Source organism: Colwellia sp. D2M02, from assembly GCF_018860755.1.
GTDB lineage: Bacteria > Pseudomonadota > Gammaproteobacteria > Enterobacterales > Alteromonadaceae > Colwellia > Colwellia asteriadis.
This window is the reverse complement of the sequence record NZ_JAHKPW010000021.1, coordinates 1-42,541: the sequence shown is the minus strand read 5'-3', so window position 1 is coordinate 42,541 and position 42,541 is coordinate 1. Positions and strand designations below refer to the sequence as shown.

Sequence of the window (42,541 nt, the reverse complement as noted above, 5' to 3'; positions counted from 1 at the left end):
AATAATCTCGAAAGATCAAAAGCCCCTGGCATTATAAAAAAAATGACACCGCTGTCATTTTTGCTAGAACTTTACTATTGGTTAGTATATAATCGCACGAAATTTCAGCTGCCTAGTGAATCCGAGCGAAAATTGGGCAGTAGTGAAATTAGCTTATCTAATTCACAGCTTAATAAATAACTTAATATAACGTAAAAGGAATAACATGCGTAAGTTTTTAACCGTAGCAATGACGCTAGCTTTAGGGCTTTTTGTTGCAACATCTGCTTTTGCCGTTGCCATTGATTTGGGCGATGCGAGCAAATATAACGCCTTTATTAAAAATGACTTTAAAGTAACTTCTTCAGATACTGAAGGGCGTATTGCCGTTGGCGGTGATTTTATTGTTAATGGTGGTTACGATGTAGGTGCTGAGATCACTTATTTAGGCATGGGAGAAGGTCCAAGCTTAGTCGTTGGTGGTGATATTGTTAAAGGTAATAATCAGTGGGGCGGCTCAGGTTTTTTAAATGTTTATGAAAACCACCCATCAGAATTAGGTGATATTGTTCACGCAGGCGATGTTATTGATAACGGTAGCAGTGGTGGAATTCTTGGTAACTTAAATAAAGTTAATGCAAACGATTTACCGGTAGATTTTGACAGTGCTTTTGCCCATTTAAATAAATTATCAACAGATTTAATGGCGGCAACTACTCATGGCGATGCGGTAAGAGATGGCAATAGAGCTGGAGCACCTTTAGTATTTACGCCAACATCAACACCAAGTGATAACGTTTATGTTTTTAACGTAACTCAAGAACAACTGAATGCAAACACAGATTGGTTTGTTGAAGGGGTGAGTGACGATGCAACGATACTATTTAATATTACCAACCCAAATAATATAGCGGGTAAATCTAATAACCAAGGCGGTCAATGTAGCCAAGGGCAAGTTGGCTGTGTTCACTTTAGCCAAAGCAACCTTAGTATTAATGGCGTATTGGCAAGCTCACACCTTGCTGGTAAAGGTGGCTATAAAGATAGCACTATGACTAATAATATTTTATATAACTTTGGTGATGCTAGCCAAGTTAATTTAGCGTCAGACTTATACGGTAGTGTGTTAGCGCCAAATGCTGATATTAAAGCAAACCCATCGGTAATTTGGGGGCAAGTTATTGGTAAGTCTTGGGAAGGTAATATGCAAATTAATTACAACCCATTTACGCCGGTAGGTTCAACACCACCAACGCCAGTACCTACTCCTGCAACATTATGGGTATTTGCGTTAGCATTAGCACTACTTTATGTGAATAGAAAATCTTTTATTCGCGTAAAGCGTAAGCCATTTGCCGAGTAACTATTAACGGGTAAGGTTAAATAACCTGAATTCGGCTAACGAAAGCGAGATACTTAATAAAGTATCTCGCTTTTTTTGTGGCTGTTATTCTTCATAGTCGTTATAGAAATTAAGCCTTAGCGTTGTAGTTTATAAACGCTGCAATATAGTACCGGCACAACAGCTAAGGTTAATATGGTACCAATACCTAAGCCAAAGGCGATAACATTAGCCATGCCATAAAATAGTGGGTCTTTACCAATAATAAGCGGTAATAAGCCCATAATTGTTGTAATGGTGGTCATAGCTATAGGTCTTAGGCGCGTTAAACAAGCATCAATAACTGCTTGGTACTCACGCTTTCCTGCCTGTATTTCTATTTGAATTCGATCAATTAATACAATAGCGTTATTAATTATAATGCCCGCTAGGCTATAAAGCCCAAGCGTTACCATAAAACCAAATGGTGCATTCATTATCAGTAATCCAGCAACAGCACCAATAAAGGCTAATGGAATGGTTAAGGTGATAATAGCGGCTTGTTTAAATGAATTAAATTGTGCCACCAATATCATTAGGATAAGTCCAAGTACAACAGGCATGCTGGCTTTTAAGGCTTTTTGTGCTTCTGCGGATTCTTTGATTACGCCATCATATTCAATATTATGATTAATAGGTAAGTCCGCTTTTAATGCTTGAATATCACTATCAATTAAGCGTTTTAAATCTTCTGCTGCCATGGTGGTGTTTCGTGCTTGAATGGTGATAGTACGAAATAAGTCCTCGTGTTTAATAATGGCAAATTGATTATTAGGAGCTAACTCAGCCACTTGAAATAAAGGAATACTATGGCCTGTTTTTTTAGCGTAAATAGTTAGTGTGCGTAGCCTATCTAAGTTTTCTCGCTCGGCTTGTTCTGCTCTTAATATTACTGGAATTATTTCGTCGCCTTCACGATACTGGGTTATTTGTGTGCCTGAGAAATAGGTTTCTAGCGCTTGTGCAATTTCTGACGAGGTTAAACCTGAGCGTTTGGCACGTTGTTGATCTATTTGTACATCAACCTTAACAATTAGATTTTCCCAATCATTTCTTATATCTAAAGTATTAGGGGTATTATGAAGTACATTCATAACCTCTTGGGCTTTTTTATAAATAACGTCTTTATCAGGCCCTTTTACTTGAATGGCAATGGTATTGGAGTCTGAAGGTCCTAAAAACATCTTATTAACTCGTGCAGACACATTAGGAAATTGATGTTCTATTGCTTGGTCAAGGTTTAGTATTTCGGCTGAAATGTTTGTACTTTCTTGAACATTGAGGACAATAAAGCCTTTGTTTTCTGCAGGATCTTCTGGACTAAGTGACATTACAAAACGGGGACCACTAAAACCAACATAGCCAGAAAAGTTTTCAATATAACCGAAATCATCTTTATTTTTCAGCCAAGTAAATATTTCCTGCATTTGACGATTGGTTTCTTTAGAGGAAGTCCCATTGGGTAAGTCAATATTAATAACAATTTGAGTGCGATCTGAGTCAGGAAAGAACTGTTTAGCAACCATACTCATCGATAATACAGCAGCAATAAACAGTGCAACCATTGCACTCATAAACAGTGTTTTACGCTTTAATATTTGATGTAAAAAAGCCTCATAATAACGGTAAAGCTTACTAACATTAATACTGCTTGATTGTTGAGGCTGCCCAGAAGGTGCTGGGATTTTAATAAAGAAATAGCATAATATCGGCGTAACACATAAGGCCAATATCCAGCTGGTTAATAAGGTAATTAAAATCACTAAGGAAATTGAACGGGTATATTCGCCAGCAACATGCTCGGCAAGCATTAACGGTAAAAAGAAGAGCACAGTAGTGACAGACGAGCTAAGTAACGGAATTGCTAACTCTTTGCTACCTTGTAACATGGCATTATAACGATCAACACCTTCTTCTAATCTTCGCTTAAAATCTTCAGCGATAACTATGCCATTATCAACCAATAACCCTAATGAAATGATTAAGGTAGCTAAGCTCATTCGCTCTAACTTCATCCCTGAGAAGAACATAACGGTTAAGGTAATTAACATCACAAAAGGGACGATAGCACCTACCACTAAACCCGTTCTAATACCGAGAAATAGCACAACAACCACTAAGACAATTGCTAAGGTTTGTAATACGTTAACCGATACACCCGAAATGGTTTTTTCTACTTGCTCAGCTTGGTAAGTTGCGGTGTTAATTTGGTAGCCAATCGGTAGTGTTGTTTGAATGGTTTTAACCTTCTCCATAACTTGTGGCGCATAGCTGAGCAAGTTATATTCGGGCAACATTGAAATGGCAAAAAATATAGCTGGCTCACCATTATAATAAGCAAGTTTATCGGGGGGATCGATAAAGTCACGTTTGAGTGTCACGACATCTTTTAAGGCGATAAAGCTTTCACTGTTAGGAATATTAATATAGGTATTTGCAATATCTACAGCACTATTAAAATTACCTGACGGTTCAACAATAAAGCTAATGGGGCCGGTATCTATTTGCCCACCAGAGCTAATAATATTTTGATTTTGTAGCTCTTTGACCAAAGCATCGGGAGATATCCCCAATTGCGCTAATTTAGCGTTTGATACTTCGAGAAATATACGCTCAGCTTGTTGGCCGAGTATTTCAATTTTTTTAGTTCCCTCAACACCATATAATGTATCTCTTATATGCTGAGCTATATCGTACATTTGGCTCATACCAAAACCATCGGCGGTTAAGGCTAAAGTAATTACGGAAACATCACCAAATTCATCATTTACAAAAGGCTCATGAGTACCATTAGGCATTCTTTTATGAGCCGCGGTGACTTTATTGCGCACGTTTTGCCAAATATCATCAAGATTAAAGTAGCGATCATAAATTTTAACGTGAACAATAGACAAACCAATAGTTGAGGTGGAGCTGATTTCTTCGACTTCAGCGACTTTTCGTATTTCTTCCTCAAGTTTTTTTGTAATTAACTGTTCTACCCTTGTTGGTGACATGCCGGGAAAGGAAGTACTGATAATAGCTTCACGAATGGTGATATTAGGATCTTCTTGCGCAGGTAAGGTGAAGTAGGCAAAAATGCCATTAAGTAACATTACCGCCAGTAATAAAAATACGCTTTTGCGAAAGGTAAAAGCGGTTTGGGTGATATTCATTTTTGATCCTTGCAAGCTTGCTGGCTAAAGTCGTGTTGAGTTATTTAGTTGAATAATTGATGTTGAGTACTCAGTAAACTGACTTGTTGACCATCTCTAAGAAAAGCTACACCTGCGGTAGCAATAATGTCACCAGGCTGTAAACCCGCAGAGATATAAACTTGGTTGTTTAAAATGTTTTCGGTTTTTATTTCGCGTTGTTCTACTATTTTTTCACGAGAGTTAAACACATAAACATAGGTTTTTTGTGCTAAACCTGCCTTGATGGCAGTGAGGGGAATTCTAATGGAGGGCCCTTGGTGACCAGTTCGCCCTTTTCCAGCAAACATAAATTCGACTTCTGCACTCATACCTGCACGTAGTAAGGGATTTTCACCTTGCAGAACCACCGTCACTGGAAAGGCGTTAGCCGACTCAGCACGAGTTCCTATTTCACTAATACGACCAGAGATTTTAACTTGAGGTAATACTGGGAATTTTATTGGTATAATGGCATCTCGGGTTAACTCTTGAATTAATGTTTCAGGCACCATAATTTGAATTTCTAAGCCATGTTTACCTTCAATTTCGAAAACAGATTGTCCTGAGGTGATTTGCTGTGATGGTTCAAATAAACGTCGAGTAATGATGGCGTCATAAGGCGCAATTAAGATACTGTCTTGTAAGTTTTTGGTGGTAATATCAAGTTGTGCTTTCGCAACATCTACAGCACTTTTGTTGTTTTCAAATGTCGCTTTAGCGTTATCAAAGCCTGATTGTGAAACTACACCTTGCTTAAGTAGTTGTTGATAGCGTGCATAAGTGCTTTTCGAATCAGCCAAGCTGACTTTTGCTTGCTCATACTTAGCTTGGGCCGATTGTTGCTCTAAAGTAAAGCTACGCTTATTCAGAAAGGCTAAGGTTTGCCCTTTAGTGACTTCATCCCCTAAATTAACACTAATACCTTCAATTTTACCACTGACTTCAAAACTAAGTTTAGTCGCTTCAACGGGAGCAACAATTCCTGATAAAACTCGAACTTGCTCTAGCGTTGATAAAGTTACTTCGGTCCAGGCAATAGGGCGAACAGCCGTATTATTGGTTGTTGTTTTTTCATTACAACCACCAAGTAATAAGGTTATTACAAGTAAAGATAAGGTGCGCATAATTATTCCTTTATACACCAATTTATTAACAGTGTAGTACATAGTTATAAAGTAAAATATGGTGAAATTATTGTAGGTTGGTACTGCTCAGTACCGCATTATTCTGGTACTATGGAGTACCAAAGTCAATAGAATATTATTTACGTATTTTGCATATGATAAATACATCGAATAAAAGGAGCCTTAGTGAATTACGATAATCAGCCGTTAAGCGCTCGAGGTACGCTGTTACTTGACGCTGCCCAGCATCTATTTTTTACTCGAGGGTTTGATGAAACCTCATTAGAGATGATCATTAATGAGGTAGGTGGGTCACGTCGCTCAATTTATAATGAATTTGGCAACAAACACGGTTTATTAGTGGCGGTAATTAACCGACAGTTAATCAAACAAACTGAAATGCTAACGAGTATTAATCGGGAGTTATCAGCAGAAGCAGCCCTTAACGATGTTTGCTTTAGATTTGCTCAGGGAATGTTGTCGAAAACACTAATATCGTTGTTTAGACTTGTTGTACAACAAGTGGTGAAATCCCCTGAGTTTGGCGAAATGATTTTCGACAGAGGCCCGATGAAAGCTGTACTACCATTGGCGCAGTACTTAGAAGAGTTAACTGAACAAGGTATATTAAAAGTGGTTGATGCTCATACATCAGCGCAAGTGTTATTGAAAATGTCAGAGGGGCCACTATACACCCGCAGTTTACTATTACCAGATACTTTAGCAACCGATGAAGAAATCAAAAAACAAGTTGCTAATGCTGTAGGGATTTTTATTAAAGCGCATACCACCGAGACGACGAAATAATACTGCTGCTAAACCGGACGAAGAAATAAACAGCAGTTAACCCGTTTAACTTAAAAAGTAGTTGCTAACTAAGTGTTTTTTCGTATAATGCCAAACACTTCAACAACAGTGTGAAGTGTAAGTACTTATCTTTATCAATTTGTTGATATTTATAATGCTGTAGGATGCAAAACCTTTGCTATAAAGCATAAATTTTGATGTTATAGAAAGCAGTGCCAGCGTGATGAAATTGGTATACATGGGGGATTTAAAATTGAACGTGTCTACACGTAACAATTTGAATTTAGTGTGAGATACCACTAGATTTCACTTGCAAAAATTTGCAAAGAAAATATTTAAAGTAGCTTGTATAAAATTCTGTTTTTAAGTGAAAATTGAATTTTATGTAAGCTGAAAAGTTTACTTCCCCCTTTTGCCGGAGTGGTGGAATTGGTAGACACGACGGATTCAAAATCCGTTGCTTTCGAGCGTGACGGTTCAAGTCCGTCCTCCGGTACCATTTTATGCCTTGTTAATACAAGGTTCTATCCATGAAATTTACTATTAGTCAATAGCGAACTCATACATAATTCCAATGTAGAAGTAGTGTAGACCATAAACTATATTTATAATTTAGTACTTTTCAAAGTTACTATGCCGCTACAGATATGTAAAATTTGGAGGTGTGGTAAAACGTAGTCGGAGAAGTGGGTATAGTAGCCTTACCTTTTGATGGTGTAACAAATTGATTTAAATTGGTATTTAAAAATTCTGATGTGTTTATTAGCTCGATATAATATATCAAAGGAAGTTTTAACTGTTGAATTTGAACGTGACTGTACATTGCAATTACTTCTTATTAACTATTTGTGACACTTTGTCTTTGTATACTCGCCCAACCGGTACAACAAAATCATTAATATGTACTTCACTGGCCTTGATTAATGTCAATGCATGATGGGCAACTATGTATGAGCGATGTACTCGAGAAAAATGTGCTTCAGGTAATAATTGCTCAAAATCAGAGATTTTCATTTGGCTTAGTAACTGAGTACCTTGTAGATACACAGAGGTGTAATTTCCGCTTGCTCTTACATAAAGCAATTCATTTAATGCCACTTGATGATGTTTTTTATCATCCTTAATAAAGATACTTTCTTGTAGGGCATTGCTACTGCTCTCGCTTTGCATATGACTTTCTAACAACGCTTGTTTATCGGCTATCTTTTGAACTGTCTTCGCAAACCGTTCAGCATTAAACGGTTTAAGTAAGTAGTCACTTATTTCATATTCATAGCTTTCCAATGCATATTCTTGGTGTGCTGAAATAACAACAATTTGCGGTGGTTGTTTTAGTGCGGTTAAAAATTCGAACCCCGTGATTTTCGGCATATTGATATCAAGAAAAATCACATCAACCTGATTCGAACGCATCAATTGTTCAGCTTGCATGGCATTAAAACACGAACCCACAAAGTTTAATGTCGAATGATCTTGTGCAAATCGAGTGATTAATTTATGCGCGGTTGGCTCATCATCGATGATCAAATAATTCATTAAGTTAATCCGTCTATGTAATCCGTTTATGTTAAGTCTATCGAAACCGTTGTTTTATAACTGCTATCGGTAACATTTGTTTTAATTTGGTGTTTATCGGGAAAAAGCAAAACAAGCCTTCGCTTTAAATTGTCTAATCCCAGTCCACCGCTTGCTCGTTGCTTTTTATTTTTCTCTAATACCGTTTTGTCAAAATTATTATCGATCGTAAATTCAATCATCTCCGACTTAGTGGTTAAACAAAAATGAATATACTGACCATCGGTTAAGGTATCCACACCATGTTTGAAGGCGTTTTCCAGCAAATTAATGAATAATAGTGGCGGAATACGTTGTTGATCATTGGTGATATGTCGTTCAAACCGAATATCCAATCGATGTTGATGGCGCAGTTGATTTAGTTCAATGAAACTTTCCAAATATGCAATTTCGTCCACCACCAATACTGTATGTTTACGGCCATCATAAATTGTAAAACGCATCATTTGAGACAGCCGATATATTACCTCTTCAGTTAAATCAGACTTCTCAACGGCTAGCCCATATAAGTTATTCAAAGTATTAAAGAAAAAGTGTGGATTAATTTGGCTTTTTAGTAAACTCAGTTCAGCTTTGAGTGTTTCTTGATGTAAATGATCAATGTACTGTTTTTGTTTTGCCCTATCTTGTATCAAATAAATAAGCGGTAGCATCAAGCTAATGGTTAAAAATACAATCAGTACCTCAGGGTTTGTGGCAAGATAGATAAGATATAGGCTGACGCCATAACCTAATACTAGCGCAATACTCTTTAACCAAACGTTCAAAATAGCCTTCTTTTTAGCGAAATTCGTCGTTCGACAATGTTTAATCGTCGTTCGTCATTTCATTATTTATTTAACTTTTAGCGATTGTACTATACAGAAAAACATAAAACACTTCGGACGGACGTATGTTAACGATTAGAAATTTATCAAAAACTTATGACAATGGAGTTCAAGCGCTTAAATCAGTATCACTAGACATAGAACCTGGTTTATTTGGCTTACTTGGACCAAATGGAGCTGGAAAGTCATCTCTAATGCGCACAATCGCAACGTTGCAACAGCCTTCTCACGGACAAATTAGTTTTGATAATAAAGACATTATTAAAAACCCCAATGTATTACGTGAATGTTTAGGTTATTTGCCGCAAGAATTTGGTGTATACCCGAAAGCCAGCTGCTACGAATTGTTAAATCATTTAGCATTATTAAAAGGTATTATTGATAAAGAGCAGCGTAAAGCGCAAATAGAAAGTCTGCTGCATTTAACCAATTTATTCGACAAGCGTCACAATGACGTTGCAACCTATTCAGGCGGTATGAAACAGCGTTTTGGTATTGCGCAAGCCTTACTAGGTGACCCAAAACTTATTATTGTTGATGAACCAACCGCAGGGTTGGACCCGCAAGAACGCAACCGTTTTCATAATTTATTGTGTGAAATCAGCGAAAACATAGTTGTTATTTTATCAACACATATCGTTGAAGATGTCAGTCAACTTTGTCCAAACATGGCGATCCTTATTAATGGTCAAATTCAATTACATGGAAAACCTGCTTCGTTAATCCGTACGTTAGAAGGTAGAGTCTGGTCAAAAATGGTCAATAGAACAGAAGCTGCAGACTACCGCAATAGATTCAACGTCTTATCTGAACGATTAATTACTGGTAAAACTCAACTAATCATTGAAAGTGAATTCCAACCAGAAATTGGATTAAAGCCCATTACTCCAGATTTAGAAGATGTTTACTTTTCTACGTTAAACAAGGTTCAAGGTATTGGTCATACAAAGCAAGGGGATCAAGGTGTTGCTTAAGTTATTACCCTTTGAATTAAAACAACAGATCAAGCAAGGTGGCTTTTGGGCAGCTTCAATCGCCATGATATGGATGGCCGTTTTGATCACTACGCAGCGCGGTTCTGGTTTAGTTTTTGCAAACTCTGCTCACGCTATAAGCCAAACATTATTGTTTATTGCGCCTAATATAATTTTTGTTACTTGTATCTTAGCTTCGGCTACCGTTTTGCGAGATAGTCAATACAAGATGGAGTCGCTAATTTTTACAACGCCAATTGACAAATTTAAGTATTTAGCAAGTAGATACTTCAGCATTGCCCTTGCCACGTGTGCGATATTATTCATGGCACTTATTGGTATGATGATTACCCCGCTATTTTTAGATGCCGAATTGGTAGGTCCATTTCAATTAAATTACTACATCAGTAATTATCTACTGTTTATCGTACCTTCCGTATTGTTATGTACCTCTATAGTATTTGCTGCGGCAATGTTAAGTAAAAGTATGATCACGGTATTTGTTTCTGGCATCGTGTTATACGTGATATATATCGTAGGGTCGATATTTGGTAATTCACCATTAATGGCGACTTCATCAGTATTGTCAGAAAGTTATGGTTTTGCTTCTCTTATCGAACCATATGGCCTTATCGCTTTTGCAGAACAATCTGCTTATTGGAATGCTGAGCAACGCAATACTTTTATGCCCTCGTTAACAGGGGCATTGTTATTCAACCGTATTTTATGGCTAGCAATAAGCCTTAGTTTATTTGTCTTTACTTATAGAGTATTCAGCTTTAGGGCTGAGCACAAAATGAAACCGACCAAGAAAGATCAAGTTCAATCAGCTATCACGGCGTTTGAAAACAAAGATTTCGCGCCTTATAAAAGTATGAAGCCTGAGATCAACTTTAGTGAGCTTAACTGGTCTGTGGCATGGTCAAAATTCAATATTGAATACATTACTGCCACACGTGGCAAAGTGTTTATAGTTTTATTGATCACCACTATCGCCTTTACGCTAGGTAATTTGATTAGCAGTGTATTTGATGGACCAATTTCAGGAGGTCAAGCATTCTTACCACAAACAGCGTTGATTCTAGGCTGGTTACAAGAACCATTAGCAAAAATTGGTATGTTAGTGGCTATTTTCTTTACTGTAGAACTATATTGGAATGAACGCTTAATCAAAATCGCACCATTAATTGATTGCACACCTACGCAAAATTTTACTTTTTATTTGGCAAAATTAGCGGCAGTACTTGCCATCAGTTTTACCTTAATACTGGTGAGCATTATCTCGGCGATTTTATTCCAGTTGTCGCAAGGTTATTTAGATATTCAACCTCAACAGTATTTACTATTGTTTTATTACAGTGGTGTACCTATGTTATTGGCCGCTTTGTTAACGCTATTTTTGCAGCGTTTTGCCAAGGTAAAAGCAATAGGCTTGTTGTTAGGTGTTGGTGTATTTGTGTTAAATGGTGTAGCCAAAGGCATGTTGCTTGACCATCCATTAACGGTATTTGCTTATCAGCCTTATTTCATGTTTTCCGATATGGCTGACACCATTTACCATGCGCAAGCTGCAAATTGGTACAACACTTACTGGTTATCATTAACAGGTGTTTTAGGTGTTATCACTATTAAATATTGGCAGCGTGGCACTATGGTAACCGCAGAAGCTTTAACGCAAAAAGCCCGTGTACTATTAGCGAGCTTAACAGTGGTTTGTGTCACTAGTGCTAGTTATATTTTCTATCAAACAAATGTATTTAATACCTTTATGACAGAAGAACAACAAATTGCGTTAATGGCTAATTACGAAAAAAAATACCAGTCGTACAAAGGTAAATCGACACCAACAGTTATTGACGTAAAGCTAGCCATGGATATTTTCCCAGAGCAACGTAGTTACCAGGTAAATGGCCGTTATATCATTGAAAACCAAACAAATCAGCCGATTAATGAAGTCTTGGTATCAGTATTGCGCCAAAGCCATGTGAGCTATCAAGTTGAGTTAGCTGATGCTGAGTTAACCACACATGATCAGGCCCATCAAACCATGTTATTTAATTTGGCTACACCTTTAGCACCTAGAGCAAGCACTTCTGTTGAGTTCTCATTAACAGCGACACATAACGCGTTTGCAGAGTTAGATGGAGAGCACTATGTCACTAAAGGAGGCAGCTATATAGAAGTTGAAGATGTTATTCCACACATTGGCTTCATTGAGCGTTACGTGTTAACAGACACGGAACATCGTAAAGAGCATGATTTACCAAGTTTAACACCTACTATGCCAGAAAAGCACATGCACGTTGAAGCACAAGATAAATTGATGTTTGATGCAGTAATTTCAACAACCAAACCGCAAACGGTAGTGACAGTTGGTACGCTTAAAAAGCAATGGGTTGATGAAGGGCGTCAGTTTTTTCATTACCAGTCTGAACAGCCAATTCAAGCACAATTAGCGGTAGTTTCAGCGGAGTTTGACGCGGAAACGATAAGCCATAATGGTATTGAGTTAACGGTTTATCATGCGCCTGAACATTACCAAGGCAACGAAATGATTTTGACCGCCTTAACGCAATCTATGGATTATTTTGCAGAGCATTATATTCCTTTTAAAGGTAAACATTATGCGGTAGTTGAAATTCCATATTTCTCAGCAACTCAATCATTTGGTAGTTCACAACCAGGCATGTATGTGGGTGTAGAAAATAGAATGTTTAACCTTGATAGTAGACAAGTAGATTTAGCGGAGTTTAATCCTCAACTACGTGGAATTTCTCATGAATTTTCTCACCAATACTGGGGCGACTATTTGCAACCACACTATATTGCTGGAGGACCAATGGTAACAGAAACGTTAGCTAAATATACGGAGTTAGTGATGTTAAATCATGTATATGGAGAAATGGCTACGTTTGACTTAGTGAATCAATCGTTAGATTTCTATTTAAAAGTTCGCCCATACATGACTGACATTGAACAGCCTTTATATCGTATGGGACACGACGCTCACTTGTTTTACGGCAAAGGTCAACACAGCATGCACGCCTTATTAGATATCTTAAGCGAAAAGAAAATTAACATCGCTTTAAAGCAACTATTAAAGGAAAAAGGCTATCCATATAAAGCAACAACATTAGATGTATTAAACGCTTTCTACCAGCAGGCAACACATGAGCAAGTTGAAAAAATTGATGATTTATTTAAGCATGTCGTATTTCATAGCTTTGAAATACATGATGCTAAAACTCAACAAGTGTCTGAACAAACCAATAGTAAGTACATGACAACAATTGATGTGAGTACGTTGAAGTTCAAATTAGATTTGCAAACGAACCGAGAGCAATCAACGCCTATCAACGACCATGTCGATATTGCGCTATATGAAGGCTACCCTATGTATGACGATAGTAACGCTATGTTAATTGAAAAGGTGAAGTTTAATAAATATCGTAGTGAAGTGACGTTATACACAGACAAACAGCCTACACATGTGTATATAGATCCAAAATTACGCAGAATAGATAGGAACTTATCTGACAACATTTTCACCATCAATTAACCCTTTTGTAAACACGAGCGGGAACGAACAGATTCCCGCTTCCCTAACATAATACTCAACAACTCAATCACTTATTGTAACACAGGAGCACATGATGAAACTTATTCATGGAGTTAAACTCGTCTTTTTCACCGTAAGCTTAACCAACATTTGTATGTCAGAATCAGCAATTGCAACACCACAAAGTAAACTAGTAGCTAGTCAGCAAACGTTAGAGCAGCTTTACTATCAACGCGACTACCAATCTATAAAGGAAATACTTAATGCACTCAACAGGCCTCTTAAAATTGATGAACAGTTATTAATGCTTGCGATAAAAGTACAACGTGATGAAGATGACGCAGACGATGCCCTAGAGTCCTTGACTAATGAACACCAGAACAATGCAAAAGTACAATATTGGGCGGGAAATTTATGGCAAATTGTCGCAAAAAACAGTTCGATGTTTTCCAAAATGTCGATATATAGCCATTATGTTAAGGCGATGACAAAAGCGGCCAAACTCGCCCCCCAGAATGCTAGATACCAAATGGAAGCAGCTAAAGCTTATGGACAGCCCAGCATCATGGGCGGTGATAGTGATAAACAAGCGCCAATAGTAGCAAAGTTATTGCAAGGAAGCTCTCAGTTCGCTCATATTGCACAGATGGACTTATTACAAAACACACAAAAGGAAAGTGAAGCGATCCATTATGCAACGGGGATTGCACAGCAATATAGCAACAACGTAGAAATCGTTGAACGAGCAGCGCAATTATTATGGACATTTGGTGATAAAGATAAGGCTGGAGAATTTTTTTATCAGGCCTGCATGTTACCCGCACCGATAAAGGAACCCTATCTGAAATGGAGTGCTGCGTGCTGGTATAGTGTTTTGTTTAGCGACAATGGTGAATTGTCATTAGAGCAAGGAATTACCGCAGGTAAAAAATTACTTGCACAAAGTAGTGTAAAGGATAATGAATATCTAGAAAGCTTAGAACTTTATGCTCAGTTACTAGTAAAAGCAAGACAAACTGCGAATGCAATAAATGCTTATAATGATTTGTTAGCATCGGCCACTAATAAAAGCATGAAGCGAAAAGCAAAGGAAGCATTGAAAAAGTTAAGTAAGTAATTGGGCTATCTCGGACTAGATTAACAATGTGGAATCTATTCCTACCTTATTAATAACGTTCAGTATTTATTTAGTAAACTTGCTTGATGGCACATCTTACTTTAATTTCCCATCAGTTGTTCAACTATAAAGTGTAACGGTCAAATAAACTTGAATACTTCTTTAGTCGCTTTGCTGTACCATTTACCGTAAAGTGCAAAACAAGCATACCAACGTTTACTATTGCCTTGCTGGTAGACGTATAATCCGTCTTGGGTGTCATGGTGCGTTGTTTGAATAGGCATAAATACTAGTATTCAATAAAATAAGATGACTTGCAAAGTGTCTATGTTTTATTTTATTTAATTGAAATATAAAGATAAATTTAGGTGTCTATTTTTCACCCCCCCCCTGTCTAAGACGTGTCGGTTCGAGTCCGACCGCTGGTACCACTATTAATAATATTAAGCTATAACAAAAACAACCGACATTATGTCGGTTTTTTTATGCCTAAAATCCACTCCTTATTCTTTACTTTACGCTTTACTTTATTCGGGAAGTTAATAAGATAACTTTAGCTTAGCATCGATGCTGGGCACTGAAATCTCAGTGGTTTTATTTGAGCTTTTCTTTTTACTTTATCAAGGTGCATATTTTAACTCGTTAGCTATAGTGAGTTAACATAGTATGTCGTTAGGACTGATAAGCAGTTCGATTTATTTTCAAGTTTAATAATATGAAGGGCTAAGCATGAAGAGAATGTTCATGGCGTTTATTATTGTAAGTGCCTTAGTTGCCCTAAGTGTAACCACTGCGAGTGATACAAAAAAAACACTTAAGTTGTGCTCATCTGCTTGGCAACAGATGGTCGAAGAACACTTAACAACAGGTGATAATCATGGGCATGGCCCTGATGTTGGATCTGATGAATGGAAGTCAGTTGTAGAGTTTAAATTGAACATCCGAGGCATGGCTAATATTCCACAACGAGATAGCATGGCTTGGTGTGAATATATAGATGAACGCTTGAAAAATGATAGTGCTGACAGTGAGTCCAAGCGACTTGAACCTTCTTTTTCTTGTGAGTCTAGTAAGCTCTCTGGCGTAGAAAAAATGATTTGCCAAGACGATAAATTAAAAGAGCTTGATGTGAAATTAGCAGCTATTTACATTGCCGCCAAAAAGAAAAGTCACAATGAGCACCCACCACTGTTACAAGCAGAACAACGAGGTTGGATAAAAGGCCGTGATGAGTGCTGGAAAAGTAATAATCAGCGAGAATGTATTGAAACCGAATACGTACGCCGTACCGCAGAGTTACAAGCTAAATATAGGTTAGTATCCTCTAGTGACCCTGTTAAGTATATGTGTGGTGCGAACCCTGCGAATGAAGTGGTAGTTACATTCTTTGATACTAGCCCACCAACTTTAATTGCAGAGCGCGGCGATAGCACATCGCTTATGCACATTCAGCGCTCAGCTAGTGGCAGTAAATACCAGGGACGTAATGAGTCTTTTTGGGGGCATCAAGGAGAAGCACTAATTTCTTGGGGTTATAATGAAGGCGAACTACAGTGTATAGAGGCGCCTTAATATAGGTGAAAAGCTCTGTTTTTATTGGTGTTAAAGCTTTTAGCACCCTAACGGCTTTTAAACTATTACTAGGAAATATTTTCATTAATATTGTTGTTAAGTATACTGCTAACAGGCCGATATAGATCCTCAAGTGTGCTCTCTATAAGTGACTGTGCTTTTTATATTACGATAAAGCAATGGCTTTAGCGTATTGCCTTTAAATTCTATTCTCGAAGTATGGGAACCTCTTATGCAAAATCAACTCTCAGAAATTTTTGACTATAGCAGCGAAAGTTTGCTGGCAGTCGCTGAACATGATCCGTGGTTAGTCGCTTTATCTGTTTCTATTGCTATATTTGCCTCTTTTATGGGCTTTCAAGTTGCATCACAAGCTGCAGTTAGTTCATCAAACCGTCGTAAACATGCTTCATTATTGGTTGGCAGTTTTGCGCTTGGGGGCGGTGTTTGGTCAATGCACTTTATTGGCATGTTGGCGCTAGAGTTATGCACTAAAGTTTCCTATCAAGTTGATATTACAATTATCTCTATGTTGCCAGCGATTATTGCCTCTTGGGTCGCGTTAAGCTTAATTACTCGAGAAAAAATAAAAATCACTCAATTAATTCTTGGTGGTGTACTCGTTGGGGCCGGTATCGGAACTATGCACTATGTGGGCATGGCTGCAATGCAAATGGCACCGCTACTGCGTTATGATTTATGGATGTTTAGTACTTCAATTGTTGTTGCTGTAGTACTCGCTATTTTGTCTTTGTGGATACGATTTGCGCTCAATACTATTGGCAATATTCGTCTGAGTTATCGAGTTAAAACTTTTATATCGAGCTGTGTGATGGGCTCTGCAATTTCAGGAATGCATTATACTGGAATGGCGGCAGCACGTTTTGTTCTGCCTCCAGGGGTTGAGCTATCAAAGCAAACTAATGATATTTCGTTCTACCTTGCTTTGGGTATTACAGTAATTACGGTTGTTATTATTGGTTTAGTTGTTGCTGTTAATTTAGTTTTTAGACATAAAGATATTTCAGCTGCCGCTACTCAAAATGAAAAGCGTTTGAGTGCGATTATGGATACCACAGTTGATGGCATTATCACTATTGATGAAGTAGGTAATATCATTGGCATTAATACCGCTGTAACGAGAATGCTAGGTTGGGAAGAGGGAGATTTAATTAATAATAATATTAATCGTGTTGTCCCTGAGCCTTTTCAGTCTCACGATACTAAATTTACGAAAGCAGACTTACAAGCTTATATTGCTGAAATTACCGTAAGAGGTCGTGAAATTGAGGCGATAACCAACCACGGAGAAAAAATTCCCGTACGTCTTGAAATTGGTTGTGTTGAATTAAATGAACAGCAAATGTTTGTCGCCTTTATTTCGGACTTACGTGAGCGCCTTAGAATGGAGGCGGCACTGCGTAACAATGAAGCAAGGATCCGCTCTTTACTAACGAATATTCCAGGTATTGCTTATCGCTGCATAGACACTACAGGTTGGCCTAATATTTATATAAATGATGAAGTTGAAAATATTATTGGTTACCCTGCGAGCGACTTTTTACTGCCTGATCCTAAGCGTAGTTTAGCTGATTTTGTTCACCCTGATGATTTTAGTCTTATTGAAGCAACGGATTTGCGTAACCCAGATGGTTTTAAGATGGAGTTTCGATTTATTGATCGTTATGGCAAGGTAAAGTGGGTTTTAGGGCACGGGCGAGCGCTTAAAAAAGAAGGTTGTGAAGATTATTATCTTGATGGCTTTATCATGGATATTAGTGACCGAAAACAAATGGAGTCTGAGGTGCTTGCTGCAAAAGATAAGGCCGAAAGAGCAGCGGAGACCCGGTCAGCTTTCTTAGCTAATATGAGCCACGAAATCCGTACCCCGATGAATGCGGTTATTGGTTTTAGTGATATTTTACTTGATGAAGAGCTAAAGCCTAATCAACGTAAACATTTGAACATTATTAATCAATCGGCAAAATCGCTATTGCATATTCTTAACGATGTTTTAGACAGTGCAAAGCTAGAAAAAGGGAAGTTTCAGCTTGAATATAGAGACTTTTCGCTTGTGGAAGAAGTCGATGCTGTGGTTTCTACTTTATGGCTACAAGCTCAAAATAAAGGTTTGACGCTCGATCTTAATATTCATACTGCTGCACAAGGTTATTTTAATGGTGCGCCCGATAGAATTAGGCAAGTGTTAACAAACCTGTTAGGTAATGCTATTAAGTTTACAGAGCAAGGAAAAATTACCATTGAAATCACTTCAGTTGAATCAACCACAGTAGCTAAGCCGGCAATTCAGTTTACGATAAAAGACACTGGCATTGGTATTACTGCGTCGCAATTAGCAACGATATTTGATGCATTCTCACAAGCTGATGAGTCGATGAGTCGTCGTTTTGGCGGGACAGGGCTTGGAACAACTATCAGTAAGCAATTAGTTGAACTGATGCAAGGTGAAATTTTTGCAAAAAGTACCGAGGGCGTAGGCTCGGAATTTAGCTTTATTATTCCTTTAACTCCTATCGAGTACTCAAGAAAAGTAACAACTGAGAAAAATCAACAAACATTGCCTAAGTTACATATATTAGTCGTGGATGATATTGATCAGAATATTGATTTATTAACACTTTTGCTAAAACGCAATGGACATAAAATATCTGAAGCGAGGGACGGGGAGCAAGCACTGTTACAAATACAAAATAACCCTGTTGATGTGGTGTTAATGGATATTCAGATGCCGGTGATGGATGGGTTGACCGCCGCTAAACAACGTAGAAAATATGAACGTGATCATGAGTTAAAAAGAGTACCTATTATTGCCTTAACCGCCAGTGTATTACCGCAAGATAGGCTTTCAGCTGAGCAGGCGGGTATGGATGGGTTTGCCAATAAACCTATTGATATGGATCACCTTAACGCAGAAATAGCGAGTGTATTAAAGCTTGAACATACAGTAGTTGATGAAGTAAAAAATGTTGATAAATCAACATTAAAAATAGATATCGATAAAGGGGCTAAACTGTGGGGCTCTAAAACGAACCTTTATGTTGAAATTGATCGTTTCATTAAGCACTCTGAAGTTGAACTCCCCCTATTTAAACAGCTATTTGAGCAGAGTAAAGCAAAAGAGCTAGGGCAATTAGCGCATAAATTTAAAGGTAGTGCAGGTAACCTAGCGTTAAACCGCTTAATGAAAATGTTAGATGAACTAGAAGGTTCATGTAAAGAAGAGGATGCTCTGAAATTAACTAAGTGTCAGTTAATTATAGAAAATATTGAAGCCGAGTTTTGCTGTATCAAAAACTGTGTCAGTAAAATGAGTGACGGTGAAGAAGAGGCTAGTGAGGCTGAAACTAGTAGCCAAAGTAGCGTCACAGATGCCATTGACATTTTAGGGCAACTTGAACAGTCTGTAAGTAATAATGAATTTGATGATGAGTTGTTAGACAAGTTGCAATCATTAGCGCCATTACGGCCTAACGAAATTAACGCTATAGTTAATGCTTGTAACGATTTTGAGTTTTCACAGGCCACTGAGTTAATAATCGTATTAATTGCTCAGTTACAAGCTGAACAAGTAAATAAGTAAGTTGAGTAATCTATTATGCTAGAAAATAAACAAAGCGTTTTAATTGTTGACGACGAGCCAACTAATTTGCGTATCCTTAATCAAGTTTTAAATGATACCTATAAATTAACATTTGCTAAAAGTGGCCAAGAAGCTATACGTTTGATTGAAAAAGAGCGACCAGATTTAATATTGCTTGATGTCATGATGCCTGAAATGACAGGCTATGAGGTGTGTGAATACCTCAAAAAACACCCTAAATTTAAAGTGATTCCTATTATTTTTGTTACCGCACTAAATGATTCCGATGATGAAGCAAAAGGGCTGACCCTCGGAGCGGTAGATTATATTTCTAAACCTATCTCACCTGCCGTAGTTAAAGCACGAGTTAAAACGCACTTATCCTTAGTGGATGCTGAAGAGCTTAGGCGTACCCGTTTACAGGTTATACAACGACTTGGGAGGGCATCAGAATATAAAGATAACGAAACAGGCATGCACGTTATGCGTATGAGTCATTACTCTCGGGTAGTTGCACTAGCACATGGCTTTTCTCAAGCAGAGGCAGAGAACTTATTTAATGCTGCGCCAATGCATGATATTGGTAAAATAGGTATCCCCGATAGCATTATGCTTAAACCTGGCAAGCTTACTGATGAAGAATTTTCGATAATGAAACAACACCCTGAAATAGGTGCTGAAATTTTAGGTGAGTCGGATTCAGACTTAATTGCGTTAGCTAAGTTAGTCTCTTTAACACATCATGAGAAGTGGGACGGCTCAGGTTACCCTAACCAGCTCAAAGGCGAAGAAATCCCTATTGAAGGGAGAATTGTTGCTCTAGCAGACGTATTTGACGCCTTAACTAGTGTTCGTCCTTATAAGGATGCTTGGTCGGTTGAAAAGGCAATGGAGTTTATTCATAGCCAAAAAGAGAAACACTTTGATCCTGAGTTAGTTGACTGCTTTGAACAACAGTTACCTAAAATAATGGAAATAAAAGAACGCTGGAAAGACTGATAGTTCACTGCTTGGTAATAGTCATTATTACCAATAGTGAGAGTTGAGGTTATTTTAGTAAAGCCACCTTGCTACCTTACGGGCAAATAGCTCGTTGCTGCTCACTAGTATCAAAACTGTATGTAAGTAGCCACTTACAAACTAAAGCTTCTTTATGGTGACGTTTAATAATACTTATTGCTGAACGTCTAACCCAAGGCTGTTTATCTTGTAGCATCAGCTGTAAATGACGACGTAACCCCGACATTATTTGCGCCGTGTAGGGGCTTTTATTTTGATAAAGATAAAAGCCAATATCAACCCAAGCCTGATGTACTTCAATAATATTACTACCGTATTTATCTGCCTGATGTAAATAATTAATCAGCTCTTGATCAATTTCATTCAAACGCCACTTCAAGATAGCTAGCGTAGCCCAAGTTACTGGCCAAGTAGGGCGTAACTCAAGCGCTTTTAAGTAATACTTTTTTGCTTCAACCAAATTACTTTTTTGCTCAGAGGGCGAAAATATAGAGCTAATTCCGCCCCACTCAAGAATTAACCCTTGAGTAACAAGATAGTGTGGGTTATTTGGATGTTTACTATTGGCGTTATTAATAGCGCTAATGGCTGTTAGGTATTGTGACTTTTCGGAGAGTGTTTTATTTTTCAACCAAAGCTCTTTGAGTTGAAAAGCTTTATAATAGTGCAAATTAGCATTAAGCATAGTCACAGCTTGAGCCGCTAGGTAAAGCAATACAAAAAAGAGTAGGGTAAGTAGTGTTTTTTGTAATGACGTCATTAAAGGCTCATTAGTAACGCAGATTAATTAAACTTACTTTCACTAATAAGCTTAGGGGTGTCGTAAACAAGTCGTTGGGCAGCTTCAGCGCCAATAAGTTGCTCTGCGATAAGCTTAGCGGCTGTTAGCTTAGGTGGACGACGCTTAATATTATGAGTATCGGTTGCAATAATAGTTACCTTGTTTTCTCTAAGTAATTGCTCTGCTATTCTTTGAGGTGCTTCTCCAAAGTCTCCACATAAAGAGGCTGCGGTAATTTGATATAAACAGCTTGAGGTAGGAATACGTGAAAGCTTTGTTATATCGGCAATAATATCTCTATTACGCTCTGGGTGAGCAATCATCGGGATAATATTATTGTTATTAAGCCACTTAATTAACTGCTCTGTACCTGCAGGAATATGGCTGTGGGGAAGCTCAAGCAATAGCACATTTTTACCTTGCCATTGACCAATAAAAGGTAATTTATTTTGTTTAGCCAACAGCATTATTTCAGGACAAATACGTACTTCAGCAGCAAAGGCTATTTTTATTGCCAACGCTTCAGCATGCACTTGTTGTTGTAATTGGTTAAATATCTGTTCAATGTTGTCAATGTTATTATCGAAGCGGCCAAATTGAATGTGAGGTGTGCATACCATATGAGTAATGCCATCGTTAATGGCGGCGTGAAGTAGCGCAATACTTTCATCAATATGCTGAGCGCCATCGTCAATCCCTGCCAAAATGTGGCAATGTAAATCTATCATGAGTGAGATGTTTCAGACTTATTGGTGGTAATGGTATTATCACTAGCCACTTGCGCATTATAGCCATATTGGTCGTAATAACCGGTATACTCGCCATACTTGGCTGCTTGTTTTAAATCAACTTGATTTAAAACAATACCATCAATACGTACACCTGCACTCAGTAATCTACCCAGACCTGACTGAATCATTTTTTCACGTGTATGATCAGCTTTAACCACATAAACAAGAGATTGACTATGCTGAGCAACTAAAATTGCATCGCTTACCGCTTGTGTTGGCGGCGTGTCAATAACAATACGATCATACTTACCTTTAAGTGAGCTGATTAAGTTAGCAAAGTCACTTGAAGCTAAAAGCTCCTGAGGGTTTGGTGGGAGAGTACCCGCTGTAATAATATCAACGCCTGATTGCGTATCTTTAATTAGACATTCTTCGACACTGTGAGTGCCAGCGATAATGTTAGATAAGCCGGTTTGATAAGAAGGTAATTCAAAGTTTTTTGCGACGGAAGGTCTACGCATATCGGCATCAATAAGTAATACTCGTTCAAGTTGCCCTAACGCAAAAGACAGGTTTAATGAAACCGTTGTTTTACCTTCTCCAGGCACAGACGATGTAACCGATATAACTTTGGCGTCATGCTCAATATTGAGTAATAAAAGACTGGTTCGAATGGTTCTTACCGCTTCACTAAAACTATGCTCTTCACTTGAGAAAAAGTGACGTAATGCCAAGCCTTGCTTTCTAGGCGTTTTTTGTAATGGTAATAAACCTAATAGACGCTGCTTTAACTTGTTTTCAATATCATCAACACTACGAATACCGTCATTAAGAAACTCAAATAAGAAGGCCAGAACTAAACCAAAAATTAAACTCAAAACGAATGTCATGATAATAATTAATTTTTTATTAGGTTTTGCAGGCAATAGTGGCGGTTGAGCAGGATCGGTTAGTCGAGCATTCGCCGACTGAAATTCACCGACTTCTTTTGTTTCTTTTAAGCGAGTAAAAAATGCATTATAAAGTTGCTCATTAGTTTCAACTTCACGCTTTAGTTCTTTTTGTTTGCTATCAAGTGTTGATAGCTCTCTGAAACGTTGTCCTTTCGCCTTTATTGCCGCTTGAAGAGCTTCTTCATTAGCTTTTGCTGAAAGATACTCGTTGGTAATGCCTGAAACCAATAACTCAACTTGTTGAACTAAGTTATCATTAACAGAGCGTAGTTCTGACTGTGCAGCTATCATAACCGGATGTTTCGGCCCATAAGTGCCTTGCAGTTCATAAACCTTGGTTTTTGATTTTTGTGCCGCTTCATTAACGCTTTGAATTAATTTGTGGTTTAGTACTTCGGGTAAAGAGATTAATGTGCGAGGATCGCTTTTTTTATCTTGTACTAGCTTATATATATTTTCATTTTTTTTACGTAATTGACTCGCTGTAGATAACAAACTATTTAGTTCTTGTAATTCTTTAGCTTCGATACCTTTAACACCATCAATATCCACCAATTGTTCTTGATTTTGATAAGCTTGTAAGTAGTTTTCAGAGTCGTCTAACTTTGTTTTTAGCGCATTTAGGCGTTCATTTAACCAACTAGATGCTTTTTCGGTCATCGCTAACTTAGACTCTAAATGGTTATCTATATAGACTTCAGCTACGGTGTTCACTACTTCTGCGGCGAGCTCTGGTGATTCAGACTCAAAGCTAATAGTAATTAGCTGAGTTTTTTTGATTAAGCCTATGGATAACCGCGACATAAACTCAGTAAGTACTTTTTGCTCTCTAATATAAGCTTGCTGCTTTTCTGATATATCTTCAACAGATTGGGGTAAAAAAGGCAGTTTTTCTTTGATAAAACTAACGAGATTAAATTTTTCTGCCTGTTGGTCGGGATCAAACTCAGGATGATTAACTAAGTCTAAGCGCTTAATTACTCGCGCAGAAATGTGTTTTGATTTAAGTATTTCTAGCTGGGTTACAAAATATTCTTGAGAGTTACTATTAATGCCATAAACTTCTTCAATGGAAACTACATTGGCTTGCTCTGCTTCAATCAGTAATGTCGCCTTAGCAAAGTATTTAGGTGTTAGAGAAAAAACAATGACGGTAGCGAGTAATGTCACAATAAAAGCGAGTGACAGAATTCGCCACTTGAAACGCAAGATAACCTGAAAAAAGTTTTGTAAGTCTATCGTGTCATCATTTGCGGTAACCGTATTCGTTTGGGCAGGGAAGTTCATTATAACGGCACTCTTAGAAGTAACTTTGTTTGACAGTGATTATATCGCCAGGCATAACAGAAGTGTTTGCATGCACATTAACCGATTTTTGCTCAGGATCGTTACTGCGAATGATAAATATTTTAGTTAAAGATGCTCTTTCGGTATAACCACCAGCTAACGCTGCCGCTTTGTTTACACTTAGCCCAGGTTGAAAAGGGTAGCCGCCTGGTTTATTAACTTCACCGTCAATAAAAAAAGGTCTGTACTCAACAATACTCACAGAAACGTTAGGGTTTATTAAATAATCGCCTTTTAACCCTGTGTAAATTTGCTGTTGAAATTGTGTCAGGGTTTTTCCCGTTGCTTGTAACTGGCCTAAAAATGGGTAATCGACTTTGCCACTATCATTCAAGAGTACCTCAAGAGACAGATCTTCTTGACCAAAGACGGTGATTTTTATGGTATCACCAGAGCCTAGTTTATAATTGTCGCTAGCATGAGCTATCGATGAAAAGCTAAAGACAAGTAAGCATAGCCAAATAATATGTTGAGCAAGCGTGTTAACTGTTGTTGTTTTCATGATGATGCAATACCTTAAAACAGAGCTATACGGGCACCTAGGTTAATAAACTGTCTATCATAAACAAAGTTATCTCGAGTACTATCGCGCTCGGTATAACGATAGTCTAATGAAAAGCTTAGCCAATAATTCATATCATAAAATACAGCTGCTGTTATTGCAGTATTATCATCTTTACGTACTTTATATTCAGTATTATTGTCGGTGCCAAAGTATTCATCTTGGCTAATTGCGTAACCTAACTTACTTGTTAAACGTTCAAGCCATTGATGAGTCCACTCCACAGCGTATTGGGTGTTCTCTACAACATTTGCTTTTACTGGGCTTATGGTATCGCTAAAGAAAAAGCCTTCGCCATTGGTTTCATCAGCCGTTTGTCCGGTAGTAAATTTTACTTTTGAATAGGTTTTAGGCTCCCATAATACTTCAACTTCCCATACAGGGGTGTCGAAGGTATTACGTGTTTCAAGATCAAAGTCTTTTTTAATGTAACCTATTTTAGCAAAGCCTGTTGTTAATGCTGTCGCTTCCCATTTAGCACCAACCATAATGCGATTTTCAGTACTATCTAATAAGTCTTCTGGTCGAGGAGTGTAGTCATAAGAAATATCACTATTCCATAATTCAAAGGTAAGGTCTGTTGCTGCGCCAATTTTATAATAAGCGGTACCACCGTATTTTATGGTATTACGATCACGGGCTGCGGTAGTATCAAAAGGAGTGCTGTTTGGGATATCAATAAAGCGACTGTCATAGTCATTACCTAAATAACCAAGCTCTAACTCTACTCTTGCATCAGCGGTTGGCGCGCCATAAGTGTATTGAACACCGCCGTACAGTTGTTCATAAGTATCAGGCTCAGCTAATTGTGTTCCAGCACCAAGTGAGAAGCGACTACCACGCTCTTCATGGGCTTGAATATAACCACCCTGAGCCATTAAACGGTGTTTTTCAGCCAATTCATAATTGAGCTTGCCAGAAACATCATGGTCGTTATAGCTATCTTCACGACTGGCATGATAAGCACCGTGGGTAAATACCCAGTCCATTTCAAAATTGTGCTTACCAAACTCACCAAATTCAGTGGTTGCCTTTAAGCTTGGCTGAAAAATAGTGATCCATGAGCTAATAGGGTCTACTTTAGCACTGGTAACGTTATCATCGTAACCTTGTTTAAATTTCACTAGGGGGGTTAATAAAAAGCCACCAACAGGAATTGCTTGATCATTACGTTCACTGTCTATGTTATAAGAGGAACCGTAAGATGATAGAGGAAAAGCAACCCCTAAAAGTAAAATGATTTTAGCAATATTCATGAAATATACCTTGAAAACTCTAATTATTATTTTTATGTTAACTCAATAATAACAATAAATAACATATACAGCTATAGGTATAGTTGCATATGATATTTATTGTTAGTTTATCTTTATTAATTCAAGCATTTTCGTTGTGTAATTGTTGTTAGGCGTTAAACTGCGGTTAGTAATGTTAAGGAATAAGTATTTCAAATGTCTAGTGGTCTAATAAGTAGTATTCAAAGTAGTTTTTCAACGTTCTATCGTATTGTTGATTTATTACTCATTAGTATGGTGTTTTTTATTGCCACTTATAGTTATGGTGTTGAATTAGACACCCATTATTACTTGGTGTTATTAATTAGCTTAAGCTGCTTTTTATTTTTATCTCAGACGTTTGAACTGTACCGTTCTTGGCGTACATCAACCACTTTTGCTTTATTGAGTTATACCTCTTTAGTATGGGTTAGTTGTTGCCTTGTTTTAATGATACTGGCTTACTTTACTAAAACAGGCGCTAACTATTCTCGTGTCGCTATGGGGATTTGGTTAGTTGCAACTTTATTCGGACTTTGTGCATGGCGTGTTCTATTTAGAGCATTACTCGTTCATTTTCGTAAGTCAGGTCTAAATGCTAAATCAGTCATTATTATTGGTGCGACCCCAACAGGCTTAAACCTTGCGGCTCAAATTAACCAAAACCCACAACATGGCTTAAAACTATATGGTTTTTATGAGGATAGGCCGGCAGAACGCTTACCTGATATGGAAGGTTACGAGGTTAAAGGCACTGTTGCTGAAGGGGTTGCATTGGTAAAAGCTAACCCTGAAATTAGCCATGTTTACATTGCTATGCCAATGAAAGCAGAGGCGCGTATTACTGATATATTAAATCAATGTAGTGACACCACCGCGACAGTTCATATTATTCCTGACTTCTTCATTTTTAATTTATTGCATGCGCGCTGGCAAAATGTAGGTAACATGCAAACATTAAGTATTTTTGATTCGCCTTTCAATGGCTTTAATAGAGCTGTAAAACGTATTGAAGACTTGGTATTAGCTTCTATTATTCTCGCTATTATTTCTGTGCCTATGTTATTTATTGGACTGGCCGTAAAACTTACCTCTAAAGGTCCTATTATTTTTAAACAAAAGCGTTATGGCCTCGATGGTAAAGAGATTTGTATTTATAAATTCCGCTCGATGACTTTAGTTAATAAAAAGGTTGATGATGTGGTTCAAGCCACTCGTTTTGACGCCAGAATAACGCCACTTGGTTCTTTCTTGCGAAGGACTTCACTTGATGAATTACCGCAATTTATTAACGTATTACAAGGTAATATGTCTATTGTTGGCCCAAGGCCGCACGCAGTACAGCATAATGAAGAGTATCGTAAGCTCATTGACGGCTACATGCTGCGTCATAAAGCAAAACCAGGTATTACTGGTTGGGCACAAATTAATGGCTGGCGCGGTGAAACAGATACCTTAGATAAAATGGAAAGGCGTATTGAGTTTGATTTAAAATATATTCATCGCTGGTCATTATTATTTGATTTGAAAATTATATTGCTAACAATATTCAAAGGGTTTATTAATAAAAATGCATATTAATAGAACTGCATATTAATAGTTAATAGCGTTTAACTATTTTCTGCATAACCTCAATAGCTTTAGCTGTGTCGCTATGGAGTGATTTTCAATGAAATATATAAATTATTGGCTGTTGTGAATAGTGGATGATTGTTTATTTCAGATAAATATTCTATTTGGCGATGTTCTTTTTCCTTGTTTGGCATCGCTATCATTGATGGTTTACCTTGTTCTTTTCTTTGATTAATTGCTTTTATTTCGTCAAATACATTTTGAGTATTGGCACTGGTATGATCAAAGCTTAAAAAATTTCGAGAAAACTGAGTATTGCAGCGCTTAATAATAGCACCCATATTTTGAGTAACTTCATTAAACTCAGCAATAACGAGCTGAGCTTTCAGCGCTTTAACCACGGTATAAAAATCAATGTAGCGTTGTAAAGCCTGAGTAGCGTTATAGTTTGAATCACGCACTAGTAACGAGCTGATTGCCGATATTGGCTCACGCAGTACAACAATAGCGGGGGTGTTGTATTTTACGGCCAGCTTAAGCTGTGCTTCAGCATGTAAGTGATGCGCTACTTGGTATTCTTTTACTTGCGCTTGTTTAAAAGCAATGACCGCAAAAGTATTGGCGCTACGCGGAAATCCCTCAATAACAATATCTGTTGATGAATTTACTAATAGCCCTTTAAACTTCTGGCGTTGCCCGTAATAAATATTAAGTAAAGTAGGGCTGCTAGCAACCCATGAAAACAACTTATGTTTTAGTGCTGTTGGTAATAAGTTCACATGAAAAACCTTAGTTTTGGTCTAGGTTGTTGTCCTTAAGTGAGTTAAATAGTTACACCCAAATGAACCCGTTCAAACGATTAGCTGTGACGTAAGGTCTCTTGATTCAAATACCATTGATAAGTATCTGCTAAACCCTGTTCAAGAGAAATTTTATGCTGCCAACCCAATGCATGGATACGCGATACATTTAAGCACTTTTTTGGTGTGCCATCAGGTTTAGACTGATCAAAAACTATCTCACCTTGATAACCAATAATACTCGCAAGTGTTTGCGCTAACTCTTTTATAGTGCAATCTTTTCCTGTGCCAATATTAAGGTGACTTACGGTGGGTTGAGTGTGTGCTTTATAGGTTTGCTCTGGTAATTCCATCATATGAATAGCAGCAGCGGCTAAATCATTAACGTGTAAAAACTCTCGCTGTGCATTGCCACTGCCCCAAATACTGATTGTTGAAGCGTTACTCACTTTAGCCTGATGAAAACGTGCGATCAATGCTGGAATAACATGGCTGTTAGTTGGGTGGAAGTTATCATTTTCACCATAAAGGTTTGTTGGCATAATTGAGCGATATTGTCGGGCATATTGACGGTTGTATGCTTCACACACTTTAATACCGGCAATTTTTGCAATAGCGTAAGGCTCATTAGTTGGCTCTAGCTCCCCGGTTAATAATGCCGACTCACTAATAGGTTGTTCAGTGATTTTCGGGTAGATGCACGATGATCCCAAAAATAATAATTGATTGATATTTGCTACGTGAGCAGCGTGGATAACATTACACTGAATCATTAAATTTTCATAAATAAAATCAGCAGGGTAGCTGCTATTTGCCTGTATTCCTCCGACCTTAGCTGCAGCCAAGTATACTTGTGCTATTGCGTTCTCTTGAAAAAACTCACTGACCAGTTGTTGGTTTGATAAATCAAGCTCGGCACGCGATCGTACAACTAACTCTAAATCAGAGCGAGAAGCTAGCAACTTAACTAATGCGGAGCCAACCATACCTTGATGACCAGCAACAAATACACGTGTTTTCTTCATTTACTTATTACCGCGCTATTATGAGCTTGCTGAAACTGATTAGTTAACATCATAACCATGAGACTTTAATAATGCATTCTTTTTGGCTATACGCAAATCGTGTTGCAACATGTCATTAACTAAAGTGGTAAAGTCTTTTTCGGCTCGCCAACCGAGGCTTTTCTGGGCCTTACTGGCATCGCCTAATAAACTGTCGACCTCGGCGGGTCTGAAATATTTCTCATCAATTTTAACGATAACGTCACCGCATTTTATATGAGGACATTCATCGCCAGAAATTGCGCTAACAATGCCTTGCTCATTAATACCTTGACCTTGCCAAGTTATAGTTACCCCAAGTTTTTGAGCAGCAAGCTCTACAAACTGACGGACAGAGTGTTGTTTACCTGTGGCAATAACATAATCATCTGCTTGCTCTTGTTGTAACATTAACCATTGTGCTTTTACGTAATCTTGGGCATGTCCCCAATCTCGTAACGCATCTAAATTACCTAAATATAAACACTTATCTAAACCTTGGGCGATGTTAGCAAGGGCGCGAGTTATTTTACGGGTAACAAAGGTTTCACCACGACGTGGAGATTCATGGTTAAACAAAATACCATTGCTTGCATGTAACCCATAAGCTTCACGATAGTTAACCACAATCCAATAAGCGTACATTTTAGCAACACCATATGGTGAGCGAGGGTGAAAAGGGGTGGTTTCAGTTTGTGGGCTTTGCGTAACTTTACCGTAAAGCTCCGATGTTGAAGCTTGAAAAAAGCGTACCTTTTTTTCCATACCTAAAAATCGTATCGCTTCTAGCAATCGTAATGTACCTAAGCCATCAACTTCTGAGGTATATTCTGGGCACTCAAATGAGACCGCTACATGGCTTTGTGCTGCAAGGTTATAAACTTCATCGGGCGCTACTTTAGCCAGAATTTGTGTTAAATTTGAAGTGTCTGTTAAGTCACCATAATGAAGAAAGAAATTAGGGTTACTGCTATGAATGTCTTGATAAATATGATCTATGCGTTCGGTATTTAATGATGATGAACGACGTTTAATACCATGTACTTCATAACCTTTTTCTAATAATAACTCAGCAAGGTATGAGCCGTCTTGACCAGTTACGCCTGTGATAAGTGCTTTTTTCATCGGGTATTTACCTTGCTTTAGCGATTTTATTATTGGTGCTTTTTAGGCGAAAACTTTTCTTTGATTAATAACCATAAGAATTGTGTATTGGTAACTAAGTAGCGCTTCCACATTCTTCTAGGCTCCTGAATAATACGATAAAACCATTCTAAACCATAGTTTTGCATCCATTTAGGTGCGCGCTTTACTGTACCTGACACCACATCAAAAGTACCGCCTACGCCCATAACGAAGTTAACACCCAGTTGATTTTGCCATTTGTTAATGAAGTTTTCTTTCTTAGGAGAGGTAATAGCAACAAATAATAACTTGGCACCAGAAGCTTTAATTTGTTCAACAACAGCCTGTTCATCAGCGCCGTCGTTATCCCAAAAGTAACCATGATGAAAACCAGCAATTGTTAGTTTAGGGTAGAGGGACTTTACTGTTGATGCGGTTTTCTCTACCACGTCAGCTTTAGCGCCGAGTAAAAATACAGGAAACTCTTGTTTGGCGCTCATTATGAGTAACTCATGAAACAAATCAACACCAGCAACGCGCTCAGGTACTTGATGACCACAAAAACGAGCGCCTAGCACTACGCCCATGCCATCAATATTAATCATTTCACAGGCTGTCACCGACTCCGTCAGCTTAGGGTCTTTTTGCATATGCACTAACTTGGCAACATTAACCACCACATGCTGTAAAAACGCATTACTTTGAACTTTATGTTCAATATAAGCCACAGACTCTGCCATGGTTAAGCTGTCCATTGGTATGCCTAAGAAGGTGATTCTAGCCATTATATTCCTTGTTTTTTCTTTGCGGTGTTAGCTGTGTTGAACTGTACTTAGTTGAACTATACTTAGTTGAACTATACATAGTTGAGCTGCATTTAGTTGCGCTTTACTGTTTGCTGACACGATTAAAATAAGCGAATGAGTAATACACCCATGCTTGTGTCCAGCGAATATAGTTTATTTTATTGGTGAACCCTTTGTGCTTTTGATAAACAAAGCGTTGTTTATCAGGCATAAACAAGGTGCTAATTGCTTTATTAATTACTTTTTCAGTAAATAATAAATCCTCAGGAGTACCCCCTACCTTTAATAAGGTAAATATCGCCTGAGAAACACAGTGCATATCAAGTGGATAGCGATTGTTATGATAGTATTTTGCCGTACCATCTTGTTCAAATAAATACGCTTTATAATAAGCTAACCCTTGTCGTATAGCATTATCAAACGCTGAAGTTTGTAATGCAGTAGCTAATATATGTAGCGCCTCTAAGTTATAGCCAGTATGAAAACCATCAATAAATTGATGATGATGCCTAGCACCGTACACCCAAGAGCCATCAGTTGCTTGTTCTTTAACTGATTGGTGGGCAACACGCAGCGCTAAGTTTTTATATTCAGTATTACCCGTTAAAGAGCCAACAAAACCAACCCATGCCGCGCCCCATAAACTGGCATTATGCACAAAAGCAGTTTCACCAGGAATATAGGCAAAAAACGTTCTATTTTCATGTTCGCAATATAAGGTTTTTACAATGAAATGAGCAGCATCTAATGCAGGCTCTTTATATTTATTTTCATTGGTTACTTCACTTAACGCGTACAACGCTTGCGCAACATAAATGGTGGTAATAATATTAGGCTTACCTTTGGGGACAAAAAAGGCGCGTGCGTTCCAGTCAAAGTGATACCCCCAGCAAGCATGCTGCCAAAGTGATATATCACTTTGTTGAGTTAACAACCAATCACCAAGTTTAACAGCTTCATTTAAATAATGTGGCTCTTGCGTACGTTGATAATCTTCAAGTAATCCTAAAATAAATAAGCCAATACCCTTAGGGTTACGTTTTTTAGGTACTGCTAATAGTGGGCGTAAATTTACAACGGAACGTTTATTTACTTGTATCCACGCTAAGCCAAATAAGCCTTTTTTTAGTTTAGGGAAAACAGTGAAAAATTTACTGTTTAAACCGTCAAAGGGATCTTGGCCAGCGTAATTATAGTGTTGTGCGTCCATCAGGATGTTATGGGTAATTAATGCCATAGGTTGTTGCATGGTTACTTGTCCAAGAGCTCTTTGTAAATATTTTTTAATTGCGGAATTATCACATCAGGGCTGAAATTTTCTTGATACTTTATTTTCGCAGCATCACTATATTGGGCTCTTAACTTCTCATCACTGAGCAAAGAGCGTAAAGCTTCTGTAAGAGCGTCAACATCGCCAGCTTTCACTAACAAACCTTCTTTTTTATTGGTAATAGCATCGGGAATTCCGCCTGCAGTGGAAGCAACTACTGGAATACCCGCGGACATTGCCTCTAAAACTCCCATGGGAAAACCTTCATTGTAGCTAGGTAAGCAATATATAGTTGCATTAGCAAGACATTCATCCTTACTATCACCAGCTACCCAACCCAGAAATTTAACTTGGTCAACAACACCTAACTTTTTTGATACTTCTTGGTAGTAACGAATATCACCATCGCCTCCTAGATGTAATTCAATAGTTGGGAACTCAATTGAGATTTTTGAGAAGGCAACAATTAAATCTTCAGTACCTTTGCGGTTTCCTAAGCGACCTAAAAATAATATATTTTTGTTATTTATTGTTCTTTTTGGAAGCTTAACTTTAGGCACTGCATTGTAAACAATACAAGCTTTACTTCTATTCTGAATAATAGTGTTAATCCAGCTTAGCCATTGGCTTGATAAAACAACAACTTTATCAGCTAAATTAAAAGTCTCTCGTATTTTAATTTGCTTTTTTTCTGAAGATTCCTTGCTATAAAAGTCTTCAAACTCAGCACCATGTAAATGAATGATAGTTTTTGCGCCTAAGAATTTACAGATGCGTAAAATTATCGACTTACGTGTATAACTACCTCTTGATGCCATGTGAATATGAGCTACACCTAATTTATAAAACACTCCATAGTAAGTTAGCTTGATTAAACTAAACAGAAACCAAATAAATGCGGATATTTTCGTTTTATTACTCGAAGAGTGAGTATTAATTTTAATGAAAGATAAATCTGTCATTAAACCTTCCGCATAGTACCCTGAAACAACCGTTGCTATACCACCTTGCCCTTTTGGGTCGGTGCTTATCATTAAATTAACTCTACACATTATATTCACTTTCGATTTTAGTTGTTGTTTCATTTATAACCCAGCGATATTTACCTGCTACGGTTCTGGGTATCTCATTTACAAGTTGTATTTCTGCATTTATGTTATGACTGACAAACATTTTTAGGTTTTTGAGTATTTGTGAACCATCACTCGACCTATAGTTTTTTGTTGGGACAAGCCGTATCACCCATTTTTGAGAAGATATTTGTGCAACTTGCGATCTCTCTATGTTGTTAACTCCCTTAAAAGCAAAGGTAATTAATGATGGACTTATTGCTTGTTGTTCTGTGTCATAAATAATATCTTCAAATTTTCCTGATATTGGCTCTATCATTGGATAGTTGGAGCCACATTGGCAAAGGCCTTTTTTCCACTTGGTACGATCAGACAGTTTATAGCGTATTAGAGGCATTATACTGTTGTGCAATGTTGTTCCTACAATAAAGCCCTCCTCATCAGTTGGGTTATTATTCTCATCTAATATTTCGACATAAGAGTAGTCACTGTTAATGTGTAAATTTTTGAAACGACACTCTGTTGCCATTGCTACTCTTTCAGCCATGCCATAAAAGTCAAAAACTTGACCTATTGTATTTTCGATTACTTCTCTTTGGTATGGATAGAGCATTTCAGAGGCTGTAAATATGTAAGGTATTTTAATCACTAACTGGTTATCAATTACGTATTGAGCAAGTTGAAAAGCTGTAGATGGGTAAGCTTGTAAAATATCAGGGCTAAATTGCTTGATCACTGAAATAAAATCTTTAGATGTTTCCTTAGTAAGGTGCCTAGAAGATAATATAAGTTGATTCTCTATTTTATTGTATATCCAATATGGTTTTTTGTTTTGAGAAGAATCAACGATTTTATCACCTCTTAATGTTGCTCTTCTGATTGTCTTTACATTACAGAGGCTTTGCCAGTGCCTTTTAACGAAAGCGTTTTCCCATAGTATGGAATCAAAAGATCTAAATACTTCTAACGGTGTACCTGTTGTACCACTTGACTTCCCCACTATTTGTAAAAAGTGAGCCTTCCCTTTATTTGGATAATATTGACTTCGTTTAGTTAATAAATCCTCTTTAGTTATTACGGGACAATGACTACTAATGAATTTTTTTATTTCACTACTTTCAGTAGGCACTTTTAAATCATGGTAAGCAGCCAACTTTTTTTTTGCTATATGCAATGATTTTAATAAAAAGCTATTTTGTAAATCATTCATTTCGTCTATATCTAATTTAGATCTTAATTCAAGAGTGTTAATCCGCCTTTTAATGAAAAAAACATCGAGTAAGAGAAAACGGAATAAAAGCGTAAACTTTTTAACTATAAACATAAATAAATACAAACCTTTAGCATGCTTTTTTATTCAGCAATCCATGAAATAGAGTTAATTATTATGAAGGTTACCAACGCTCACGAGGCGTTGTAAACGTAATTCTTCAAGAGCGATAATGCCTACCCAAGCATAGTTATTATGACAGCTATGCTCTAATGATAAAATTCATATCGAGACTTGAGATCTCCCGATAATGTTTTTTGAAAAAAGATAACCTAAATATAGTTTTATAAATTGAAGGCCTAGAAATGTTAATAATAAAAGCTCTATTCTATATGGGCTAGGTGGCGTTTCATAAAAAATAATAGCAATAAAAACCAGTAGTGTAGATGTTGATATAATATTGATTTTCAGTAGTGTTCCTGCCAGCCCTTTTACCATTAAAATATTGGAGAAAGGGAGGCTTAACTGTGAAACTTGCATTGCGCTAAAAAGGATGAAGAAAATTAGCCATTGGTCATAAAAATAATATAATGTAGGTAGAGCAATTAATATTGTTATAACGATAAACTTCAAAATACTGATAAAAAAATCACTAACGTCAGCTGAGCTAACGCCATTTTTACGCATATTTGGTATATGTTTTGCTGATAATACGTGTGGGATTAAGTAAGTCAATGTGGAAAAGTAGAATACCATTGCTAATTCTGCTGCAATATAGTCACCTACCTCTGCCACAATCACAATTGGTACCGCATACATTAGTGAAGTAGACGTAGCATTTGATAAAGCGTATTTTATAAAATTAATCGTTATATTTGAGATAGTTGATGGTGTTAGTTTAGTGCTTTCAGCTCTGTGAAAGAATAACATCGGCAGTAGCAACGATAAAAAACAGCTAAATAACAATAAACCAGAGTTGTTAAATTTAAATAAAATAACCCCTAATATTAGAGTGATAATCATAGTGAAGCAGGATGCAATAAATACAGGTTTAAAATTTCCTACATTTAAGAAATGACGCTTAATTACTTCATAAGCCGATAGGCATAACACTGAGATAAATATACAAATATTTACACTAGCATTATATTGATTTAAAGCTATGTAATAAGCGATAAAATAACCAATTAAACTGGATGTTGAAACTAATAAAAGCTGATCTCTAACCGTTATGACATATTGAGAGGACACAAGAAGAGTTACTATTGGTAAGCCGGAAAAAGTATATAGTAATGCTACCCAAAAAAAGAGTTTAGAGAAATCATTAGCAACAGAGGAGCTAGCAAAAGTGGTTATAAGGAGGATGACAAAAAACTTATATCCTCCAGGAAACCCTACTGAAACTAACGCGAAGAACTTATTGCTTATACGGACTAATTTTTCGTTGTGAATTAGTTGTGTTAATTTATTTGTCATAATAGTTTATTTTGCTTTTTACTTTTACTCTCAAATCTTACTATGAAAATCACCATAAAAATAAGAAGAGGTGAGTTATAAACCGGAGCCGAGAAGCTATTAATTAACATTACCGTCATAGTAAAGAAACTAAAAATGCCTGCAAAATTAAGGTGTATTGAAGAACGTAAACACTTTAAAGGATAATACAAATAACTTAACAATAAAAATAGCATCCCTAACCAACCCGACTCTGCAAAAACTTTAGGCCAATAAGTGTCCGTTAGAAATAATCCTTGATGAAAATACCATAGGTACTGAAAACCATGTTTATAAAAAAGATCGCTATCGTATACAACCGCCGCTTGTCCGCCTAAAGTTCCCAGTCCTGCGCCTAAAGGGAAATTTTCATTGGCCTCGCTGATTGCTGATGACATCATTTGAGCTCTGGGAGAAGGGGTTAATCCTGCACCTGTTTGCGAAAAGCCTATTTCCTCTAGTGATATCCTAATCATATCCATATTGTTTAAGATTAGAGAGGTTAAAATAGCAATAATGAATATTAAATTGATATGCCTGATTTTCTGACTCGAAATAAAGAATATGTAGGTTGCAGCAATGGCTAAGATAAACGCACCTATTTCACCGCGTGATAAGGTTGATATTAAAAGTAGTAATGACAATGCTAAATAAAGGTAATTAGATTTTTTTGCATTTCCCTTCCATATATTTATTAAGAAAAAACCAGAGGCTAATGACGAAAAGAAAGCTAGTGTTCCCGTAAACCAAAATATTCCTGCTGTTCTTGTTAATGCATCGCCGCTAGTGGTAAAAAATGATCCGTGATGCGCGCCAGTTGGAAATATAGCATCGTAAGCGGAAGGAGCTAATAACTGTAGCAATACAAAAGGAACGTTAACAAGCACCATTATTTTGAAAAATCGACTTAAGTAAAGTTCACTAATGCCTTCGCGATATGCACCATAGCAATAAAGAAAAACAATAATGTATTTTGAGTCGAGTACAAACTGATAAAGTGCTTGAGCAATACTACCTATACCGAATAATGATGAAGTTATGGCAAATAACCAATAGATACTTATTAGAAAGAAGAAACCTTTAAATACTTTACTTTGATGGAATAAACGAAAGCCTACTCTTATTGCAAAAGGAATACAGTAGAGCACCACTAGCTCATCAATAATTTTTAAAAATGAGATGCTTTCTGATATTGCTAACTTTTGAATAAAAGACTGAGCAACCAATATCAACAAGGCAATTATTGCTTTTAGTGGCGTTGGAGTTACTTTAATTTTCAAGGTTCATCATCCAAAAAGAGTGTTATTGTATGCTTTTATTCAATAATTGCTTTAAAAAATGGTAAACAAATCTGGGGTTTTGCTTTAGGTATCTACCCGCTAAACGCTTAGGCTCTGCTAGTAAACGATAGAACCATTCCAGCCCCGACTGTTGCATCCACTTAGGCGCGTGTTTTTTCTCTCTTGCAATAAAGTCAAAAGCAGCGCCAACACCTAGCATAACACAGGATGTTTTTACGGAGTTTTCAGCCATCCAACGTTCTTGTTTTGGGCAACCAATACCTACAAATAATATGTCGACGTTTGCGTTATTGATATTGTCGATTACAGTGGCATTTAATTGCTGGTCTGTATCACGACTTAACTCGGCATTAATACCTGATTTTTTTGCCGCATTAGACTCAGCAAGCTCAGGAAATGGCGGCGAGAAATAATAAGTAATGCGGATATTAGGAAACTGTTGTTTTAGCTCGTGAATAACCTTAGTTAATACCTTATCGCAACTCCCGCCATAAAGACCTATATTTAATTTTTTATCAGCGCTGTATGCACAAAGTTCAGTCATTAAGTCTTGGCCTCGTACTTGTTGTGCTTGCTTGTGGCCTAATATTTTTTGTGCCCAATAAATAGGCCTACCATCAGCAACAATTAAGTCAGCATTGTTAATGATATGTTGAAAGCTTATATCGTCAAAGGCTTCCATGCACATATGCACATTCGAGACACAAACGTAAGCGGCTGACTTTTTAACGGCGAGCGTTATAATATGCTCAACCGCTTGGGAAATATTTATGACATTTACGCTGAGCGATAAAATGTTACTTTTAGTTAGCACGTTGTGGTTTCCTAGCAATCACACTTTGATATATAGAAAGCAGTTGTGGGTAATTTACTTGCGCGCTATATTTTTGGTTAAAGTCGAGTTGCGCTTGTTGTGCCATATTATCGCGTTTTTCAATATTTTTCATTACATCTATTTGATTTTGCAATTCATTACGGTTATTTGCTTTGAACAATAAACCGTTTTTATGGTGTTTAATTAGCTCAGGCATAGCCCCAATGTTGCTGGCAATCACAGGAATACCTTGTGAGAATGCCTCAATAACCACAAAACCAAAGGGCTCTTGCCATAATGTTGGCATGATTAAATATTGGCTAGTGGCCAGCGCTTGTAATACTTGCTCTTTACTGACCTCACCCATATAGCGAATGTTTTTTTGTTTTTTAGCGCCTACTTTATAAGTGAGTGGGCCAGCACCATAAACACGTAGCTCAATGTCATTTTCACGCCAACTCTCTAATAGTAGCTCTATACCTTTTTCGCGTGTAAGCCTGCCAATAAATACGGCATATTTATCAGTACGTGTCGATGATGTTATAGGTGTTTCAATAGGGTCTATAAAATGAGGTTTTACGGTTATGCTTTCTGCGGAGAAACCAGCATTAACGTAAATGTTTTTTAAGCAAGAAGAAGGGGCGATAAAATGATTTACTTTTGTAAACCAGATGCGTGATTTTTTATACTTTTCAATGGCTCTAGCAAGGATGAAAGTACCCAAGAAGGAGTTTTTATAAGGCCTATGCTTTACTACGGCATAGGCGCTTTTGGTAATGCTTTCTTGGTTGTTTGTACCTTGAATAAACAGCGTAGCGCTAGGACATAATAGTCGATAGTTATGCAAGGTATGTACAACAGGGATGTTCTGTTCATAACAAGCATCAAATATTGCAGGCGTGAGTAGTGGAAAAAAATTATGTACATGAATCACATCAGGCTTAAAGTCTTGAATAAACTTTGTAAACTCTGTCTTGTAGTACCTTGAGTAAGTAAGGTGAAAACTGACGTGTAACTTTTGCCAAAAACTCACTATTTGACGGTTCGACACGCTATAAAGTTGCACATCGTGACCCTGCTTTTTAAGTAAGGCCATTTCATTTTCTAAAGCGACATCTTCTCCGCCACCTTGTTGGTAATAATTATGACAAAATAGTATTCTCATCACTTTACTTGGTTTAGTAACTATAGGTGTTTCTACCTGAGGAGTGCTCTTAGTCATAAAAGCCGCTATTACGTTGGTTGTGCTTTTTTGAAAATATTAAGTTTAATTTCAACTTGCAAACTAAGTTATGATAAATAATACCAAGTAGATCAGAAAGTAATCCGGCATTGTTTTGAGTGGGGAGAGAGTCTACTTGCTGTTGTAATGCTTGCGTTGAATAACCGTAGTGTTGTGCAACGTTTTCACCTAAGTGAGTTAGGTAGCGCTTCATATACCATTTTCGTACAGGGTTATTTATTATTTCTTGCCAATTATTAATGGAGTTAGCGCTTACTTCTTTATATTTGTATTGTCCTGTGGGGTCACCCATCTCATTAGGAGCAAATCTTTGTTCTGTTAAACAGAGTTTCTCGGGAGCTAATTCTGCAATGTTAAGGTATTCAAAAACTTGCTTGAGAGTTACGGAAGTATTAGTGACTAAATCATCGTAATTGATAGCAATAGACTGGTTTTGATGCTTTTTATAAGCACTCGATAATAACTTGGGGGCGAGGTATAAATCATCTTTATTTCTATACAACTTGAAGAAATTATTATTATTCCATGTTGTTAGTACTGAGGCGTATGTTTGCAGTGGGTTTCTGAATAAAAAAATAAATTTTGCATGGGGAAGTAACTTAATAATTTCATTAACGATGTAGTAATAACGAGGGGTTTTATCAACAAAAAAGTATTCATTATTTTCTGAGGCTGCTTGGTATAGTGATAATACAAAGTTTTCAAGTAGCTTTTGGTAATGCGCGGAGTTATTTTTATCCGCTACTTGATTGATGTTACTGGTGAAGCTTTTAATGGCTTTTGCACAGGTGTCAACGGAGTAACTTGAGGTATAAGTATGACAAGCTGAGCTGCTTTTTGTCATTGACAGTAACGGGAGTAAAATCCATGGTTCAGGGCTAGTCGCTATTTTTTCATGACAAGCAAGTATTCTTTGTAGCAGAGTGGAACCTGCTCTAGGGGTAGAAAATATAAATACTGGCGTCATATTATTAATCTTATTTCTGTTAAATTCGGGTTAATATTCGTTTTAAAACTAGCGCTTTGGTTAGTTCGCTATTTTTTTTATAAACTTGGCTGGCGAACCAGCCCAAAGCTCGTTTTCAGGCACTGACTTTGTTACTACTGAGCTTGCACCAATAACGCTGTTTTCACCAATATTTACCCCTTTTAATATTGTACTGTGGCAGCCAATCCATACATTATTGGCAATATGTATTTCAGCTGAAACAAAACCTTGCTGTCCGTAAGTGGTAGGTAAATTAGACAAACGGTGATCATGATCATAAATAGATACATGATCGCCAATAAGCACATCATCGCCAATTATAATATTTCCTCTACTGACAATACTTGCAAAACGGTTAATGAAGGTTCGTTTCCCTATGGAAATGTTGCCGCCAGCGCAATGACATAACGCCAGTGATTCAATCCATATTCCGCCTGAAAGCTTCAGCTTACCTTGTGTGCATCTAAAGTTATTCCAGGAGCCAAAAAAGTACTTCCAACCCTTTGCTTGATGAAATATTTTTAAGTAGCACAGGATTATTAATGTTCTAAACCCCCATAATACGGGACGTAATGTCATCGCTTAATACTCACTCATTATTTTATGGACCGAAAGCTGAGTAACTTATTTTTTAACAGCTCAAGGTAATATCTTGCTAAAGCATTTAAAGGATTTGCACCGTGTATTAGCGCAGCAGCCATAGATTCACGATAACTTAAACTTACTTGCGAGTTGCTTAATCCACCTAAGCGCATGTTAACTAAAACCTCAGGAATAAAGCTGATACGTACTTTAGACCAAACACGCAAAAGAAACTCATGATCGCCAGCTACTTTAAAGCCTTGGCTAAAGCGACCGTAGTTATCATAAACCGACTTTCTCACAAAAACGGAGGGGTGGGCAATTCGCATTTTTTGTAATAATTCATTCTTAGTTAATTGCTTACCAACGCGTTTTACTACATTCCCTTGGCTGTTAACCTGATGAATGTAACCATGACATAAGTCAGACTCTTCTTGTGTTATGGTCGCCATAACATTGCTAACGACTTGCTCATGTGCATAGCAATCATCGGCATTTAATATATGTATAACATCACCATCAGCCATGAGTATCCCTTTATTAAAAGCGTCATAAACACCCGTGTCATTTTCACTTACACATCTAAGCCCTTGTGATAAAACAAAAGCTACGGTGCCATCAGTGGAGTTTCCATCAATAATAATATGTTCTATATACTTGTAATTTTGAGCTTTAACTGAGGCTATGCAATCAGCAATGGTGTTAATACCATTTAGAACAGGTGTTATTACGGTGAGCTTGGTGTTCATATTAGTCTCTTTGTCATTGCAAGGAATAATAACCAAATAGTATCTAGCGGAATCCTTAGGGCAGCGTTTGTAGGTCATTTTTACTGCGTTATCGCCTTTTAGGTAACGCTACAT

Annotated in this window: 33 protein-coding genes and 1 tRNA gene; 10 read left to right on the top strand and 24 right to left on the bottom strand. The window is 37.3% G+C overall.

Features of this window, described 5'->3' with window-relative positions; all coding sequences use genetic code 11:
- Nucleotides 1-205: 205 nt before the first annotated feature.
- Entirely contained in the window at nt 206-1,342 is a 1,137-nt protein-coding gene (locus KO495_RS02900; protein ID WP_215978894.1) for a choice-of-anchor A family protein, read from the top strand.
- A 116-nt stretch (nt 1,343-1,458) separates the two neighbouring features.
- Here the strand turns inward: KO495_RS02900 and KO495_RS02895 are convergent, their stop codons facing one another.
- Both KO495_RS02895 and KO495_RS02890 read right to left on the bottom strand, forming a co-directional pair.
- Complete coding sequence (locus KO495_RS02895; protein WP_215978893.1) at nt 1,459-4,515, bottom strand: efflux RND transporter permease subunit; 3,057 nt, start codon at nt 4,513-4,515, stop codon at nt 1,459-1,461.
- A 44-nt stretch (nt 4,516-4,559) separates the two neighbouring features.
- Nucleotides 4,560-5,660, bottom strand: coding sequence for an efflux RND transporter periplasmic adaptor subunit (locus tag KO495_RS02890; protein ID WP_215978892.1), 1,101 nt, complete (start codon nt 5,658-5,660; stop codon nt 4,560-4,562).
- A gap of 186 nt (nt 5,661-5,846) precedes the next feature.
- On the opposite strand from KO495_RS02890, the gene KO495_RS02885 reads away from it, so the two are divergent.
- Both KO495_RS02885 and KO495_RS02880 read left to right on the top strand, forming a co-directional pair.
- Nucleotides 5,847-6,467: a TetR/AcrR family transcriptional regulator gene (locus tag KO495_RS02885; protein ID WP_354668357.1), complete on the top strand. Its 621-nt coding sequence runs from the start codon at nt 5,847-5,849 to the stop codon at nt 6,465-6,467.
- A 414-nt stretch (nt 6,468-6,881) separates the two neighbouring features.
- Nucleotides 6,882-6,966, top strand: a tRNA-Leu gene (locus KO495_RS02880).
- Between the two features lie 329 nt (nt 6,967-7,295).
- Here KO495_RS02880 and KO495_RS02875 read toward each other — a convergent pair.
- Nucleotides 7,296-8,003, bottom strand: a complete 708-nt coding sequence (locus KO495_RS02875; protein ID WP_215978891.1) for a LytTR family DNA-binding domain-containing protein — start codon at nt 8,001-8,003, stop codon at nt 7,296-7,298.
- A 26-nt stretch (nt 8,004-8,029) separates the two neighbouring features.
- Nucleotides 8,030-8,809 (bottom strand): histidine kinase, encoded by a 780-nt coding sequence (locus KO495_RS02870; protein WP_215978890.1) that lies wholly within the window; start codon nt 8,807-8,809, stop codon nt 8,030-8,032.
- Between the two features lie 125 nt (nt 8,810-8,934).
- Here KO495_RS02870 and KO495_RS02865 point away from each other — a divergent pair, with 125 nt between their 5' ends.
- From KO495_RS02865 to KO495_RS02855, 3 genes are all read left to right on the top strand, one after another.
- A complete protein-coding gene (locus tag KO495_RS02865; RefSeq protein ID WP_215978889.1) occupies nt 8,935-9,843 on the top strand; it encodes an ABC transporter ATP-binding protein in 909 nt (302 codons plus the stop codon).
- Nucleotides 9,833-13,402 carry a M1 family aminopeptidase gene (locus KO495_RS02860; protein ID WP_215978888.1) on the top strand — a complete coding sequence of 1,190 codons (3,570 nt, stop codon included), beginning with the start codon at nt 9,833-9,835 and terminating at the stop codon, nt 13,400-13,402. The genes KO495_RS02865 and KO495_RS02860 overlap by 11 nt, the downstream gene beginning before the upstream one ends.
- A gap of 91 nt (nt 13,403-13,493) precedes the next feature.
- Nucleotides 13,494-14,519, top strand: coding sequence for a hypothetical protein (locus tag KO495_RS02855; protein ID WP_215978887.1), 1,026 nt, complete (start codon nt 13,494-13,496; stop codon nt 14,517-14,519).
- Nucleotides 14,520-14,659: 140 nt separating this feature from the next.
- Here KO495_RS02855 and KO495_RS02850 read toward each other — a convergent pair whose 3' ends face one another.
- A complete protein-coding gene (locus KO495_RS02850) occupies nt 14,660-14,803 on the bottom strand; it encodes a hypothetical protein (protein ID WP_215978886.1) in 144 nt (47 codons plus the stop codon).
- A 460-nt stretch (nt 14,804-15,263) separates the two neighbouring features.
- Between KO495_RS02850 and KO495_RS02845 the strand changes: the two genes are divergently transcribed.
- The 3 genes from KO495_RS02845 to KO495_RS02835 all read left to right on the top strand — a co-directional run bounded on the left by KO495_RS02845 (nt 15,264) and on the right by KO495_RS02835 (nt 20,691).
- Complete coding sequence (locus KO495_RS02845) at nt 15,264-16,091, top strand: MliC family protein (RefSeq protein ID WP_252738770.1); 828 nt, start codon at nt 15,264-15,266, stop codon at nt 16,089-16,091.
- A 232-nt stretch (nt 16,092-16,323) separates the two neighbouring features.
- Nucleotides 16,324-19,692 (top strand): MHYT domain-containing protein, encoded by a 3,369-nt coding sequence (locus KO495_RS02840; RefSeq protein ID WP_215978885.1) that lies wholly within the window; start codon nt 16,324-16,326, stop codon nt 19,690-19,692.
- 15 nt (nt 19,693-19,707) lie between these two features.
- Nucleotides 19,708-20,691 carry a two-component system response regulator gene (locus tag KO495_RS02835; RefSeq protein ID WP_215978884.1) on the top strand — a complete coding sequence of 328 codons (984 nt, stop codon included), beginning with the start codon at nt 19,708-19,710 and terminating at the stop codon, nt 20,689-20,691.
- A 76-nt stretch (nt 20,692-20,767) separates the two neighbouring features.
- Here KO495_RS02835 and KO495_RS02830 read toward each other — a convergent pair whose 3' ends face one another.
- From KO495_RS02830 to KO495_RS02810, 5 genes are read right to left on the bottom strand one after another with little or no spacing between them, the layout of a single operon-like run.
- Nucleotides 20,768-21,472, bottom strand: coding sequence for a VpsP family polysaccharide biosynthesis protein (locus KO495_RS02830; RefSeq protein ID WP_215978883.1), 705 nt, complete (start codon nt 21,470-21,472; stop codon nt 20,768-20,770).
- A gap of 23 nt (nt 21,473-21,495) precedes the next feature.
- Nucleotides 21,496-22,221 carry a CpsB/CapC family capsule biosynthesis tyrosine phosphatase gene (locus KO495_RS02825; RefSeq protein WP_215978882.1) on the bottom strand — a complete coding sequence of 242 codons (726 nt, stop codon included), beginning with the start codon at nt 22,219-22,221 and terminating at the stop codon, nt 21,496-21,498.
- Nucleotides 22,218-24,464 carry a polysaccharide biosynthesis tyrosine autokinase gene (locus KO495_RS02820; RefSeq protein WP_215978881.1) on the bottom strand — a complete coding sequence of 749 codons (2,247 nt, stop codon included), beginning with the start codon at nt 24,462-24,464 and terminating at the stop codon, nt 22,218-22,220. Before KO495_RS02820 ends, KO495_RS02825 begins: the two co-directional genes overlap by 4 nt.
- 13 nt (nt 24,465-24,477) lie before the next feature.
- A complete protein-coding gene (locus KO495_RS02815) occupies nt 24,478-25,026 on the bottom strand; it encodes a polysaccharide biosynthesis/export family protein (RefSeq protein WP_215978880.1) in 549 nt (182 codons plus the stop codon).
- Nucleotides 25,027-25,040: 14 nt separating this feature from the next.
- On the bottom strand, nt 25,041-26,342 hold the full coding sequence (locus KO495_RS02810; protein WP_215978879.1) for an outer membrane beta-barrel protein: 1,302 nt from the start codon (nt 26,340-26,342) through the stop codon (nt 25,041-25,043).
- A 195-nt stretch (nt 26,343-26,537) separates the two neighbouring features.
- On the opposite strand from KO495_RS02810, the gene KO495_RS02805 reads away from it, so the two are divergent.
- Nucleotides 26,538-27,941 (top strand): undecaprenyl-phosphate glucose phosphotransferase, encoded by a 1,404-nt coding sequence (locus KO495_RS02805; RefSeq protein WP_215978878.1) that lies wholly within the window; start codon nt 26,538-26,540, stop codon nt 27,939-27,941.
- Between the two features lie 71 nt (nt 27,942-28,012).
- On the opposite strand, the gene KO495_RS02800 is transcribed toward KO495_RS02805, so the two are convergent.
- The 14 genes from KO495_RS02800 to KO495_RS02735 all read right to left on the bottom strand — a co-directional run bounded on the left by KO495_RS02800 (nt 28,013) and on the right by KO495_RS02735 (nt 42,427).
- On the bottom strand, nt 28,013-28,711 hold the full coding sequence (locus tag KO495_RS02800) for a hypothetical protein (protein ID WP_215978877.1): 699 nt from the start codon (nt 28,709-28,711) through the stop codon (nt 28,013-28,015).
- 80 nt (nt 28,712-28,791) lie between these two features.
- Entirely contained in the window at nt 28,792-29,757 is a 966-nt protein-coding gene (locus tag KO495_RS02795; protein WP_215978876.1) for a GDP-L-fucose synthase, read from the bottom strand.
- A gap of 39 nt (nt 29,758-29,796) precedes the next feature.
- Entirely contained in the window at nt 29,797-30,900 is a 1,104-nt protein-coding gene (gmd, locus tag KO495_RS02790; RefSeq protein WP_215978875.1) for a GDP-mannose 4,6-dehydratase, read from the bottom strand.
- Nucleotides 30,901-30,929: 29 nt separating this feature from the next.
- Complete coding sequence (locus tag KO495_RS02785; protein WP_215978874.1) at nt 30,930-31,685, bottom strand: WecB/TagA/CpsF family glycosyltransferase; 756 nt, start codon at nt 31,683-31,685, stop codon at nt 30,930-30,932.
- 103 nt (nt 31,686-31,788) lie between these two features.
- Nucleotides 31,789-32,955, bottom strand: coding sequence for a glycoside hydrolase family 88 protein (locus KO495_RS02780; protein ID WP_215978873.1), 1,167 nt, complete (start codon nt 32,953-32,955; stop codon nt 31,789-31,791).
- Nucleotides 32,956-32,957: 2 nt separating this feature from the next.
- A complete protein-coding gene (locus KO495_RS02775) occupies nt 32,958-34,061 on the bottom strand; it encodes a glycosyltransferase family 4 protein (protein ID WP_252738769.1) in 1,104 nt (367 codons plus the stop codon).
- A complete protein-coding gene (locus KO495_RS02770; protein WP_215978872.1) occupies nt 34,021-35,370 on the bottom strand; it encodes a hypothetical protein in 1,350 nt (449 codons plus the stop codon). Before KO495_RS02770 ends, KO495_RS02775 begins: the two co-directional genes overlap by 41 nt.
- A gap of 168 nt (nt 35,371-35,538) precedes the next feature.
- The gene (locus tag KO495_RS02765) at nt 35,539-36,732 is read right to left on the bottom strand and encodes a hypothetical protein (RefSeq protein WP_215978871.1); all 1,194 of its coding nucleotides are present in this window, start codon (nt 36,730-36,732) and stop codon (nt 35,539-35,541) included.
- Complete coding sequence (locus KO495_RS02760; RefSeq protein ID WP_215978870.1) at nt 36,729-38,030, bottom strand: hypothetical protein; 1,302 nt, start codon at nt 38,028-38,030, stop codon at nt 36,729-36,731. Before KO495_RS02760 ends, KO495_RS02765 begins: the two co-directional genes overlap by 4 nt.
- 22 nt (nt 38,031-38,052) lie before the next feature.
- Nucleotides 38,053-38,865, bottom strand: coding sequence for a WecB/TagA/CpsF family glycosyltransferase (locus KO495_RS02755; RefSeq protein WP_215978869.1), 813 nt, complete (start codon nt 38,863-38,865; stop codon nt 38,053-38,055).
- On the bottom strand, nt 38,855-40,087 hold the full coding sequence (locus tag KO495_RS02750; RefSeq protein WP_215978868.1) for a glycosyltransferase: 1,233 nt from the start codon (nt 40,085-40,087) through the stop codon (nt 38,855-38,857). The genes KO495_RS02755 and KO495_RS02750 overlap by 11 nt, the downstream gene beginning before the upstream one ends.
- Entirely contained in the window at nt 40,080-41,075 is a 996-nt protein-coding gene (locus KO495_RS02745; RefSeq protein WP_215978867.1) for a sulfotransferase, read from the bottom strand. The genes KO495_RS02750 and KO495_RS02745 overlap by 8 nt, the downstream gene beginning before the upstream one ends.
- Nucleotides 41,076-41,135: 60 nt before the next feature.
- On the bottom strand, nt 41,136-41,675 hold the full coding sequence (locus KO495_RS02740) for an acyltransferase (RefSeq protein WP_215978866.1): 540 nt from the start codon (nt 41,673-41,675) through the stop codon (nt 41,136-41,138).
- A gap of 17 nt (nt 41,676-41,692) precedes the next feature.
- A complete protein-coding gene (locus KO495_RS02735) occupies nt 41,693-42,427 on the bottom strand; it encodes a glycosyltransferase family 2 protein (RefSeq protein WP_215978865.1) in 735 nt (244 codons plus the stop codon).
- Nucleotides 42,428-42,541 lie beyond the last annotated feature (114 nt).

Coding starts and splice junctions, on each gene's coding strand:
- KO495_RS02745 (WP_215978867.1), bottom strand. CDS start 41,075: ATGACGCCAGTATTTATATTTTCTACCCCTAGAGCAGGTTCCACTCTG.
- KO495_RS02865 (WP_215978889.1), top strand. CDS start 8,935: ATGTTAACGATTAGAAATTTATCAAAAACTTATGACAATGGAGTTCAA.
- KO495_RS02835 (WP_215978884.1), top strand. CDS start 19,708: ATGCTAGAAAATAAACAAAGCGTTTTAATTGTTGACGACGAGCCAACT.
- KO495_RS02900 (WP_215978894.1), top strand. CDS start 206: ATGCGTAAGTTTTTAACCGTAGCAATGACGCTAGCTTTAGGGCTTTTT.
- KO495_RS02855 (WP_215978887.1), top strand. CDS start 13,494: ATGATGAAACTTATTCATGGAGTTAAACTCGTCTTTTTCACCGTAAGC.
- KO495_RS02765 (WP_215978871.1), bottom strand. CDS start 36,732: ATGACAAATAAATTAACACAACTAATTCACAACGAAAAATTAGTCCGT.
- KO495_RS02735 (WP_215978865.1), bottom strand. CDS start 42,427: ATGAACACCAAGCTCACCGTAATAACACCTGTTCTAAATGGTATTAAC.
- KO495_RS02840 (WP_215978885.1), top strand. CDS start 16,324: ATGCAAAATCAACTCTCAGAAATTTTTGACTATAGCAGCGAAAGTTTG.
- KO495_RS02830 (WP_215978883.1), bottom strand. CDS start 21,472: ATGACGTCATTACAAAAAACACTACTTACCCTACTCTTTTTTGTATTG.
- KO495_RS02740 (WP_215978866.1), bottom strand. CDS start 41,675: ATGACATTACGTCCCGTATTATGGGGGTTTAGAACATTAATAATCCTG.
- KO495_RS02795 (WP_215978876.1), bottom strand. CDS start 29,757: ATGAAGAAAACACGTGTATTTGTTGCTGGTCATCAAGGTATGGTTGGC.
- KO495_RS02780 (WP_215978873.1), bottom strand. CDS start 32,955: ATGCAACAACCTATGGCATTAATTACCCATAACATCCTGATGGACGCA.
- KO495_RS02810 (WP_215978879.1), bottom strand. CDS start 26,342: ATGAATATTGCTAAAATCATTTTACTTTTAGGGGTTGCTTTTCCTCTA.
- KO495_RS02845 (WP_252738770.1), top strand. CDS start 15,264: ATGGCGTTTATTATTGTAAGTGCCTTAGTTGCCCTAAGTGTAACCACT.
- KO495_RS02820 (WP_215978881.1), bottom strand. CDS start 24,464: ATGAACTTCCCTGCCCAAACGAATACGGTTACCGCAAATGATGACACG.
- KO495_RS02850 (WP_215978886.1), bottom strand. CDS start 14,803: ATGCCTATTCAAACAACGCACCATGACACCCAAGACGGATTATACGTC.
- KO495_RS02825 (WP_215978882.1), bottom strand. CDS start 22,221: ATGATAGATTTACATTGCCACATTTTGGCAGGGATTGACGATGGCGCT.
- KO495_RS02785 (WP_215978874.1), bottom strand. CDS start 31,685: ATGGCTAGAATCACCTTCTTAGGCATACCAATGGACAGCTTAACCATG.
- KO495_RS02895 (WP_215978893.1), bottom strand. CDS start 4,515: ATGAATATCACCCAAACCGCTTTTACCTTTCGCAAAAGCGTATTTTTA.
- gmd (WP_215978875.1), bottom strand. CDS start 30,900: ATGAAAAAAGCACTTATCACAGGCGTAACTGGTCAAGACGGCTCATAC.
- KO495_RS02875 (WP_215978891.1), bottom strand. CDS start 8,003: ATGAATTATTTGATCATCGATGATGAGCCAACCGCGCATAAATTAATC.
- KO495_RS02775 (WP_252738769.1), bottom strand. CDS start 34,061: ATGAAACAACAACTAAAATCGAAAGTGAATATAATGTGTAGAGTTAAT.
- KO495_RS02815 (WP_215978880.1), bottom strand. CDS start 25,026: ATGAAAACAACAACAGTTAACACGCTTGCTCAACATATTATTTGGCTA.
- KO495_RS02750 (WP_215978868.1), bottom strand. CDS start 40,087: ATGACTAAGAGCACTCCTCAGGTAGAAACACCTATAGTTACTAAACCA.
- KO495_RS02770 (WP_215978872.1), bottom strand. CDS start 35,370: ATGTTTATAGTTAAAAAGTTTACGCTTTTATTCCGTTTTCTCTTACTC.
- KO495_RS02805 (WP_215978878.1), top strand. CDS start 26,538: ATGTCTAGTGGTCTAATAAGTAGTATTCAAAGTAGTTTTTCAACGTTC.
- KO495_RS02890 (WP_215978892.1), bottom strand. CDS start 5,660: ATGCGCACCTTATCTTTACTTGTAATAACCTTATTACTTGGTGGTTGT.